The following is a 57,428-nucleotide window of genomic DNA, read 5'->3' on the forward strand; positions in this document are numbered from 1 at the left end:
TCGCCTACTGCCACGAGGAGCTGCTGCGCCTCGCCCGCGAGGGCCACGGCCGGACCATCCAGCAGGTGCTGCGGGAGAGCGCGCTCGTCGAGATCGGCGTCTACCGGGACGTGAGCCTGGCCGTCATGGGCCACATGGGGCGGCTCCTGAACTGGCCCGCGCCCAAAGCGGCCGCGCTGGCCGCCGGGATCCGGGGCATGTACGCGTACGAGAGGTTCGCCGGCTGGCACCGGATGGTCTCCCTGCGCCCGCCGGCCCGCTCCGACGCCCTGGGCGGCCCGGTGGCCCCTGCGGCCGAGTTCGCCTAGCGCGCCGGCCGCAGGGGGAGCCGGGGGCGGTCAGAGCCAGCCGCGGCGCTTGAACATCCGGTGCAGGCCCACGCACACGATCAGCATCACCAGCACCACCATCGGATAGCCCCAGCGGTGCTTGAGCTCCGGCATGTGCTCGAAGTTCATCCCGTAGATCCCCGCCACCATGGTCGGGACCGCGGCCATGGCCGCCCAGGCCGAGATCTTGCGCATGTCGTCGTTCTGCCGGACGCCCATCTGCGCCAGGTGCGCGGCCAGCGCGTCCGACAGCAGCCGGTCCAGGCCCTCGATGTACTCGTTCGCCTTCGTCAGGTGGTCGGCGACGTCGCGGAAGAACGGCTGGGCGTGCTCGTGCACGAAGGGCACGTCCCCGAAGGCGAGCCGGTCCATCGGCTGGAGCAGCGGACTCGTGGCCCGGCGGAACTCCAGGACCTGCCGCTTGAAACCGTAGATCCGGGCGGCGGTGTTCTTGCTGTCCGAGGGGTTCGGGGAGAAGACCTCCGCCTCCAGCTCCTCCAGATCCGCCTGGAGCTCGGCGGCCACCTCGATGTAGTGGTCCACCACTGCGTCCGAGACCGCGTACAGCACCGCCGTCGGGCCGTGCCTGAGCACCTCGGGCTCGTGCTCCAGCCGGTGGCGTACGGCGGCCAGCGCGGCCCCCTCGCCGTGCCGGACCGTCACGACGAAGGAATCGCCGATGAAGAGCATCAGCTCGCCCGTGGTCACCGTGTCGGAGGCGTCGTCGTACATCACCGGCTTGAGGACCACGAACAGCGAATCGTCGTAGACCTCCAGCTTCGGCCGCTGGTGCGCGGTCAGCGCGTCCTCCACCGCCAGCGGATGCAGCCCGAACTCCTGGCTGACGTGCTCGAACTCCTTCTCCGTCGGCTCGTGCATGCCCACCCACAGGAAGGCGTCGCCCGTGGCCCGCGCCTCGTCGAGGGCGTCGGAGAAGTCGTCGGGCGCCGCGGAGCGGCGGCCTTCGCGGTACATGGCGCAGTCCACAATCACCCGCGCATTGTTCCCTGCCCGGCCCCCGACCGCACGTCGGCGGCACCGCATACCCTTCTGCCATGGCCACGCTGATCCTCGTACGACACGGGCGGTCCACCGCCAACACCGCAGGGCTGCTCGCCGGATGGACCCCGGGGGTGACCCTCGACGAGCACGGAGCCGAACAGGCCGCCGCGCTGCCCGGGCGGCTCGCCGCCGTACCCCTCGCCGCCGCGGTCAGCAGCCCGCTGGAGCGGTGCGCGCAGACCCTCGCACCGCTGCTGGCGGCCCGGCCCGATCTCGCCCTGCACACCGACGAGCGGATCGGCGAGTGCCACTACGGCGACTGGTCGGGCCGCAAACTCTCCGAACTGTCCGAAGAACCGCTGATGCGGATCGTGCAGCAGCACCCCTCGGCCGCCGCCTTCCCCGGCGGCGAGTCCATGCGCGCCATGCAGGCCCGCGCCGTGGACGCCGTCCGCGACTGGAACGCGCGGATCGAGGAGGAGCACGGCGCCGACGCCGTGTACCTGATGTGCTCGCACGGCGACATCATCAAGTCCCTTGTGGCGGACGCCCTCGGCATGCACCTGGACCTCTTCCAGCGGATCCACGTCGACCCCTGCTCGGTCACCGCGATCCGCTACACCCCGACCCGGCCCTTCCTGCTCCGGCTCGGCGACACCGGCGACTTCGCCTCGTTCGCGCCCCGCGAAACCGCCGCCCCCGACAAAGCCCTCGAAGACGGCGGCGACGGGGTCGTAGGGGGCGGTGCGGGCGCGGTGTGATCGAACGGCGCAGTAGGGTGGACGGGCCAACCCATGGGCGCAGCCCTGCCCCTGCTGCCGACGCTTGGAGACTGGACGTGCCCCGTCAGGTGTTCCTCTACGACCCGCCGGACCGTTTCGTGGCCGGCACGGTCGGCCTGCCTGGACGCCGTACGTTCTTCCTGCAGGCCTCCACCGGCCCCCGCGTCACCTCCGTCTCCCTGGAGAAGACCCAGGTGGCGGCGCTCGCGGAGCGGATGGAGGAACTGCTCGACGAGGTCGTACGGCGCACCGGGGGCAATGCCCCCGTGCCGGCCGTGGCCCCCGCCGAGGCCACCGACACCGCGCCCCTGGACGTCCCCGTCGAGGAGGAGTTCCGCGTCGGCACCATGGCCCTGGCCTGGGACGGCGAGGACCAGCGCATGATCGTCGAGGCGCAGGCCCTGGTGGAGCTCGACGCCGACTCGGAGGAGGACCTCGCCGAGGCGGAGGAGCGGCTGCTCCAGGACGAGGAGAACGGGCCGCCGATGCTGCGCGTGCGCCTCACCGGCGCCCAGGCCCGGGCCTTCACCAAGCGGGCCCTGGACGTGGTCAACGCGGGGAGGCCGCCGTGCCCGCTGTGCAGCCTCCCGCTGGACCCCGAGGGGCACGTCTGCCCGCGCCAGAACGGCTACCGGCGCCAGGCGTGAACGCCACGGGGGGAACGACGGAAGTGGAAGCACTGCTGGCCCACGGGGAACTCACCGTCGTCGGCCGGATCCGGGAGGCGTCCAACGCCGTCCTGCTGTGCACCGTCACGCACGGGGGCGTGAGCACCGACTGCGTGTACAAGCCGGTCAAGGGCGAGCGCCCGCTGTGGGACTTCCCCGACGGCAACCTCGCCCAGCGCGAGGTCGCCGCGTACCTGGTCTCCGAGGCCACCGGCTGGGGGCTGGTGCCCCCGACCGTGCTGCGCGACGGACCGTACGGCGAGGGCATGGTCCAGCAGTGGATCGAGACGGGGGAGTCCCCGGACGCGGAGCTGCTCGCGCTCGTGGACGGCGAGGAGGCGGGGGAGGGCTGGAAGGCCGTCGCCTTCGCCGAGGTCGGCGAGGGCCGCACCGCGCTCCTCGTGCACGCCGACGACGAACGGCTGCGCCGGATGTCCGTCCTCGACGCCGTGATCAACAACGGCGACCGCAAGGGCGGCCACCTGCTGCCCGCCCCCGGCGGACGGCTCTACGGCATCGACCACGGAGTGACCTTCCACACCGAGGACAAACTGCGCACCCTGCTCTGGGGCTGGGCGGGGGAGCCGCTGACCGAGGAGGCCGGCTCCGTGCTGACCGCCCTGGAGGCCGAGCTGGCCGCCGGAGCGCCCCTCGCCACCCGACTGGCCGAACTGGTCACCGCCGCCGAGCTGGCCGCCGTACGGGCCCGCGTGGCCCTGCTGCTGCGCACGGGGAAGCATCCGCAGCCCTCCGGACAGTGGCCCGCGATCCCCTGGCCGCCCGTCTGACCGGGCCGGGGCCCGCAGCGGGACACACGCACAGAACCGGCCATGGCGCAAGAGTGCCGATCCGGACAACAGTGCAGGTCCGGTTCGTTTTCGGAACACCCGTCCGGTTAGGCTCGAGACATGCATGCCTGGCCCGCTTCTGAGGTCCCCGCCCTGCCCGGCAAGGGCCGCGACCTCCAGATCCACGACACCGCGACCCAAGGGACGATCACCCTCGCCCCCGGTCCCGTCGCCCGTATCTACGTCTGCGGGATCACCCCGTACGACGCGACGCACATCGGTCACGCGGCGACCTACAACGCGTTCGACCTCGTGCAGCGCGTGTGGCTCGACACCAAGCGGCAGGTCATCTACGTCCAGAACGTCACGGACGTCGACGATCCACTGCTGGAGCGGGCCCTGCGCGACAACCAGGACTGGACCGAGCTCGCCGAACGCGAGACCGCCCTGTTCCGCGAGGACATGACCGCCCTGCGGATGCTCCCCCCGCAGCACTACATCGGCGCCGTCGAGGCCATACCCGGCATCGTGCCGCTGGTCGAGCGGCTGCGGGACGCGGGCGCCGCCTACGAGCTGGACGGCGACGTCTACTTCTCGGTGGAGTCCGACCCCAACTTCGGCAAGGTGTCCCACCTGGACGCCGAGGCGATGCGGCTGCTGTCGGCCGAGCGGGGCGGCGACCCCGACCGCGCGGGCAAGAAGAACCCCCTCGACCCGATGCTGTGGATGGCCGCCCGCCCGGGCGAGCCGAGCTGGGACGGCGGCTCGCTGGGCCGCGGCCGGCCCGGCTGGCACATCGAGTGCGTGGCCATCGCCCTCGACCACCTGGGGATGACCTTCGACATCCAGGGCGGCGGCTCCGACCTGGCCTTCCCGCACCACGAGATGGGCGCCTCGCACGCCCAGGTGCTGACGGGCGAGTTCCCGATGGCCAAGGCGTACGTCCACGCCGGGATGGTCGCGCTGCACGGCGAGAAGATGTCGAAGTCCAAGGGCAACCTGGTCTTCGTATCGGCCCTGCGCCGGGCGGGAGTGGACCCGGCGGCGATCCGCCTGGCTCTGCTCTCGCACCACTACCGCGCGGACTGGGAGTGGACCGACGAGGTCCTCGCCGAGGCGGTGGCCCGCCTGGAGCGCTGGCGCGCGGCCGTCTCCCGTCCCGACGGGATCCCGGCCGACGACCTGGTCGAGGAGGTCCGAGAGGCCCTCTCCAACGACCTCGACGCGCCTGCTGCTCTCGCGGCGGTGGACCGCTGGGTCGACCTCCAGATCGCCACGGACGGCGACGACGAGTCGGCCCCTGGGCTGGTCTCGCGCACGGTCGACGCCCTGCTGGGCGTGGCCCTGTAACCTGCGGCGCCGTTCCCGGGGGCTCTGCCCCCGGACCCCCGCGCCTCAAACGCCGGCGAGGCTGGATTTCGCCGGACGTGCCCGGAGGGGCTGGATGTGCCCGTAGGGCCATTCCAGCCCCTCCGGCGTTTGAGGAGCGGGGTCCGGGGCGGAGCCCCGGGAAACGGCGAAAGGGCGGGGCGGGGAGAAAAGCCCCCTGCCCCGCCCCACCACCCGGCTACGCCTCCGGAGGCGTCTCGTCCTCGTCCGACGAGGCCGCCGGAGGGGCAGGGGGCTCCTCCTCGGCCCCCGAAGGCTTCCGCTTCGGCGGACGGGTCAGCCCGCCGGAGGTGTCCCGTAGATACGACCCGTCACCCGGCTCCCCGGCAGCAGCCGGATCCCGCCGCCGCAGGTACCGCTCGAACTCCCGGGCGATGGCGTCACCCGACGCCTCCGGCAGGTCCGCGGTGTCCCGCGCCTCCTCCAGCGTCTGGACGTACTCCGCCACCTCGGAGTCCTCCGCGGCCAGTTGGTCCACGCCCAGCTGCCACGCCCGCGCGTCCTCGGGGAGTTCGCCCAGCGGGATCCGGATGTCGATCAGGTCCTCGAGGCGGTTCAGCAGGGCCAGCGTGGCCTTGGGGTTCGGCGGCTGGGACACGTAGTGCGGCACCGCCGCCCACAGGGACACCGCCGGGACACCGGCATGGGTGCAGGCCTCCTGGAGGATGCCCACGATCCCGGTCGGGCCCTCGTACTTGGTCTCCTCCAGGTCCATCGTCCGCGCCAGATCCGCGTCCGAGGTCACCCCGCTGACCGGCACGGGCCGGGTGTGCGGGGTGTCGCCCAGCAGCGCCCCCAGGATGACGACCATCTCCACGCCCAGCTCGTGGGCGAAGCCCAGGATCTCGTTGCAGAACGAACGCCACCGCATGGACGGTTCGATGCCCCGCACCAGGACCAGATCGCGCGGTTTGGGCCCGCCGATCCGGACCACGGACAGCCGGGTCGTCGGCCACGTGATCTTCCGCACCCCGTTGTCCAGCCACACCGTCGGCCGGTTGACCTGGAAGTCGTAGTAGTCCTCGGCGTCCAGAGCCGCGAAGACCTCGCCCTTCCACTCCCGGTCCAGGTGTGCGACCGCACCGGAAGCCGCGTCACCCGCGTCGTTCCAGCCCTCGAACGCGGCCACCATGACCGGGTCGATCAGCTCGGGCACGCCCTCAAGCTCGATCACCCAGGTCTCCTTCCGAAGTTCCCTTGTGTACGTGGGTCAGCCTAAGCCTTGATGAGGCACCGGCCACAGCCCACGACAGAGGGGCGGTTCCCCCTGGAACCGCCCCTCTGCCCACTCACGCCACCGGCTATGCCTTGTGGGCCAGCATCTCCTCGACCCGGCCGCGCACTTCGGCGCTGTCCAGACCGCGGACCGTCACCGTCGTGCGGCGGCGCAGCACGTCGTCCGCCGTCTCGGCCCACTCGTTGTCCCGGGCGTAGGCGACCTGCGCCCAGATCTCCGGACCGTCGGGGTGGATCCGCTCGGCCAGCGCCGGGTCCTCGTTGGCCAGGCGCGCGATGTCGAAGGCGAGCGAGCCGTAGTGCGAGGCCAGGTGGCGCGCGGTCAGCGGGTCCATCCGGGAGCCCGGCTCACGGTCCACGAGCAGCCGGTGCGCCACCGCGTTCGGGTTGGCGACACCGGGCAGCGCGATCCGTCGTACGAGGGACTTCACCGGCTCCATGTCCTCGGTCAGCGGGCTGCCCGGGAGCTTGGCCAGCTTCTCCATGACCACGCGGCCGATGTGCCGGTACGTGGTCCACTTGCCGCCGGCCACCGACAGCATGCCGCCCGCGCCCTCGGAGACCACCGTCTCGCGCTTGGCCTTCTCCACCCCGCCCGGGCCGCCGGGCAGCACGCGCAGGCCCGCGAAGGCGTACGTCATCAGCGAGCGGTCCAGATCGGCGTCCTTCACCGAGAAGGCCGCCTCGTCCAGGATCTGCTGGATGTCGGCCTCGGTGGCGCGGACGTCCGCCGGGTCGCCCTCGTAGACCTCGTCGGTGGTGCCCAGCAGCAGCTGGTCCTCCCACGGCAGGGCGAAGGTGATGCGGTACTTGTCGATCGGGGTGGCCATGGCGGCCTTCCACGGCGACTTGCGCTTCATCACGATGTGCGCGCCCTTGGAGAGGCGGATCGAGGGCATCGAGTGCTTGTCCTCCATGCGCCGCAGGTGGTCCACCCACGGGCCGGTGGCGTTCAGCACGACGCGGGCGTCCACGCCGAACTCGGTGCCGTCGAGGCGGTCCTTGAGCTCGGCGCCGGAGACCCGGCCGCGCGTCATGCGCAGACCGGTGACCTCGGCGTGGTTCAGGACGACCGCGCCCGACTCGACGGCCGCGCGGACCGTCATGACGGCGACGCGCGAGTCGTTCATCTGGTGGTCGTAGTAGACCGCGACGGCCTTGAGGTCGTCCGTCTTCAGACCGGGGTTGTCGGCGGCGGCACGGGCCGGAGAGATGATCTTGCCCATGCCGTCGCCGAAGGCCGACAGCGCCGAGTACGCGAACACGCCCGCGCCCAGCTTCGCCGCGCCCACCGGACCGCCCTTGTACACGGGGAGGTAGAAGGTGAGCGGGTTGACCAGGTGCGGGGCCACGTCCTTGGCCAGCACCCGGCGCTCGTGGTGGTTCTCGGCGACCAGCTTGACCGAACCGGTCTGCAGGTAGCGCAGGCCGCCGTGGACGAGCTTGGAGGAGGCCGAGGAGGTGGCGCCGGCGAAGTCGCCGGCGTCCACCATGGCGACCCGCAGACCCGACTGCGCGGCGTGCCAGGCCACCGAGGTGCCCAGGATTCCACCGCCGATGACCAGCAGGTCGTACGTGGCCTTCGCCAGCTGCTCACGGGTCTCGGCGCGGCTCGCGTTCGAACCCGCGGTCGGGTGCGTGCCCAGGGTGGGAACGCTCTGCAGGGTGCTCATGTCCGTTGACTCCTACTTGCTCGTCGATTGCGCTGCTGTGCGGTCAGCTGGCGTCTTCGTCATCGACCCAGCCCATGGACCGCTCCACGGCCTTGAGCCAGCTCTTGTACTCGCGCTCCCGCTGCTCGGCGGGCATCCGCGGGGTCCACTCCGCCGCGCGGCGCCAGTTGGCGCGCAGGGCGTCGGTGTCGGGCCAGAAGCCGACGGCCAGGCCGGCGGCGTAGGCGGCGCCGAGGCAGGTGGTCTCGGCGACCATCGGGCGCACCACGGGGGCGTCCACGAAGTCGGAGAGGGTCTGCATCAGCAGGTTGTTGGAGGTCATGCCGCCGTCGACCTTGAGGGCGGCGAGCTCGACGCCCGAGTCCTTGGTCATGGCGTCGGTGATCTCGCGGGTCTGCCAGGCGGTGGCCTCCAGGACGGCACGGGCGATGTGCGCCTTGGTGACGTACCGGGTGAGGCCGGCGATCACACCGCGGGCGTCGGAGCGCCAGTACGGGGCGAACAGGCCGGAGAAGGCGGGCACGAAGTACGCGCCGCCGTTGTCCTCGACGGAGGAGGCCAGGGTCTCGATCTCGGCCGCGGTCTTGATCATGCCCATCTGGTCGCGCATCCACTGGACGAGCGAGCCGGTGACGGCGATGGAGCCCTCCAGCGCGTAGACCGGCTTCTGGTCGCCGATCTGGTAGCCGACCGTGGTCAGCAGGCCGCTGTAGGAGTTGATGATCTTGTCGCCGGTGTTCATCAGCATGAACGTTCCGGTGCCGTACGTGGACTTCGCCTCGCCCTCGGCGAAACAGGTCTGGCCGAACAGCGCGGCCTGCTGGTCACCGAGCGCCGAGGCGACCGGGACGCCCGCGAGGACGCCCTCCTTGACGTGGCCGTAGACCTCGGCGGAGGACTTGATCTCCGGGAGGACGTTCAGCGGCACCTCCATGGACTCGGCGATGCGCTCGTCCCAGGCCAGGGTGTGCAGGTTGAACAGCATGGTGCGCGAGGCGTTGGTGACGTCGGTGACGTGCACGCCGCCCTGGGCGCCGCCGGTCAGGTTCCAGATGACCCAGGAGTCCATGGTGCCGAAGAGGATGTCCCCGGCCTCGGCGCGCTCGCGCAGGCCCTCGACGTTGTCGAGCAGCCAGCGGATCTTCGGGCCGGCGAAGTAGCTCGCCAGCGGCAGGCCGGTCTCGCGGCGGAAGCGGTCCTGGCCGACGTTGCGGCCGAGCTCCTTGCACAGGGCGTCGGTGCGGGTGTCCTGCCAGACCAGCGCGTTGTGGACCGGCTCGCCGGTGTGGCGGTCCCACAGGACGGTGGTCTCGCGCTGGTTGGTGATGCCGACGGCCTTGACCTCGGCCGGGTCGATGTCGCCCTTGGAAAGGGCCCCCGCGACGACCTCCTGGACGTTGGTCCAGATCTCGGTGGCGTCGTGCTCGACCCAGCCCGGCTGCGGGAGGATCTGCGCGTGCTCCTTCTGGTCGACCGAGACGATGCGCCCGTCACGGTCGAAGACGATGCAGCGGGAGGAGGTGGTGCCCTGGTCGATCGCGGCGATGAAGGGGCCGGTGCTGCTGGTCATGGTGGCTGCTCCTGGCAGGTGTCGAAGTAGGCGGAATCAGAATGGCGGTGCGGGTGGTGCCGTGGTGCCGATTGCTGATCAGGCGAACGCGATGTTGTACAGACCGCCGGCGAGCGCGGCGCCCGCGAGGGGGCCGAGGACCGGGATCCAGGAGTAGCCCCAGTCCGAGCCGCCCTTGTTGGGCAGCGGCAGCAGGGCGTGGACGATGCGCGGGCCGAGGTCGCGCACCGGGTTGATGGCGTAACCGGTCGGGCCGCCGAGCGAGAGGCCGATGCCGACCACCACGAACGAGGTGATCAGGACGCCGATGACGCCGAGGCCCTTGCCGTTGTCCTGCAGGCCCTGGGTCAGGATGGCCAGGACCAGGACGGCGGTGCCGATGATCTCGGTCGTCAGGTTCTGGACGACATTGCGGATCTCGGGGCCCGTGGAGAAGATCCCGAGCACCGGGCCGGCCACGTCGTGCGGGTGCGGGTCCTCGGGACCGAGCTTCGCGTCACGGATGTGCTCCGGGTCGGACAGGTGCGCCCGGAACTGGCCGTAGTAGGCGAGCCACATCAGGACCGCGCCGATCATGGCGCCGAGCAGCTGGCCGGCGAAGTAGACCGGCACGTCGCCCCAGGCGCCGTCCTTGATCGCGATGCCGACCGTGACCGCCGGGTTGAGGTGCGCACCGGAGAGCGGCGCGGAGACGTAGGCGGCGATCAGGACGGCGAAACCCCATCCGAAGGTGATCGCGAGCCAGCCGGCGCCCCGGGCCTTGGAGCTCTTGAGCGTCAGGGCGGCGCACACGCCACCACCGAGCAGGGTGAGCAGGGCGGTACCGATGGTCTCGCCGATGAAGATGTCGGAGCTGGACACCCGCGACTCCTTTGTCGTTCAGGGGTGGTGACCGCCGGGTCCCTCCGGCGGTCACGCACTCGGTGAGTGCTGCACCGGTCCTTGGCCTTGCCACACCCTAACGCGTATTGCCGGTAGGTGTTCGACAATGCCGACCGATGAACGGCAGTTTTCCGCCTCCGTGAAGCGGGCGTCAAGAGCCCGCCGACCCAAAGGGCCGGATCGTTACCACACGGTAGGATCGAACAAATTAGGCCAATGGGTGATCATCAAACGCCAAAAACCACCCAACTGCCACATTTTGGCGGCTGCTGGGTGGTTCGTGTCCGTTCGCGACGGGGGTGATGCCGGAGGTTCGGCTCAGGGGGAGGGGGTCAGAACCGGCCCGCCCCGAGGTCCCGGGAGACCGACCGCGCGCAGTCCCGTACGGACGCCACGAGCGCGGCCCTGGGCTCACCGGACTCCCCGCACACCCGCTCCACGGCCCCCGCGACGGCGATCGCGCCCACGGGCATCCGGCGGCGGTCGTGGATGGGGGCCGCCACCGAGGCGATGCCCTCCCAGGTCTCCTCCACGTCACTGGCCCAGCCGCGGGCCCGCGTCAGGTCCAGAACCTCCTCGAAGCCCGCGCCGTCGGTGATGGTGCGGGGAGTCAGTGCCTCCCGCTCCGCATCCAGCGCCTCGGTGTGCGCCACCGGGTCGTACGCGGACAGCACCTTGCCCAGGGCCGTGGAGTGCAGCGGCTGCATCGCACCCACCTCCAGCACCTGACGGCTGTCGTCCGGCCGGAACACGTGGTGCATGATCAGCACCCCGCTCTTGTGCAGGACCCCCACGTACACGCTCTCCCCGCTCGCGCGGGCCAGGTCGTCCGTCCACACCAGGGCGCGCGCCCGCAGCTCGTGGACGTCCAGATAGCTGTTGCCCAGGCGCAGCAGCTCCGCGCCCAGCTGGTAGCGGCCCGAGGTCGGGTCCTGCTCCACGAACCCCTCGGCCTGCAGCGTGCGCAGGATCCCGTGCGCCGTTCCCTTGGCCAAGCCAAGGGAAGAGGCCACGTCCGAGAGCCCCAGCCGGCGCTCGCCGCCCGCCAGGAGCCGCAGCATCGCAGCGGCTCGTTCGAGCGACTGGATGTTCCGTGCCATCGCGCAGCCTCCTGCTGACGTAGTTCGACAATGCTGAACACTATCGGTCGATGCCGACTTCGTGCAGAACGAGGGCGACTCCCCGGAAGGGAGTCGTCCGCCGAGCCGTCCGGCGAGCCGTCCAGCACGTCGTCCACGAGGCTCGGCCGAAAGTCGCCGCCCCCCGGGCACAGAATGCAGTCCGCCACGTGGGACACCCTCACCGGGGCCGGGTCGGCACCGTTACCCTGGCCGCGTGCACCCTTGACACAGAGGGGGTGCAAAGCCGACAGCCGTCGCATCCCAGGGAGCTCAACCATGGCCTCGTTGCCGAACCCGCCCGCTGACACCCAGACCCGGGCCGATGCCCTCCGCCAGGCACTGGCGACCCGCGTGGTCGTCGCCGACGGAGCCATGGGAACCATGCTCCAGGCCCAGGACCCCACCCTGGACGACTTCCAGCAGCTCGAAGGCTGCAACGAGGTCCTCAACGTCACCCGCCCCGACATCGTGGCGAACGTGCACCGCGAGTACTTCGAGGCCGGCGTCGACTGCGTCGAGACCAACACCTTCGGCACCAACTACGCCGCCCTCGCCGAGTACGACATCGCCGACCGCAACCTCGAGCTGTCGGTGGCCGGCGCCCGGATCGCGCGTGAGGTCGCCGACGAGTTCACCGCCTCCACCGGACAGCAGCGCTGGGTCCTCGGCTCCATGGGCCCCGGCACCAAGCTCCCCACCCTGGGCCACATCGACTACGGCACCATCCGCGATGCCTACCAGATCAACGCCGAGGGCCTGATCACCGGCGGCGCCGACGCGCTCCTCGTCGAGACCACCCAGGACCTCCTGCAGACCAAGTCCTCCATCGTCGGCGCCCGCCGCGCCATGGAGGCCCTCGGCGTCTCCGTCCCGCTGATCTGCTCCGTGACCGTGGAAACCACCGGCACGATGCTCCTCGGCTCGGAGATCGGCGCCGCGCTCACCGCGCTGGAGCCCCTGGGCATCGACATGATCGGCCTGAACTGCGCCACCGGCCCCGCCGAGATGAGCGAGCACCTGCGCTACCTCGCGCGGAACTCCCGCATCCCCCTCTCCTGCATGCCCAACGCGGGCCTGCCCGTCCTCGGCAAGAACGGCGCGCACTACCCGCTGTCCGCCGCCGAGCTCGCCGACGCCCAGGAGACCTTCGTCCGCGAGTACGGCCTCTCCCTGGTCGGTGGCTGCTGCGGCACCACCCCCGAGCACCTGCGCCAGGTCGTCGAGCGCGTCCGCGGCCTGAACCCGGCTGTCCGTGAGCCGCGCCCCGAGCCGGGTGCGTCCTCGCTCTATCAGACCGTCCCCTTCCGCCAGGACATCTCGTACATGGCGATCGGTGAGCGGACGAACGCGAACGGGTCGAAGAAGTTCCGCGAGGCCATGCTGGAGGCGCGTTGGGACGACTGTGTGGAGATGGTCCGTGACCAGATCCGCGAGGGCGCGCACATGCTCGACCTGTGCGTGGACTACGTGGGCCGTGACGGTGTCGCCGACATGCAGGAGCTGGCCGGGCGTTTCGCGACGGCTTCCACGCTGCCGATTGTCCTGGACTCGACCGAGGTCCCCGTCCTGCAGGCGGGTCTGGAGAAGCTCGGTGGCCGGGCGGTCATCAACTCGGTGAACTACGAGGACGGCGACGGTCCCGAGTCGCGTTTCGCGAAGGTCACCCGCCTGGCCCAGGAGCACGGTGCCGCCCTCATCGCCCTCACGATCGATGAGGAGGGCCAGGCCCGTTCCGTCGAGCACAAGGTCGCCATCGCGGAGCGGCTGATCGAGGATCTGACGGGGAACTGGGGGATCCTCGAGTCGGACATCCTCATCGACACCCTGACGTTCACGATCTGCACCGGTCAGGAGGAGTCGCGGAAGGACGGGATCGCGACGATCGAGTCGATCCGCGAGCTCAAGCGCCGCCACCCCGACGTGCAGACGACGCTGGGTCTGTCGAACATTTCCTTCGGCCTGAACCCGGCCGCGCGTGTGCTGCTGAACTCGGTCTTCCTCGACGAGTGCGTCAAGGCCGGCCTGGACTCCGCGATCGTGCACGCCTCCAAGATCCTGCCGATCGCCCGCTTCGACGAGGAACAGGTCACCACCGCCCTCGACCTGATCTACGACCGCCGCGCCGAGGGTTATGACCCGCTGCAGAAGCTGATGGCGCTCTTCGAGGGCGTCAACACCAAGTCGATGAAGGCCGGCCGCGCCGAGGAACTCCTCGCGCTGCCGCTGGACGAGCGCCTCCAGCGCCGCATCATCGACGGTGAGAAGAACGGCCTGGACGCCGACCTCGACGAGGCGCTGGAGACCCGCCCCGCCCTCGACATCGTCAACGACACCCTCCTGGAGGGCATGAAGGTCGTCGGCGAGCTCTTCGGCTCCGGGCAGATGCAGCTGCCGTTCGTGCTGCAGTCCGCCGAGGTCATGAAGACCGCGGTGGCGCATCTGGAACCGCACATGGAGAAGAGCGACGACGAGGGCAAGGGCACCATCGTGCTGGCCACCGTCCGCGGGGACGTCCACGACATCGGCAAGAACCTCGTCGACATCATCCTGACCAACAACGGCTACAACGTCGTCAACATCGGTATCAAGCAGCCGGTCTCCGCGATCCTGGAAGCCGCGCAGGAGCACAAGGCCGATGTCATCGGGATGTCGGGCCTGCTGGTCAAGTCCACGGTGATCATGAAGGAGAACCTGGAGGAGCTCAACCAGCGCAAGCTGGCGGCCGACTACCCGGTCATCCTCGGCGGCGCCGCCCTGACCCGTGCCTACGTCGAGCAGGACCTCCACGAGATCTACGAGGGCGAGGTCCGCTACGCCCGCGACGCCTTCGAGGGCCTGCGCCTCATGGACGCCCTCATCGCCGTCAAGCGCGGGGTCCCCGGCGCCACCCTCCCCGAACTCAAGCAGCGCCGCGTCGCCAAGCGCGACACTCCGCTCCAGGTCGAGGAGGCCGAAGAGCCCGGCGGCCGCTCGGACACGTCCATCGACAACCCGGTGCCCACCCCGCCGTTCTGGGGCACCCGCGTCGTCAAGGGCATCCCGCTCAAGGACTACGCCTCCTGGCTCGACGAAGGCGCCCTCTTCAAGGGCCAGTGGGGCCTGAAGCAGGCCCGCGCGGGCGGAGCCACGTACGAGGAGCTCGTCGAGAGCGAGGGACGCCCGCGCCTGCGCGGCCTCCTCGACAAGCTGCACACCGAGAACCTCCTCGAAGCCGCCGTCGTCTACGGCTACTTCCCCTGCGTCTCCAAGGGCGAGGACCTGATCATCCTCGACGAAGCCGGCAACGAGCGGACCCGCTTCACCTTCCCGCGCCAGCGCCGCGGCCGCCGCCTGTGCCTCGCCGACTTCTTCCGCCCCGAGGAATCCGGCGAGATCGACGTCGTCGGCCTCCAGGTCGTCACCGTCGGCTCCAAGATCGGCGAAGCCACCGCCAAGCTCTTCGAATCCGACTCCTACCGCGACTACCTGGAGCTCCACGGCCTCTCCGTCCAGCTCGCCGAGGCCATGGCCGAGTACTGGCACGCCCGCGTCCGCGCCGAGCTCGGCTTCGGCGGCGAGGACCCCGCCAAGGTCGAGGACATGTTCGACCTGAAGTACCGCGGAGCCCGCTTCTCCCTCGGCTACGGCGCCTGCCCCGACCTGGAGGACCGCGCCAAGATCGCCGACCTCCTCCAGCCGGAGCGCATCGGCGTCCACCTCTCCGAGGAATTCCAGCTCCACCCCGAACAGTCCACCGACGCCATCGTCATCCACCACCCCGAAGCGAAGTATTTCAACGCACGCTGAGACAGACCGGCGTACACTGGTCGGTCCCATACAGGCCGGTCACCTGTTGTCCCCCGAGCACGCCCGAGGGACGAGGTGACCGGCCTTGTCGTCCCCCGAGGACCCTGCAGAAAGGTGCGCGCATGACGAGCACAGTCCCCGCCCCCGTGGCCCGTACGGCCGACGGACATGCCCTGCAGGCGGTACTGCTCGACATGGACGGCACCCTCGTGGACACCGAGGGCTTCTGGTGGGAGATCGAGGTCGACGTCTTCGGCGAGCTCGGCCACCGCCTCGACGAAGCCTGGCGCGACATCGTCGTCGGCGGCCCCATGACCCGCAGCGCGGGCTTCCTCATCGAATCCACCGGCGCAGAGATCGGCCTCGCCGAACTCACCGTCCTGCTCAACGAGCGCTTCGAAGCCCGCATCGCCGACCGCGTCCCGCTCATGCCCGGCGCCGAACGCCTCCTGACCGAACTGGCCCGGCACAACGTCCCCACCGCCCTGGTCTCCGCCTCCCACCGCCGCGTCATCGACCAGGTCCTGCTCACCCTCGGCCGCGACCGCTTCACCCTGACCGTCGCCGGCGACGAGGTCCCCCGCACCAAGCCGCACCCCGACCCCTACCTCCTCGCCGCCCACACCCTCGGCGCCCACCCCTCGCGCTGCGCCGTCATCGAGGACACCGCCACCGGGGTCGCCGCCGCCGAAGCCGCCGGATGCAGGGTCGTCGCCATCCCCTCCGTGGGCCGCATCGCACCCGCCCCCGGCCGCACCATCGTCAGCTCCCTCGAGGACGTGGACCTGCCCTTCCTGCGCTCCCTCATCACTCCGCTGAACTGACCGCGCACGCTCCGTACCGGACGATCCGCCCCAGGACCAAAGTCCCGCGGGCGGATCTCCCGCGCCCTACCCCGGAGGCCGAAATTCCATCCCCGCCGGGGGAGTTGTCCCAGGTGACCTTTGTCACCCGCAAAGCCCCCTTCGCACCACTGCGCGCCCTCCCGCACCACCCCTTGTGTCCCCATTGATCAGCACCTGACCGAATCTGCGCACAGCCCCGCGCACACCCCCGGTCAGCTCCCGCGACGGAGCGCCAACGCCCCCGCGCCACACGGTTCAAGCCACCCCTCCGCAGGCCACTAATGTCGATCCGGGCACTGCGCCGCACCTCAGCCGTCCCGGATACACACCCCTGTTCCGGAACCGCGTGGACCGATCGTCACACCACCGGCCCGATCGTTCCGCCCAGAACGGGCGACCGTCGCGATGCCCTCCACGCCAGCTTTGAACAAGTGCCGGGTCGAGGGAGTACTTCCAGCATGAACCGCAAGACCATGGCGCTGACGGCAGCCGCCGGACTGCTCACCCCCGCGCTGACCGCATGCGGCAGCACCAGCGGCGCAGGAGCAGGATCCGGAACGATCGTCGTCGGCACCACCGACCGGTTCGAGGCGGCCGAATACGCCCCCGCCCCGCTCGACCCCGCCTACGCCTACGACGCCGGCACCTGGAACATCCTCCGCCAGACCGTCCAGACCCTGATGCACACCCCGCGCGGCGGCGGCAGCCCCGTCCCCGAAGCAGCCTCCGCCTGCCGCTTCACCGACACCGGCAACGAGAGCTACCGCTGCGTCCTGCGCCCCGGCCTCACCTTCGCCGACGGCACCCCCCTCACCGCACAGGACGTCAAGTTCTCCATCGAACGCGTCCTCGCCATCAAGGACGAGAACGGCCCCTCCTCGCTGCTCTCCACCGTCGACACCGTCGAGACCAAGGGCACCGACACCGTCGTCTTCCACCTCAAGACCGCCGACGCCACCTTCCCGCAGAAGCTCTCCACCCCCGCCGCGGGCATCGTCAGCGCCAAGAAGTACGACGCCAAGAAGCTCCGCACCGGCTTCTCCGTCGACGGCTCCGGCCCCTACACGATGAAGGCCGAAGTCAAGGACAACCGCCTCGTCCGCGCCGTCTTCACCAAGAACCCCCGCTACAAGGGCGATCTGAAGCTCCAGAACGACAAGGCCGAACTGCGCACCTTCGACGAATCCGACGCCATGGGCAAGGCCCTGGAACGCGGCACCGTCCACATGGCAGCGCGCACCCTGTCGCCCGCCCAGATCACCGAACTCTCCGCCAAGCCCCCCAAGGGCATCAAGCTCGTCCCCCTGCCCGGCCTGGAGATCCGCTACCTCGGCTTCAACACCGACGCCCCCGGAGTCAAGGACAAGGCCGTACGCCAGGCCCTCGCCGCCGCCGTCGACCGCCGCGCCCTCATCAGCAAGGTCTACGGCGCCGCCGCGCAGCCCCTGTACTCCCTGGTCCCCACCACCGTCAGCGGCCACGTCAACTCCTTCTTCAACAAGTACGGCGAGGCCAACACCGCCAAGGCCGCCGACCTGCTGAAGGCCGCCGGGATCAAGACCCCGGTCAAGCTGACCCTCAACTACACCAACGACCACTACGGCGACGGCACCGCGGCCGAGTTCGAAGCCCTCAAGACCCAGCTGAACTCCACCCAGCTCTTCGACATCACCGTCCAGGGCACCGACTGGGCCGCCTTCCGCCCCGCGCAGAAGAAGGGCGACTACGCCGCCTACGGGCTCGGCTGGTTCCCCGACTACCCCGACGCCGACAACTTCCTCGCCCCCTTCCTGGAGCAGGACAACTTCCTGGGCACGCCGTACGCCAACACCACGGTGCGCACCAAGCTCATCCCCGAATCGCGCCGCGCCGTCGACCGGGGCGTCGCCGGACCCGCGATCGCGGAGATGCAGGACATCGTCGCCGAGGACGTACCCGTCCTGCCCCTGTGGCAGGGCAAGCAGTACGTCGCCGCACGCGACGGGATCACCGGAGTGGAGTGGTCGGTCAACGCCATCTCCGACCTCCAGCTGTGGGAACTCGGCCGCGGCGTCAGCGGCTGACCCTCCCGGCACCACCACCAGACCAGCCAGTAAGCAAGACTGAGAAGGATGTTCGCGTGAAGACACGGAACCAGTGGTTGGCCGCCCCGCTCGGAGCGGCCACCGCCGCCGCGCTGCTCAGCGGTTGCGGGGTGACGGACGGCACCGGCGCCGGCAGCGGCAAGGGCGTCGTCATGGGCATATCCGACAAGGTGAAGGCCACCGACCCCGCCTCGGGCTACGACCCCGGCTCCTGGCTGCTCTTCAACAACGTCTTCCAGTCCCTGCTCAGCTTCCCCAAGGGCGGCACCACCCCCGAACCCGACGCCGCCCAGTCCTGCGGCTTCCAGGGCGCCGAGAGCAAGACCTACCTCTGCAACCTGCGCGGCGGCCTGAAGTTCAGCAACGGCAACAGCCTCACCGCCAAGGACGTCAAGTACTCCTTCGAGCGCACCCTCAAGATCAACGACGAGAACGGCCCCGCCGTCATGCTCGCGTCGATCGACACCATCGACACCCCCGACGACAAGACCGTCGTCTTCCACCTCAAGACCCCCGACGCGACCTTCCCCAGCAAGATCGCATCCGGCGCCGGCTCCATCGTCGACCACACCCAGTACCCCGCGGACAAACTCCGCACCGACGGCAAGGCCTTCGGCTCCGGCGTCTACAAACTGGACTCCATCACCGACAAGAGCGCCTCCTTCTCCGTCAACGACAGCTACAACGGCAAGGCCAAGCCGAAGAACAGCGGCGTCACCATGAAGTTCTTCAACGAGGACCAGGCCGCCCTCAAGAAGGTCCTCGAAAGCGGAGACGTCGACTTCGCCTTCCGCGGCCTCGCCGCCAAGGACATCGCCGGCCTCGCCTCCCAGACCGGCGACCAGAAGGTCGAGGTCGTCCAGGGCGCCGGAGCCGAAGTCGAACACCTCGTCTTCAACACCGCCGACCCCGTCGCCGGAAAGCTCCCCGTCCGCAAGGCCATCGCCTACCTCGTCGACCGCGAGGCCCTCGTCCGCGAGGTCTACGACGGCACCGCCACCCCGCTCTACTCCATCGTCCCGGCCGGCATCGCCTCCCACACCACCGCCTTCTTCGACCGCTACGGCGGCACCCCCCAGCCCGAGAAGGCCAAGGCGGCCCTGCGCACCGCCGGCATCAAGGACAAGGTCAAGATCACCCTGTACTCGACGCCCACCCGCTACGGGCCCTCGACCGACCAGGAATTCCAGCTCATCGCCAAGCAGCTCAACGACAGCGGCCTCTTCGAAGCCGACGTCAAGTCCGTCGAGTTCGAGCAGTACGAGAAGGACATCCAGGCGGGCAAGTACGGCGTCTACGTCAAGGGCTGGGTCCCCGACTACCCCGACGCCGACAACTTCACGCAGCCCTTCTTCGGCCCCGACAACGTCCTGCACAACAACTACGACAACAAGGAGATCACCGGGACGATCATCCCGTCGACCTCCGCCAAGTCCGACCGCGGCTCCGCCAGCGCCGACTACGCCCGCCTCCAGGACATCGTCGCCGACGAGATCCCCCTGCTCCCGCTCTGGCAGAGCAAGCAGTACGCCGTCGCCCGCCAGAACGTCACCGGCCTGCAGTGGTCCCTGGACGCCTCCACCGTCTTCCGCTTCTGGGAGATCAGCAAGGGCTGAGCACCACCGCCACGACGACGGGCCCGCCTCCGCACCAGCGGAAGCGGGCCCGTACCCGTACCTGTATTCGTGAAGCTGGGGCGGCCCCGGCCGCCTACTGACCGGCCCCCGGACGCACCAGACCGCTCTCGTACGCATACACCGCCGCCTGCACCCGGTCCCGCAGACCCAGCTTCGTCAGCACATGACCCACATGCGTCTTCACCGTCGTCTCGCTCACGAACAGATCCGCCGCGATCTCCGCGTTCGACAACCCCCGGGCCACCAGCTTCAGCACCTCGACCTCGCGCTCCGTCAACGAAGCGATCATGTCCGGAACGCTGTCCTCACCCGACGGCAGATGCCCCGCGTACTTGTCCAGCAGCCGCCGCGTGATGCTCGGCGCCAGCATCGCCTCGCCACCCGCCACCACCCGGATCGCCTGCACCAGCTCCGCCGCCGGCGCATCCTTCAGCAAGAACCCGCTGGCCCCCGCCCGCAGCGCCTCCACCACGTACTCGTCCAGATCGAACGTCGTCAGCACCAGCACCTTCGCCGGACCGTCCCGCCCCGGACCCGTGATCTGCCGCGTCGCCTCCACCCCGTCCATCCGCGGCATCCGGATGTCCATCAGCACCACATCGGGCTGCAACGCCCGCACCTGGTCCAGCGCCTGCAGACCGTCCCCGGCCTCACCGACCACCGCCAAGTCCTGCTCCGCCTCCAGAATCATCCGGAAACCAGTACGCAGCAGCGGCTGATCGTCGACCAGCAGTACGCGGATGGCCACGGGGTCTACCTCGTCTTCTCGGGGGTTCTTCGGATTCATTCGGACCGCAACGCAGAACCCCGCCCATTCTGCCCTGGACCGAAGATCAGGATTCGCCCCGCCCGGCGGACGGCAGCGCCAGCGGATAGACCGGGGGAGTACCGCCGAACTCCGGACACACCGCCTGATGATCACACCAGCCGCACAGCTTCGACTGGCGCGGCCGCCAGTCACCCGTCTCCGTCGCCTCCCGGATCGCCTCCCACAGCGCCAGCAGCTTGCGCTCCATCCGCTCCAGATCCTCGATCACCGGGTCGTACGTCACCACGTCCCCGCTGCCCAGATACACCAGCTGCAGCCGCCGCGGCAGCACCCGCTTCAGCCGCCACACCACCAGCGCGTAGAACTTCATCTGGAACAGCGCACCCTCGGCGTACTCCGGCCGCGGCGCCTTCCCCGTCTTGTAGTCGACGATCCGCACCTCACCCGTCGGCGCCACGTCCACCCGGTCGATGATCCCGCGCAGCCGCAGCCCCGACTCCAGCTCCGTCTCCACGAAGAACTCCCGCTCCACCGGCTCCAGCCGCGTCGGGTCCTCCAGCGTGAACCACCGGTCCACCAACGCCTCGGCCTCCGTCAGCCAGCGCGCCAGCCCCGCCCCCTCATCACCCCCCGGGAACAGCTCCAGCAACTCCGGCTTCGCCTCCACCAGCCGGTCCCACTGCCCCGGAATCAACGCCTTCGCCCGCGGAGCCGTCCGCTCCGCCGCCGGATGATCGAAGAGCCGCTCCAGCACCGCGTGCACCAGCGTCCCCCGCGTCGCCGCCGCACTCGGCTTCTCCGGCAGCTTGTCGATCACCCGGAACCGGTACAGCAGCGGACACCGCATGAAATCGCTCGCCCGCGAAGGCGACAGCGAAGAAGGCGCCACGGCAGCCGGCACCGGCTCCACCGCCTGCGCCTGCGCGGGCACGGAACTGGTCACTGCGTCGTCCGGACCGCTGCCGGGGCTCGTCGTCATGGACAAAACCCTACGACCCGCCACCGACAGCACGCGCATACCATCGACGCCGACCCCCCTCGCACTGCATGATCGGAGCATCACACCGCGCGACGGCGCACCCGGACACCACGGGAAAAAACACCGGAACCACCGGCGCACCACCGCACCGGACAGCAGCGAACGAAGGACAACCGTGGCAGACACCGACGAAACCGGCGAGCGCGCGGGCCGGCGCTCAGGACCGGGCGGCGGACTCCTCATGGGCCGCCCCTTCGGCGTACCCGTCTACGTCTCGCCCAGCTGGTTCCTCGTCGCCGCCCTCATCACCTGGGTCTTCGGCGACCAGCTCGACCGGATCCTCCCCGAGCTCGGCACCCTGCGCTACCTCGTGGCCCTCTTCTTCGCCGTCGCCTTCTACGCCTCGGTCCTCGTCCACGAACTCGCCCACACCATCGCCGCCCTCCGCTTCAAACTCCCCGTACGCCGCATCCAGCTCCAGTTCTTCGGCGGCGTCTCCGAGATCGAGAAGGAATCCGAAACCCCCGGCCGCGAATTCGTCCTCGCCTTCGTCGGCCCCCTCCTCTCCCTCCTCCTCGCCGGCGCCTTCTACCTCGGCATGAAAACCGTCGAACCCGCCAGCGTCCCCGGCGTCCTCCTCGCCGGACTCATGATCTCCAACCTCCTCGTCGCCGCCTTCAACCTCCTCCCCGGCCTCCCCCTCGACGGCGGCCGCATGCTCCGCGCCGTCATCTGGGGCATCACCGGCAAACCCATGACCGGCACCATCGCCGCCGCCTGGGCCGGCCGCGCCCTCGCCGTCGCCGTCCTCCTCGGCCTGCCCCTCCTGAACTACACCGGGACCCTCGGCAACACCGCCGACGACATCGGCGGCATGGACACCGTCCTGGACGCCCTCCTCGCCGCCATCCTCGCCGGCATCATCTGGACCGGCGCCGGCAACAGCCTCCGCGTCGCCCGCCTGCGCGAACACCTCCCGGAACTCCACGCCCGCAAACTCACCCGCCGCGCCATCCCCGTCGAGAACGCCACCCCCCTCTCCGAAGCCCTCCGCCGCGCCAACGAAGCCGGCGCCCGCGCCCTCGTCATCGTCGACGGACTGGGAGACCCCACCGGCATCGTCCGCGAGAGCGCCATCGCCTCCGTCCCCGAACACCGCCGCCCCTGGGTCTCCACCGGCACCCTCGCCCAGGACCTCACCGACGGAATGAAGGTTTCAGCAGACCTCGGCGGCGAAGAACTCCTCGACCACCTCCGCGCCACCCCCGCCACCGAATACCTCGTCCTCCAGCCCGACGGCTCCATCTACGGCGTCCTGTCCACCCTCGACGTCGAAAAGGCCTTCGTGAAGGCCATGGCGCGGCCCCAGTCCTGAAGCCAATACACTGGTCACATGTCCGAACCGACCGGTGCCGCCCGCCGACGCGGGCCCTTCGAGGTCGGGGACCAGGTTCAGCTCACCGACCCCAAGGGCCGCCACTACACGTTCACGCTCGAAGCCGGGAAGAATTTCCACACCCACAAGGGTTCCTTCCCGCACGACGAGCTGATCGGCTCCCCCGAGGGAAGCGTTGTCCGTACCACGGGCAACGTCGCCTACCTCGCGCTGCGTCCCCTGCTCCCCGACTATGTCCTGTCCATGCCCCGCGGTGCCGCCGTGGTCTACCCCAAGGACGCCGGCCAGATCCTGGCCTTCGCCGACATCTTCCCCGGCGCCCGCGTCGTGGAAGCAGGCGTCGGCTCCGGCTCCCTGAGCAGCTTCCTGCTGCGCGCCATCGGCGACCAGGGCATGCTCCACAGCTACGAGCGACGCCCCGACTTCGCCGAGATCGCCACCGCCAACGTCGAGCGCTACTTCGGCGGCCCGCACCCCGCGTGGCAGCTGACCGTGGGCGACCTCCAGGACAACCTGTCCGACACGGACGTCGACCGCGTCATCCTCGACATGCTCGCCCCCTGGGAGTGCCTGGAGGCCGTCTCCAAGGCACTGGTCCCCGGCGGCATCCTCTGCTGCTACGTGGCCACCACCACCCAGCTCTCCCGGACCGTCGAATCCATCCGCGAGTTCGGCTGCTACGCCGAACCGCAGCCCTGGGAATCGATGATCCGCAACTGGCACGTCGAGGGCCTGGCCGTCCGCCCGGACCACCGCATGATCGGCCACACCGGCTTCCTCGTCACCGCCCGCCGCCTCGCCGACGGCGTCGAGCCCCCCATGCGCCGCCGCCGCCCCTCCAAGGGCGCCTACGGCGAGGACTACGAGGGCCCCGGCAGCCAGTCCGCCGCCAAGACCGCGGACACGGCCGAAGCCGCCGAGCGCTGAGCCGACCAGGACCGGCCCGCCACCCGGCAGGCCACCCCGCCCCACCAACAGACAGACGCTGTGGCGCAGTTCCCCCGAACAACCGGGAACTGCGCCACAGCGTCTTTTCGTTGTCCCGGGGGACGGCCCCGCGCGAGCGCCCCGGCCGGCCCGGACCCACCCGTTCCACCCCGATGTGAGGTGTGGCACGATGCTGGCTCCCCGTCACCCTTCGCACAGGAGACACCCCGCGTGCCGCACAGCCCCGCCGAGCCGGCGCCGAGCACACCCGCCCCGGCGCACCACCGGGCCCGGCCCGTCCACTGGCTGGCCACCGCCTCCGCCCTGGCCGCCGTCATAGCCGGCGCCGGACTCCTGCAGCCCGACCCGGCCACCGGAGCCTCCGCCGAACCGGCACGCCCCACGGCCGGCACGCCCGATACGAGCCCCGAGCCCGGCACGAGCCCCGCAAGCGGCCCCCGGGCGGCCGCGCCCGACGCGCACGCGGCCACGTACCCGCTGGACTGCCAGGGCGCCCCACAGGCCGTCACGGCCACCGCCGAAGGCGACCTCGACGGCGACGGACGCCCCGAAACCGTCGCGGCCGTCCGCTGCGACGCCGGCTCGGGCACCCCGCCGCACGCCCTCTACGTCCTCACCCGGGACCCGGCGAAGGGCGCCGCCCCCCGCGTCGTCGCGACACTCCTCGAAGCCGGCCGCAAGCAGACCGCGACCGACCTCACCGTCCGCGACGGAGTCGTCACCGCGACCCTCCTCGGGTACTCGTCGCCCGAAGTGCCCCGCTACAGCCCCGACACCAAGCAGCTCGCCAAGTGGCGGTGGACCGGCGGAAAATTCCGCCAGGAGCTGACGGATTCGTCCGCCACAGGTGTTTGAACCGTCACTCCGCGTCTGGACCGAAAACCTCGACCCTGTCCGAAACCCGCCTTACATGGATGCAATCCCCGGGACATTCCTTCGCGGAATCCACCACGTCCTGAAGCAGCACCAGCGGAACCGGAGTGGTCGCCCCCGCCTCCACGAGCAACTCGTCGGCAGGGCTCTTCACGTACGCCAGACCATCGATGTCCAGCTCGAACACCTCCGGTGCGTACTGCACGCAGATGCCGTCGCCAGTGCAGAGGTCCTGGTCGATCCAGACCTCCAGCGGCTCTCCGGCCACGCCGGAACCTCCCGCGGAAGCCTCCTGCTGCACGGTCATATCTCCTGCCGTTCCCTGCTCTGAGTGATCCATCCCGGTCACTACGCGCGGCAAGTCGCACGAGCTCTGACGGGTGTTGAACACTTCGACCTTACAACCGGCCGCTTCCCGAGTTTGATGGGTGGGTATTTCCTTGGCGTGAGGGAGTACGCAAGGGTGAAGATCGGACACACCCCTACCGTCTTTGTGATCTAGGGGTTTCAATCACCACCAGCCCAGGTAGGGTCAGAAAGCGTCCAGCTCCCCTTGGAGGAGGTGAGGACCGTGGCAGCCCACGACGACGACATCAACCGCGGCATCCGGCCCGGGCGAGGGTCTGAGGACCCCGCCGGCCAGGTTGCCTATCTCGAGCAGGAAATCGCCGTCCTGCGACGTAAGCTCGCCGACTCTCCGCGACACACGAGGATTCTCGAAGAGCGGATCGTCGAGCTCCAGACAAACCTGGCAGGCGTCTCCGCACAGAACGAGCGGCTGGCGAACACCCTGCGCGAGGCCCGCGACCAGATCGTGGCCCTCAAGGAAGAAGTCGACCGGCTCGCACAGCCGCCGGCCGGCTTCGGAGTCTTCCTGCAGGCGAACGAAGACGGAACCGTCGACATCTTCACCGGCGGCCGAAAGCTCCGCGTGAACGTGAGCCCCAGCGTCGAACCGGAAGACCTCCGGCGCGGCCAGGAGGTCATGCTCAACGAGGCCCTCAACGTGGTCGAGGCCATGGAGTTCGAACGGGCCGGGGACATCGTCACCCTCAAGGAAATCCTCGAGGACGGCGAGCGCGCCCTGGTGGTCGGGCACACCGACGAGGAAAGGGTGGTGAGGCTCGCCGAGCCGCTCCTGGACGTCACCATCCGCCCCGGCGACTCCCTGCTGCTCGAACCCCGCTCCGGCTACGTCTACGAGATCGTCCCCAAGAGCGAGGTCGAAGACCTCGTCCTCGAAGAGGTCCCGGACATCGACTACGACAAGATCGGCGGCCTGGGCGACCAGATCGAACTGATCCGCGACGCCGTCGAGCTCCCCTACCTCTACCCCGACCTCTTCAAGGAACACGAACTGCGGCCCCCCAAGGGCATCCTGCTCTACGGCCCCCCCGGCTGCGGCAAGACGCTCATCGCCAAGGCCGTGGCCAACTCCCTTGCCAAGAAGGTCGCCGAGGTCACCGGCAAGGCCGCCGGAAAGTCCTACTTCCTCAACATCAAGGGCCCCGAGCTCCTCAACAAGTACGTCGGCGAGACCGAGCGGCACATCCGCCTCGTCTTCCAGCGTGCAAGGGAGAAGGCGAGCGAGGGCACCCCCGTCATCGTCTTCTTCGACGAGATGGAATCCCTCTTCCGCACCCGCGGATCCGGAGTCAGCTCGGACGTGGAGAACACCATCGTCCCCCAGCTGCTCGCCGAGATCGACGGCGTGGAAGGCCTGGAGAACGTCATCGTCATCGGCGCCTCCAACCGCGAGGACATGATCGACCCGGCCATCCTGCGCCCCGGCCGGCTCGACGTGAAGATCAAGATCGAGCGCCCCGGCGCCGAGGCCGCGAAGGACATCTTCGCGAAGTACCTCAAGGCCTCGCTGCCCCTGCACACGGACGACCTGTCCGAGCACCAGGGCTCCACCGCCGAAACCGTCCACAGCATGATCCAGACCGTCGTCGAGCAGATGTACGCCGAAACCGAGGAAAACCGCTTCCTCGAGGTCACGTACGCCAACGGCGACAAGGAAGTCCTCTACTTCAAGGACTTCAACTCGGGCGCGATGATCCAGAACATCGTGGACCGTGCGAAGAAGATGGCCATCAAGGCCTTCCTCGAGCACAACCAGAAGGGCCTTCGCGTCGCCCATCTCCTCCAGGCTTGCGTGGACGAGTTCAAGGAGAACGAAGACCTGCCCAACACCACCAACCCCGACGACTGGGCCCGAATCTCCGGAAAGAAGGGCGAGCGGATCGTATTCATCCGCACCCTCGTCACCGGAAAGCAAGGCGCGGACACCGGACGCTCCATCGACACGGTGGCCAACACCGGTCAGTACCTCTGACAAAGCGGGCCGGCTGCGGGCGCCCGGCAAGGGCACCCGCAGCCGACTGCTTTACCAGCTGCTCTTTTCAGCCGGTGACAGGGCAAAGTCAATGACTGAAATGATCTCCCCACCAGCGCGGAGTGGTTCTAGGCTCTTCCGTACCGCAGGTCGCGCAGTGCGGGGACGGGCACCGCACACGACGCACCGGAGCACCAGCGGTACTTGAGCGCCGCTCCCGAACGGGAGCGCCGCCGGGCAAGGAGGGCCGCATGACCGTACGGCGAGTAATGGGGATCGAGACGGAGTACGGGATCTCCGTCCCGGGGCACCCGAACGCCAATGCCATGCTCACCTCGTCCCAGATCGTCAACGCCTACGCGGCGGCGATGCACAGGGCGCGACGCGCCCGCTGGGACTTCGAGGAGGAGAACCCGCTGCGGGACGCCCGCGGCTTCGACCTCGCCCGCGAGGCCGCCGACCACAGCCAGCTCACCGACGAGGACATCGGCCTCGCCAACGTCATCCTCACCAACGGCGCACGCCTCTACGTGGACCACGCACACCCCGAGTACAGCTCCCCGGAGATCACCAACCCGCTCGACGCCGTCCTCTGGGACAAGGCCGGCGAGCGGATCATGGCCGAGGCCGCCGTCAGGGCCGCCCAGCTCCCCGGAGCCCAGCCGATCCACCTCTACAAGAACAACACCGACAACAAGGGCGCCTCCTACGGCACGCACGAGAACTACCTGATGAAGCGGGAAACCCCCTTCTCGGACATCGTGCGCCACCTCACCCCCTTCTTCGTCTCCCGCCTCGTCTACACCGGCGCCGGCCGCGTCGGCATCGGCCAGGACGGCCGCGAACACGGCTTCCAGATCAGCCAGCGCGCCGACTACTTCGAAGTCGAGGTCGGCCTCGAGACCACCCTCAAGCGCCCCATCATCAACACCCGGGACGAGCCGCACTCGGACGCCGAGAAGTACCGCCGGCTCCACGTGATCATCGGCGACGCCAACCTCTCCGAGATCTCCACCTACCTCAAACTCGGCACCACCGCACTCGTCCTGTCCATGATCGAAGACGGCTACATCAACGTCGACCTCGCCGTGGACCAGCCCGTGCGCACCCTCCACCAGGTCTCCCACGACCCCGACCTGCAGCACCTGATCACGCTGCGCAGCGGGCGGACGCTGACCGCCGTACAGCTCCAGATGGAGTACTACGAGCTGGCCAGGAAGTACGTGGAGGAGCGTTTCGGCTCCGACGCGGACGAGCAGACCAAGGATGTGCTGGCCCGCTGGGAGGACGTACTGGGCCGGCTGGAAACCGACCCGATGAGCCTGTCGGGGGAGCTCGACTGGATCGCCAAGCGGGAGATCCTGGAGGGCTACCGGCGCCGGGACGGCCTCGAATGGGACGCGGCCCGGCTCCACCTGGTGGACCTCCAGTACGCGGACGTACGGCCCGAGAAGGGGCTGTACAACCGCCTGGTGGCCCGCGGCAAGATGAAGCGGCTGCTGGAGGAGCCGGCGGTGGAACGGGCGCAGAGCAAGCCGCCGGAGGACACCCGGGCGTACTTCCGGGGGCGGTGCCTGGACCAGTACGCGGACGACGTGGCGGCGGCCTCGTGGGACTCGGTGATCTTCGATCTGCCGGGCCACGACTCCCTCCAGCGGGTCCCGACCCTGGAACCCCTGCGGGGCACGCGGGCCCACGTGAAGGAGCTCCTGGACCGCTGTCGTACGGCGGAGGACCTGGTCCGGGTGCTCTCGGGGCGGTAGGCCTTTCCGGTCCCCGGGGCGGGGGCTGAAAGGCCCCCGGCCCGGGAATCATGAAGACATCCGGACGTTATGAAAGTACCGGGACGGATGTCGGACCCTCCTTGTAGGGTCCGACGTAGAGTCTGATCTTGAGGGATCCCGAATTCGCGGGGTCTTTCACGTGAGCGTGCGAACCGAGCGGGGTGAGCTAGACATGGCGACCAAGGACACCGGCGGCGGACAGCAGAAGGCGCAGCGCTCGACCGAGGAGGTCGAGGAGGCCGCGGTCGAAGAATCGACCGACCTCAAGGAGCGACAGGAAAAGCTCTCCGACGACGTCGACTCCGTACTCGACGAAATCGATGATGTGCTCGAAGAGAACGCTGAGGATTTTGTTCGAAGCTTCGTTCAAAAGGGTGGCCAGTAGGGCCCTTTTGCCTTCGAAGTGAAGGTGAATCTGGTGGGCTGGCGTCATGTCTACGGAATCGAAGCTCTGTCGTGGATGTGGCCGCCAGCAGCCACTCAGTTCATTCGCAGCGAACCGTGCCACCAAGGACGGCTTGCAGGCCCGATGTCGGGAGTGCGTGGCGGCGTACGGAGCGGATTACTACCGGCGCCGCCGAGTCGAACAAGGCAAGCAGGTCTGGGAGAGGGCGGAGGTTCCGCCGGGGTGGAAGCAATGCCGTTCATGCGGCGAGGTCAAGCCGCACAGCGAATGGCATAAAAACGCGACCGCACCTGACGGGCTGGCCACTTGCTGCAAGCCCTGCAAAGCGGCGCGTGGGCGAGCGGGGCACCTCAAGCGGGCCTACGGAATCAGCGAGGCCGAGCGCGACGAGATGATCGCCGCCCAGGGCGGGGTCTGCGTGATCTGCCAAGAAGCTCCGGCGGAGCATGTGGATCACGATCACCAGACGGGTAAGGTCCGAGGCGTACTTTGCTTCGGCTGCAACGCGGGAATCGGGCAACTCAAGGATCGGCCGGACGTCTTGAGGCGTGCAGCCGCCTACGTGGAAGGAAACCTGTGGAACCCAACATTCGAAGCACAGGGCGTCTGCCGGCAGCCTTCCTGACGCCGGGGTCGTCGTCCTTCATGGACTTCTTGGGCGCGCACCAGCCCGAGATGCTACCGGGCAACCGCAAGCTGCCCGAGGGCGTCATCGAGGCGCCGCACGGGACGACCATCGTGGCCGCCACCTTCCCCGGCGGGGTGGTCCTCGCCGGTGACCGGCGGGCGACCATGGGGAATATGATCGCCCAGCGGGACATCGAGAAGGTGTTCCCGGCGGACGAGTACTCCGCCGTCGGCATCGCCGGCACCGCCGGTCTCGCGGTGGAGATGGTGAAGCTGTTCCAGCTGGAGCTGGAGCACTTCGAGAAGGTGGAGGGGGCGACCCTCAGCCTCGAGGGCAAGGCGAACCGGCTGTCGACCATGATCCGGAGCAATCTGGGCATGGCCATGCAGGGGCTGGCCGTCGTCCCGCTCTTCGCGGGGTACGACGAGGCCAAGGAGAAGGGCCGGATCTTCTCCTACGACGTGACCGGCGGCCGCTCCGAGGAGCACGGCTACGCCGCGACCGGGTCCGGCTCGATCTTCGCCCGCGGGTCGATGAAGAAGCTGTACCACTCCAAGTTGACGGAGGAGGAGGCCACGACGCTCGTCGTCCAGGCGCTGTACGACGCCGCCGACGACGACTCGGCCACCGGCGGTCCGGACCTCTACCGCCACATCTACCCCATCGTCACTGTCATGACGGACGAGGGATTCCGCAGGCTGTCGGACGAGGAGTCCTCGGAGCTGGCCCGCAAGATCACGAACCGGCGGCTGGAGCAGCCCGACGGTCCGCGTGCCGCACTGCTCTGACCTCTGACCTCCTCGTCGTCCAGAAGAAAGGGACGGAAAGCCGGTGTCGACTCCGTTCTATGTGTCACCCCAGCAGGCCATGGCCGACCGGGCGGAATACGCCCGCAAGGGCATCGCCCGCGGTCGCAGCCTTGTTGTGATCCAGTACGCCGACGGCATCGTGTTCGTCGGTGAGAACCCGTCCCGTGCGCTGCACAAGTTCAGCGAGATCTACGACCGGATCGGCTTCGCGGCCGCCGGCAAGTACAACGAGTACGAGAACCTGCGGATCGGCGGTGTGCGGTACGCGGATCTGCGCGGATACACCTACGACCGTGACGATGTGACGGCCCGTGGGCTGGCGAACGTGTACGCGCAGACGCTCGGCACGATCTTCTCGAGTGCGGGGGAGAAGCCGTACGAGGTGGAGCTGGTCGTGGCGGAGGTCGGGGCGACCGCTGCCGGGGACCAGATCTACCGGCTGCCGCACGACGGGTCGATCGTCGACGAGCACGGGTCCGTGGCCGTGGGTGGTAATGCCGAGCAGATCAGCACCTACCTCGACCAGCGGCACCAGGACGGGATGACCCTGTCCGAGGCGCTGAAGCTGGCGGTGCAGGCGCTGTCGAGCCAGGCGAACGGTACGGACAAGTCGATTCCGGCGGAGCGGCTGGAGGTGGCGGTGCTGGACCGTACGCGGGCTCAGCAGCGCAAGTTCAAGCGGATCCGCGGCCGGCAGCTGTCGCGGCTGCTGGAGGCGGACGTTCCGGCGGCGGCCCAGGCGGATGCCGTGTCGAACGACGAGGCTCCCGAAGAGGAAGCCGAGTAGGGCACGTCCGCAGTGCAGTGTGAGCGCCCCTGGCCTTCGGGCCGGGGGCGCTTTCGCGTGTCCGGGGTCAGGGCGTGGGTGCGGGGCCCGAGGAGTCGCGGACGACGAGTCGGACGGGGATGTCGACCGGGGTCCAGGGGGTGCCTTCGAGGACGGCGAGGAGGGCGGTCATGCCCTGTTCGCCGACGCGTTCGGCGGGGAGGTGGACGGTGGTGAGTTCCGGTTCGACGGCGGTGGCGAGGGCGAGGTCGTCGAAGCCGGTGACGGAGAGGTCCTCGGGGACGCGCAGGCCGAGGCGGCGGGCGGCTTTGCAGGCGCCGGCGGCCAGGATGTCGTCGTCGCAGACGACGGCGGTGGGGCGGCGGTCCGCGGGGGTGTCCAGGGCGGTCTCCATGGCCGTACGGGCGGCTTCCACGCTGAGGTGGGCCCGTACGGTGCGCAGCTGTGCGGTGGGCGGCAGGTGGGCGGCCAGGGCGTTCGCGCGGACGTCGAAGGTCCAGGAGTCGATGGCGGAGGCGAGGTGGAGGAAGCGGTGGTGGCCGTGGGTCAGGAGGTGTTCGGCGGTCTGGCGCATGCCGTCGGCGATGGCGAGGTTGACGTGGGCGTGGGCGGTGTCGGCGGTGGGGTCGCTGTCGAGCATGACGAGGGGGAGTCCGTCGCCGCCGAGGGCGTGGAGGGCGTCGGCTGCCATGGAGGAGGCGATGACTCCGTCGAGTGCGGCTCGGGCGGAGGCGAAGGGGTCGCGGGCGGGGCCGGTGCCGTCGGGGGAGGGGTAGAGGACGACGCCGAAGCCGTGTTCGGCGGCGATGCGGGCGGCGCCGGTATAGACGCGGGCGAAGAATTCGTTGGTGAGGGCGGGGACGACGAGGAGGGCGGTGCGGGTGGAGCCGAGGCGGAGGTTGCGGGCGGCGAGGTTGGGGCGGTAGCCGAGTTCGGTGGCGGTGTGGCGGACGTGGTCGGCGGTGCGTTCGGAGACGCGGCCGCGCCATTTGTCGCCGAGGACGAGGGAGACGGTGGCCTGGGAGACCCCGGCGGCGGTGGCCACGTCGCGGCTGGTGGGTCTCGTCACACGGTGCTCCTGTAGTGCGAGGTCGCGGGGGGTCGGCGGGGTTCGGTGGGTGGACCGCCGGTCTGTGGTCATGGTACGTATGACCCTTAACGTTATACGTATTACTAAGCCACTCCCGGCTGGTTCCGGGCAGAAGGGGGCGGACATGGCCGCGGGTTACGCGGGGCTGCTCAGGACCCGGCACGCCGCGAGGCTGCTGGTGGGCACGCTCATAGGCCGGCTGCCGAACGGGACGGGGCCGATCGCGATCGTGCTGTTCACCCGGGCGGAGGGCGGCAGCTACAGCCTGGCGGGGGCGCTCGCGGCCGCGTACGGGGTGTCGAACGCGGTCGGGCAGCCGCTGCTGGGGCGGGCGGTGGACCTGTTCGGGCAGCCGCGGGTGCAGCTGCCGGCGGCGGTGGTGTCGGCGCTGGGCATGGTGTGGCTGGCGCTGGCCGGTACCGGTTCGGTGGTGGTGGCGTACGCGGCGGTGGTGGTCGCGGGGCTGTTCACGCCGCCGCTGGAGGGCGGGCTGCGGGCGCTGTGGCCGAGCGTGCTGGGCGGCAAGGAGGAGCGGGTCCATGCGGCGTACGCGATGGACGCGGTGGCCCAGGAGGTCATGTTCACGGTGGGGCCGCTGCTGGTGACCCTGTGCGTGGCGCTGTGGGATCCGGCGGCGGCGCTGCTGGTGATCAACGGGATCGGGGTGCTGGGGGCGCTGTCGGTGGTGGTGTCGGAGCCTTCGCGGACGTGGCGTTCGGAGCCGCGGGAGGCGCACTGGCTGGGGGCGCTGCGCTCGCCGGGTCTGCTGGCGCTGCTGGGGGCGTTCTTCTTCGTGGGGACGGCGCTGGGGTCGATCACGGTGGCGGGTGTGGCTTATGCGGACGAGCACGGTGGTCAGGCGGTGTACGGCTGGCTGATGGCGGCGCTGGGGCTGGGTGCGCTGTTCGGCGGTGTGCTGTACGGGGCGCGGCAGTGGGCGGGTGCGCCGGAGCGGCGGCTGCGGCTTCTGGTGGCGTTGCTGGCGGTGTGTTACCTGCCGTTGATGCTGGTGCCGGGTGTGGTGGCGATGACGGGGTTCGCGGCGCTGGCGGGGGTGTTCCTGGCTCCGGCGTTGGCGTGTGCGTTCATCGTGGTGGACCGGCATGCTCCGGCGGGGACGGTGACGGAGGCGTTCTCGTGGCTGGTGACGTTCTTCGGGGTGGGTGCGGCGATCGGTACGGCGGCTGCGGGTCCTTCGGTGGAGGCGGGGGGTACGGCGGCGGGGTTCGCGGTGGCGAGCGTGGCGGGGTTCGCGGCGCTGCTGGTGCTGACGGTGACTCAGCGGGTGCTGGCGCGTCCGGGTGCGAGCCGTGCGGTGGCGGGTTCCGGGGCGTCGCCGGTGGCGGGCTCGGAGGCAGGGGATGCGGGGTCTGGGGTGGGTGCGGCGGGGCCGTTGGAGGGCTCTGCGGAGGCGTCGGTGACGGGGTCCTGAGAGGGTCGATGGGCGGGTGACGCGCGGGCTCCCGGCGGCTCGGCGGGCGGGTGGCGGGGTGGCCGCTCGGGAAAATGATCGAAACGGCGCCTGCGAACTCGGTTTCAGAACAGAGCAGAAGGCGTAATGTTCAGTCATGGACCGCCGCATTTTCGGGCTGGAGAACGAGTACGGCGTCACGTGCACGTTCAGGGGACAGCGCCGACTGTCTCCTGACGAAGTGGCGCGCTACCTCTTCCGCCGTGTTGTGTCATGGGGCCGCAGCAGCAATGTCTTCCTGCGGAACGGCGCCCGCCTCTACCTCGACGTGGGTTCGCATCCGGAGTACGCAACTCCTGAATGCGACAACCTGATCGAACTGGTCACCCACGACAAGGCCGGCGAGCGCATTCTCGAAGGCCTGCTCGTCGATGCCGAACGCCGCCTGCACGAGGAGGGAATCGCGGGCGACGTCTATCTGTTCAAGAACAACACCGACTCGGCGGGAAACTCGTACGGCTGCCATGAGAACTACCTGGTGGCCCGGCACGGGGAATTCTCCCGGCTGGCGGACATTCTGATCCCGTTCCTCGTCACGCGGCAGTTGATCTGCGGTGCGGGCAAGGTGCTGCAGACGCCGCGGGGCGCGGTCTACTGCGTGAGCCAGCGGGCCGAGCACATCTGGGAGGGCGTCAGCTCGGCCACGACCCGTTCGCGGCCGATCATCAACACGCGCGACGAGCCGCACGCGGACGCGGAGCGGTACCGGCGTCTGCACGTGATCGTGGGCGACTCGAACATGTCCGAGACGACCATGCTGCTGAAGGTCGGGGCGACCGATCTGGTGCTGCGCATGATCGAGGCGGGCACGGTGATGCGGGACCTGACGCTGGAGAACCCGATCCGGGCGATCCGGGAGGTCAGTCACGACATCACGGGTCAGCGCAAGGTGCGTCTGGCGAGCGGCCGGGAGGCTTCGGCGCTGGAGATCCAGCGGGAGTACTACGACAAGGCGGTGGACTTCGCGGAGCGCCGGGGCATCCGTACGGGTGTCGTGGACCAGGTGCTGGAGCTGTGGGGCCGGACGCTGGACGCGATCGAGGCGGAGGACCTGGACCGGATCGGGACCGAGATCGACTGGGTGATGAAGTACCAGCTGATCGAGCGGTACCGGGCGAAGCACAACATGACGATGTCGAATCCGCGGGTGGCTCAGATAGACCTCGCGTACCACGACATCCACCGCAGGCGCGGGCTGTACTACCTGCTGGAGCGCAAGGGGCAGGCGGCGCGGATCTGCAACGATCTCAAGATCTTCGAGGGCAAGTCGGTGCCCCCGCAGACGACGAGGGCGAGGCTGCGGGGTGACTTCATCCGTCGTGCGCAGGAGCAGCGGCGGGACTTCACGGTGGACTGGGTGCACCTGAAGCTGAACGACCAGGCGCAGCGCACGGTGCTGTGCAAGGACCCGTTCCGGTCGGTGGACGACCGGGTGGAGAAGCTGATCGCGGGCATGTGACATCGCACTGATCTCGGCCAGGGCCTCGTACGGATCTCGTACGGGGCCCTGTCCACGCCTTAGAGTGGCGACGACCTATGTGCCGTCTGAGATCTGAGGAACACGTGCGCCGACTTGCCGGCCTGCTTGTCGTACCCCTTCTGCTGCTGTCGACAGCGGCCTGTGGCGACAGCGGCTCCAACTCCGCCGAGATGAAGAACGGGGCGCCCGCGATCACCCAGGGTGCCAAGTTCGGGGAGACCCCCACCCTGTCGAAGGGGAAGGGCGCCCCGCCGAAGGAACTGAAGGTGGTGACCATCAGCGAGGGCGACGGCCCGGCGCTGAAGAAGGGCGACATCGCCCAGGTCAACTACCTCGGCCAGGTCTGGGACGGCACCGAGCCGTTCGACCAGAGCTTCGGCAAGGGCAAGCCGTTCGACGTGACCATCGGCGCGGGCCAGGTCATCAAGGGCTGGGACCAGGGTCTTGAGGGCCAGAAGGTCGGCAGCCGTGTGGAGCTCGTGATTCCGCCGGACCTCGGCTACGGCGCGCAGGGCTCGGGCGAGAAGATCAAGGCGAACGCCACGCTGGTCTTCGTCGTGGACATCGTCAAGGGCACCTCCGTACCGGTTTCGGCCACGGGCAAGGAGGTCCCTCAGACGGACGCCGCCCTTCCGAAGGTCGGTACGAACACGGACGGCAAGGAAGTCTCCCTGACCGTTCCGAAGGACGGCACGCCGCCGGCGAAGCTGGTGTCGAACTACGTCCTGGAGAGCGACGGCGCGGTCGTCAAGGACACCGACAGCGTGGTCGTCAAGTTCCACGGCAAGACGTGGAAGGACGACAAGACCTTCGAGAGCACGTACGGCACCGACACGACCGTGACGTGGCCGCTCTCGGAGCTCCAGGTCAAGGGTTTGAAGGACGGGATCGTCGGCAAGAAGGCCGGCAGCCGGATCCTGCTGGTCATCCCGCCGGACCAGGGCTTCGGCGACAAGGAGCAGGGAACCATCGCGGCCAACTCGACGCTGGTCTTCAGCCTCGACATCCTCGCCGTGGTGTAAGACTGTCCAGGTTGTACCCCTGTTCGTAAGTTTTTGAGGAGCAGTTCCGTGAGCGACAAGCTCGAGAAGCCCGAGATCGACTTCCCTGAGGGCGACGTCCCCACCGACCTCGTCATCGAGGACATCTGGGTCGGCGAGGGCGCCGAGGCCAAGGCGGGTTCCCGCGTTTCCGTCCACTACGTGGGCGTGGCCTTCTCCACTGGTGAGGAGTTCGACGCTTCCTGGGGCCGCGGCGCGCCGCTGCAGTTCCAGCTGGGTGTCGGTCAGGTCATCTCCGGATGGGACCAGGGCGTCCAGGGCATGAAGGTCGGCGGCCGTCGCAAGCTGACGATCCCGGCCCACCTGGCGTACGGCGACCGCGGCGCCGGCGGTGCCATCGCGCCGGGCGAGACGCTGATCTTCGTGTGCGACCTGATGGCCGCCTGATCGGTCCGCTGTGACATGACGCCGTGAGGCGTGCGGGGCCCCTGCCTTCGAGGCGGGGGCCCTCGCTTTTGCCCAGGACCATCGGGGCGGTACGGTCAGCGGTCACGAGGGTGTACCGGGGACACGACTCGAAGGTCTGGAAGGGCGGATGGGCGTCGATGGCGATTGCCAAGGCCGAGCGGCTGATGAATCTGGCGCTGTGTCTGCTGGGGACGCGCCGGCCGCTCAGCAAGCGGGAACTGCGCGGTTCCATCGAGGCCTACATGGAAGCCGGGAACGACGAGTCCTTCAACCGCATGTTCGAGCGGGACAAGGATGATCTGCGGGAGCTCGGGCTGGTCATCGAGACCGTCGAGAACCTGGAGGGCGACACCGGCTATCTGGCCCGCCGCGATTCCAACCGGCTGCCGCCGGTGGCGCTGGACGCCGAGGAGGCCGCGGCCCTGGGGCTCGCCGCCAAGGTCTGGCAGCAGGCCCGGCTGGCCGGTGCGGCCAGTGGGGCCCTGCAGAAGCTGCGGGCCGGCGGCATGCCGGAGGCCTCGGACCCGTACGAGGGCCAGCACAGTGCCATCGAGCCGCGGATTCCGGTGCACGAGGCGGCCTTCGAGCCGCTGATGCTGGCCTGCCGTGACCGCCGTCCGGTGGTCTTCGACTACCGCAAGTCCACCGCCGCCCGCCCCGAGAGCCGCCAGGTGGAGCCCTGGGCCCTGGAGTGCTGGCGCGGCCACTGGTACCTGGCGGGGTTCGACCGCGACCGCGGGGCGGAGCGCGTGTTCCGGCTCTCGCGGATCACGGGCAAGGTCCGCTCGCGCGCGGCCAAGTACACCGCCGAGGTCCCGGACGTGGTGACCGTACGGGAGACCGTGGCGAGCTGGGCCGGGGAGAGCGCGGAGCGTTCGGCGCTGATCCGGCTGCGCGCGGGGGCGGGCTATCCGCTGCGGGCCAAGGCCACCTCGGTGCGCGAGGGGGCCGGCGGGGACGGCTGGGACGAGCTGGAGATCCCGTACGGGCACGGGCTGGACGCCTGGCTGGTGGAGTTCGGCCCCGATGTCGTCGTGCTGGAGCCGGCGGACCTGCGGGCCGATGTCGTGGACCGGCTGCGGGCCGTCGCGAAGGGCTGACCCGGCCGCGCGGAGCCGCGCGGGAGCGGGTGGACCGGGCAAGATCAGTGAGCAACGCCCTGAGGGGGAGACGTACCAGCATGGCTGCCAACGCCATCGACCAGACGCGCCGGATGCTGTCCCTGGTGACGTACCTGCGCGAGCGCCCGGGTGCGCACGTCGCGGACGTGGCCCGGGCCTTCGGGATCACCGAGGACGAGCTGATCTCGGACCTCGACGTGCTGCCCATGTGCGGGACCAGCTTCCGGGGCGGTGACCTGCTCGACATCGACACCGACGGGGAGCGCATCTGGTGGCGCAACCCCGATGCCTCGGGGGAGTCCACCGCCGAGCCGCTGCGGCTGGCCGCGGACGAGGCGACGGCGCTGCTGGTGGCGGCGCGGGCCGTGGCCACGCTGCCCGGGCTGCGCGAGGGGGACCGCCAGGCACTGCTGCGGGCCACCGCCAAGCTGGAGGCGGCCGCGGGCGAGGCCGCCGGGGCCAGCTCCCGGCTGTCGGTGACCTTCGAGTCCGAGGGCGGGGTCTTCGCCGACGTGGACCGGGCGATCGCCGAGCAGCGCCGGCTGTGGCTGCGCTACTACTCGCCCGCGCGCGACGAGCTCACCGAGCGCACGGTGGACCCGATCCGGCTGTTCGCCGTCGGGCACACCTACATGGAGGGGTGGTGCCACCTCTCCGAGGCGCGGCGGACCTTCCGCCTGGACCGGGTGGCGGAGATCCGGCTGCTCGACGAGCGGGCCGATCCGCCCGCGATCGAGCCCCGCGATCTGTCCGAGGGGCTGGTCCAGCCGGCCGCGGAGGACCCGGAGGTGGTGGTCGAGGTCGGTCCCGGCGGGCGCTGGGTGGCCGAGTACTACCCGCACGACAGTGCCGAGGAGCTGCCCGAGGGGGGCCTGCGCATCACGCTGCGCAGCCCCGATCCGGCCTCGCTGCGCCGGCTCGCGCTGCGGCTGGGCCGCGAGGGGCGGATCGTGGCTCCCGCGGAGCTGGCGGACAGTGCCCGCCGGGCGGCCCGGGAGGCGCTCGCCGCCTATGAGGAACAGGGCTGAGGTGGCGGGGGGGATCCGCGCGACGCCGGTCGCGTTCAAGGCGTCCTGTCCCGACTGCCGGGCCCGCTTCGAGCTGGACGCGGGTGCGCTGCGCCTCGCCATCGGCGGGAGCCGGCGTACGACCTTCTACTCCTTCACCTGTCCCGCGTGCGCGGCCGTGGTCCGCAAACCGGCCGGTGAGCGCATCGTGGAACTCCTGACCGGTGGCGGCGTGAGCACCCTGCGCAGCGTGTGAGGCGGGCGGTGGCCTAGGCTCGTCGCATGCTGTGGCCGATGTTCGCAATCGCTCTGGGCTTCCTCGGGCTCGCCGTCCTCGCCGTCCTCGCCGTGCGGGTGTTCGTGGAGGTGCGCAGGCTGTCCGTCCAGGTCGCGGACGCCGGGCGGCGCATCGCGGAGGCCTCCTCGGAGCTGGAGCGGGCCGCCACGGGCCTGGCCAGGGCCGGGCGCTCCGTGCGGCCATAGCCATCGCCGGGCAACCGTCGTACTGTCTGACCACGCACGCGGTAGTGCCCCAGGGGATTGCCTGGCGTTAACCCCCGGGGGTTACGATCCATGTCAGAACGGCTTACCGATCTCGGTCAGAGCCGTCTTGACTACCACAACCAGCCGTTTCGGTGAGAAGGAAGACACACATGATCGGCAACCTGAAGCCCCTCGAAATCCTCCTGATCGTCGCCGTGATCTTCCTGCTGTTCGGTGCCAAGAAGCTTCCCGACATGGCCCGCTCGCTCGGCAAGTCCGCCCGGATCCTCAAGAGCGAGGCGAAGGCGATGAAGAAGGAGGGGGAGGCGGAGGACGCCGCCACCGCCGCTTCCGTCGCGGACCAGGCGCCCCAGCAGCAGGCCGCGGCCCCGCGCACCATTCAGGCTTCGCCGGGCGACGTGACCAGCGCCCGCCCCGTGAACGAGCCCAACCACACCAAGCAGGGCTGACGGCGGCCGCCCCGGCGGCCGCGCGCGCACCAGTCAACTGCAACGAGACAAGGGACGTGGGTTGCTCAAGTCTGCCCGCAAGCAGGAGAAGCAGGACCAGAAGGCAAAGGACGCCGAAGGGCGGATGCCTCTTGTCGAGCACCTGCGTGAGCTGAGAAACCGGCTGATGAAGGCGGTCCTCGGGGTCCTCGTGGTCACCATCGTGGCCGCGTTCTTCTACAAGGACCTGATCGACTTCATGATGAAGCCGATCCTGGACTCCGTCGGCTGTTCCAACGGCGTGGTCGCGCAGCGCAACGGGAATCCCTGCGCCGCCATGACGGTCAACGGCCTCATCGCGCCCTTCTCCATCGCCCTGAAGGTCTCGCTGACCGCCGGTCTCGTGCTCTCCGCCCCGGTGTGGCTGTACCAGCTGTGGGCCTTCGTGGCCCCGGGGCTGCACAACAACGAGAAGAAGTACGCCGTGGCCTTCGTGGCGGTCGGCGCGCCCCTGTTCGGTGCCGGTGCGGTCCTGGCGTACAACGTCCTGCCGCAGACCGCGGTGATCCTGCTGGAGTTCACCCCGGAGAACGCGAGCAACCTGCTGCCGGTCGACGACTACCTCGACCTGGTCACGCGCATGGTCGTCGTCTTCGGTCTGGCCTTCGAGCTGCCGCTGCTGCTGATCCTGCTCAACGTCACCGGGGTGCTGACCGCGAAGCGGCTCGCGAGCTGGTGGCGGGCCATGGTGCTCGGCATCACCCTCTTCGCCGCGTTCGCGACGCCCACCGGTGACCCGCTGACGATGCTGGCGCTGGCCATGCCGATCGTCGCCCTCTACTTCATCGCGCTCGGTTTCTGCTACCTCAACGACCGCAGGCGGGCGCGGAACAACCCCGATGCGGGTCTGGACGACGACGAGGCCTCCGCGCTGGACCTGACGCCGGCGGAGCTCGGTGCGATCGAGCCCGTGGCGGCTCCGGGCGCCCTGCCCGAGCAGGCCGACGGCGGACGCCAGCGGATCAACGGTTACGACGACGCCACCTGATCGACGCGGGCCCGCCTTGGCAGGTACATTCCCGCGGGTGAGCGCCGAGATCACCCTCTTCGTCAATCCCACCGCCGGAAGCGGCCGGGCCGCGCATGCCGCGCAGCCGGCCGCTTCCGCGTTGCGCGAGGCCGGTTTCTCGGTGCGCAGCGTCGTCGGCGGGGACGCCCCCGACGCCCTGGCGCGGCTGCGCACCGCGGTGCGGGAGGGCACGGGGGCGGTGATCGCGGTCGGCGGCGACGGGATGGTCTCCCTCGCGCTGCAGGCGCTCGCCGGCACCGGGGTGCCGCTCGGGGTGGTCGCGGTGGGGACCGGGAACGATTTCGCGCGCGCCATGGGGCTGCCCGTACGGGAACCCGCGCGGGCGGGCCGACTGGCCGCCGAGGCGCTCAAGGAGGGCCGGGTCCGCGAGATCGACCTCGGCCGGGTCACCGGAGCCGGGGACGGCGCCGGCGGCACCTGGTACGGGACCGTGCTGTGCTCCGGCTTCGACTCGCGGGTCAACGACCGGGGCAACCGGATGCGGCTGCCGGCCGGCCGGTTCAAGTACGACCTGGCGATGGCCCTGGAGCTGGCCGCCTTCCGGCCCTTCCCGTACCGGATCACCCTGGACGACGGTCCGGTCCTGGAGACCGAGGCCACGCTGGTGGCCGTCGGCAACGGCTCCTCCTACGGCGGCGGCATGCGGATCTGCGCGGACGCGGTCCCCGACGACGGGCTCTTCGACATCACCGTCGTCGGCGACTGCAGCCGCACCACCCTGCTGAAGGTGTTCCCGCGGGTCTACAAGGGCACCCACCTCGACCATCCGAAGGTCACCGTCCACCGGGCCGCGAAGGTGACGCTGGAGGCGGCCGGCATCACGGCCTACGCGGACGGCGAGCCGCTGGGCCCGCTCCCGGTGAGCGCCGAGTGCGTTCCGGGGGCCCTGCGGCTCCTGGCGTAGGAGCTCCGGGCCCGCGCAAAAGATCGCGACTGTTGTCGGAGGCGGCGGGTAGGCTCGAAGACAAGATGACCGAAGAACTTTCTCCCGCCGAGCGGTACGCCGCTGCCCGGATCCGCGCCGCCGAAGAGGCCACGGCCCTGGCGCCTTTCCGTGAGATGTACGAATTCGACCTGGATCCCTACCAGATCGAGGCCTGCAAAGCACTGGAGGCGGGCAAGGGCGTCCTCGTCGCCGCACCAACCGGCTCGGGCAAGACGATCGTCGGCGAGTTCGCCGTGCACCTGGCCCTGCAGCAGGGCCGCAAGTGCTTCTACACCACGCCCATCAAGGCCCTGTCGAACCAGAAGTACGCCGACCTCGCCAAGCGCTACGGCGCCGAGAAGGTCGGCCTGCTCACCGGCGACAACAGCGTCAACGCCGATGCTCCGGTGGTCGTCATGACCACCGAGGTGCTCCGCAACATGCTGTACGCGGGCTCGCAGGCGCTGAACGGTCTGGGCTACGTGGTGATGGACGAGGTGCACTACCTCTCCGACCGGTTCCGCGGAGCCGTCTGGGAGGAAGTGATCATCCACCTCCCCGAGTCGGTGACCCTGGTCTCCCTCTCCGCCACCGTCTCCAACGCCGAGGAGTTCGGCGACTGGCTCGACACCGTGCGCGGCGACACCCAGGTGATCGTCTCCGAGGAGCGTCCCGTACCGCTGTGGCAGCACGTCATGGCCGGCCGGCGGATCTACGACCTCTTCGAGGAGGAGTCCGACCACGGCGGCCGCGGCTCCGCGCGCCGCGAGGTCAACCCCGACCTGCTGCGGATGGCGCGCGAGGAGAACAGCAGCCGGTACAACCCGAAGGACCGGCGGCGCGGAAAGATGGTCCGCGAGGCCGACCGCGAGCGCGAGCGGCGCTCCCGCGGCCGGATCTGGACCCCTTCGCGCCCCGAGGTCATCGCCCGGCTCGACGGGGACGGGCTGCTGCCCGCCATCAACTTCATCTTCAGCCGGGCCGGCTGCGAGGCCGCCGTCCAGCAGTGCCTGTACGCGGGGCTGCGGCTCAACGACGACACCGCGCGGCTGAAGGTGCGCGAGATCGTGGAGGAGCGGACCGCCTCCATCCCCACCGAGGACCTGCACGTCCTGGGGTACTACGAATGGCTCGAAGGCCTGGAGCGGGGCATCGCCGCGCACCACGCGGGCATGCTGCCCACCTTCAAGGAGGTCGTCGAGGAGCTGTTCGTACGGGGTCTGGTCAAGGCCGTCTTCGCCACCGAGACCCTGGCGCTGGGCATCAACATGCCCGCGCGCACGGTCATCCTGGAGAAGCTCGTCAAGTGGAACGGCGAACAGCACGCCGACATCACCCCCGGCGAGTACACGCAGCTCACGGGCCGGGCCGGGCGGCGCGGCATCGACGTCGAGGGCCACGCGGTGGTGCTGTGGCAGCGGGGCATGGACCCGGCGGGCCTGGCCGGGCTCGCGGGTACCCGTACGTATCCGCTGCGCTCCAGCTTCAAGCCCTCGTACAACATGGCCGTCAACCTGGTCCAGCAGTTCGGGCGGCACCGCTCGCGCGAGCTGCTGGAGACCTCCTTCGCGCAGTTCCAGGCCGACCGCTCGGTCGTCGGGATCTCCCGGCAGGTGCAGCGCAACGAGGAGGGCCTGGACGGCTACCGGGAGGGCATGACCTGCCACCTCGGTGATTTCGAGGAGTACGCGCGGCTGCGCCGCGACCTGAAGGACCGTGAGAACGACCTGGCCAAGCAGGGGGCGGCCCAGCGGCGGGCGCAGGCTGCCGCGTCGCTGGAGAAGCTGAAGCCGGGCGACATCATCCACGTGCCGACGGGCAAGTTCGCGGGGCTCGCCCTGGTGCTGGACCCGGGGGTGCCGGCCGGGCGGTCCAACGGGCACCGCGGGCACGAGTACACCGAGGGCCCGCGCCCGCTGGTGCTCACCGCGGAGCGGCAGGTCAAGCGGCTCGCCGGGATCGACTTCCCGGTGCCGGTGGAGCCCCTCGACCGGATGCGGATCCCCAAGACCTTCAATGCCCGCTCGCCGCAGTCCCGTCGGGATCTGGCCTCGCAACTGCGGACCAAGGCCGGCGACTTCAGGCCCGGTCGGGCACCCCGGGGCCGGGCGGCCGCGGCCGACGACCGGGAGATCACCCGGCTGCGCACCGCCCTGCGGGCGCACCCGTGCCACGGCTGTGACGAGCGCGAGGACCACGCCCGCTGGGCGGAGCGCTTCTACCGGCTGCAGCGGGACACGCGGCAGCTGGAGCAGCGCATCGAGGGCCGGACGAACACCATCGCCCGCACCTTCGACCGGATCCACGCACTGCTGACGGAGCTGGACTACCTGCGCGAGGACGCGGTGACCCCGCACGGCCGGCGCCTCGCGCGGCTCTACGGAGAGCTCGACCTGCTGGCGTCGGAGTGCCTGCGGGCAGGCGTCTGGGAGGGGCTGAGCCCGGCCGAACTGGCCGCCTGCGTCTCGGCGCTGGTCTTCGAGGCGCGGCAGTCCGACGACGCGGTGGCGCCGAAGGTGCCGGGCGGTGCGGCGAAGGCCGCGCTCGGCGAGATGGTCCACATCTGGGGCCGGCTCGACGCGCTGGAGGAGGAGCACGGCATCAACCAGGCGGAGGGCGTGGGCCAGCGCGAGCCGGACCTCGGCTTCGCGTGGGCGGTGTACCAGTGGGCCTCCGACAAGAGCCTGGACGAGGTGCTGCGCGAGGCGGAGATGCCGGCCGGTGACTTCGTGCGCTGGTGCAAGCAGGTCATCGACGTGCTGGGGCAGGTGGCCGCCGCGGCGCCCTCCTCCTCGTCCTCGTCCTCCTCCGATTCCTCGGGGGGTGGCAGCACCGTGGCCCGCAACGCCCGCAAGGCGGTGGACGCGCTGCTGCGCGGTGTCGTGGCCTACAGTTCGGTGGGATAGCCGGAGTTGTAGGTTTCTACAGAAGCGGTCATGGCCGGATCTCATCTCTTGCCATGATCGCTTCGGTGTGTCCTGTGGGAAAATCAGGCCCATGACTGCGGGAACCGGCGAGGGGCCGAGACGGGTCGGTCGGCCGCGCGCCGATCAGCTGAGACCGGCGAGCGGGCGGCCGCCGCGCGAGGAACTCCTCTGTGCGGCGGCCGAGTTGTTCACGGTGAAGGGGTACGCGGCCACCACCACGCGGGCGGTGGCCGAACGGGCCGGAATGCGCCAGGCCACGATGTACCACTACTTCGGCGGCAAGGAGGAACTCCTCGCCGAACTCCTGGAGTCCACGGTCGCGCCCTCCCTGGAGCTGGCCCGCGGCCTGGCCCGGGAAGCGGACCGGCCCGCCGGCCGCAGGCTCTGGGAGCTGTGCCGCTCGGACGTGATGCTGCTGTGCGGAGGACCGTACAACCTGGGCGCGCTCTACCTGTTGCCGGAGGTCTCCGGTGCGCGCTTCGCCCGCTTCCGCCGGATGCGCCAGGAACTCAAGGACATCTACCGGGAGTTGCTCGACGGGACGGAGGTCGGCGCGCAACTCGCCGGTGATCGAGCCGGGTTGGTGCTCCGCAACGACCTGGTCTTCGGCCTCATCGAAGGCGTGATGCTGATCCACCGCTCCGATCCGGCGCGCCCGGTGGCCGCCTTCGCGGAGGCCACCGCCGACGCGGCGCTGCGGATCGCGGACGTGGTCCGCTAGGAACGGTCTAGCCCCGGTCCGCCCGGTCCCGGTCCGCCTGGCCCCGCTCGTCGGAGCCCGCCTCCCAGCCGGGCCGGTCCTCCCAGGCCCGCAGGGTCCGGCGGCTCTCGATCCGGTGCGCGGTCCCGGTGACCGGATCGGTGAACTCCAGGGTGCGGGCCAGGAGCTGGAGCGGACGCCGGTAGTCGTCGGGCGCCGGGTCGCGGACCACCGGATAGACCGGATCGCCCAGGATCGGCAGGCCCAGGCTGTTCATGTGCACCCGCAGCTGGTGGGTGCGCCCGGTGTGCGGGGTCAGCCGGTAGCGCCCGGTGTCCCCCTTGACCTCGAGGAGTTCGGCCAGGGTCTCGGCGTTGGGCTCGGCGCCCGCGACCTCCGTCGCCGCCATCACCCCGCGCACCTTCTCGATGTGGCTGCGCAGGGTCCGGGGGAACTCCACCGCCGGGTCGTGGGGCGCGAGCGCCTCGTACTCCTTGCGGATCCGCCGCTCCTGGAACATCAGCTGGTAGGCCCCCCGGTCCTCGGGGCGGATGCTGAACAGCACCAGCCCGGCGGTCATCCGGTCCAGCCGGTGTGCGGGGCTCAGCGCGGGCAGCCCGAGCTCCACCCGGAGCCGGGCCAGGGCCGTCTGGAAGACGTGGCTGCCGCGCGGGGTGGTGGCCAGGAAGTGCGGCTTGTCCGCCACCAGCAGGTGCTCGTCGCGGTACACGACCCCGATGGGGAAGGGCACCACGGGCTCGGGCGGCATGTCCCGGTGGAACCACAGGAAGCCGCCGGGCTCGTACGGGTCCTGCGGCCGCAGCACCCGGCCGCCCTCGCCCAGTACCCGGCCGTCCCGAAGGAGGCGGGCCATGGACTCGGCGCCGCGCGTGCCCTCGTAGCGTGCGGTGAGGTAGGAGCCGAGGTCCGGCCAGGTCCCGTCCGGGTCGGGGGGCAGCCGCATGCGGACCGGGTCGATGCCGGAGACCTGGGGCAGGGGCGCGTCGGGGATGTGGGATCTGCGCTTCACCGGGTACAGGCTAAGCCGCTAGCCGGCGGTGAAGGTCCCCAGGTGGTCGGCGTCCAGGTACTCGACGCGGACCGTGCGGTCGGCGGGGGAGAAGAACACCCCGGTGCGGCCGACCGCGTTCTCCCCGGAGGTCTCGAAGCTGAAGGTGTCCCCGTCGTAGTGGGTGAGGGGGAAGACCATCGGGCCCGGGCCGAGGGACAGGGTCAGCCCGCCCCCGCTCGTGGCCGCCACGGTCGCCCTGCCGTAGTAGGGGTTCTCGTAGGTGCCGGTGTACGCCGAGTCCTGCGCGGCCGGCTTCGCACCGGCGGGCGGCCGGGCGTAGTCGGTGGGGGAGCGGCCCTCCGCGTTGATCCGGGCGTAGAGGGAGCCCGTCAGGGCCAGCCAGTCGGTGGTGGCCTTCCCGTGCTCGGCGGTGTCGAAGAAATCGGCGGCGACGGCGTCGGGCAGGCCGACGGGGGCGCCGTTGGTGAGGACGACGATGCCGAGCTTCTCCAGCGGGAGCATGCTGACGGCGGTGTTGGCGCCGAGCTCGAAGGCGCCGGAGTGGCTCAGGCGCAGGCGGCCCGCGTCGTCGTAGCCGACGTTCCAGCCGAGCCCGTAGAAGCCGGTGCGGCCGGTGGGGGAGGCGGGCGGCTGCGACACGATCTCGGGGAGGTGGGTGCGGGCGAGGGTGTCGGCGGGGATGATCCGCTTGCCGTCGAGGGTGCCGCCGGCGAGCTGGAGCCGCAGCCAGCGGGACATGTCGCGGGCGGTGCTGCTCACCCCGCCGGCCGGGGCCTGGGCGTCGGGGTCGCGGACGTAGCGGGGGCTCCAGGTGCCGTTGGCGGTCTTGACGTGGGTGGCGGCGTGGTCGGGGGCGTCGACGAAGGCCCGGAACTCGGTGCTGGTGCGCGTCATCCCGGCGGGCCTGAAGAGGGTGTCGGCGCTGAGCTTCTGCCAGCTGACCCCGCGGGAGCGGGCGAGCGCCTCGGCGCCGGCGGTGAACCCGAAGTTGGTGTAGGCGTAGCTCGCGCGGAAGGGGCTCAGGGGCGCCTGGCGCAGGTGGTCCAGGATGTACGCCCGGTCGTAGCCGAGGTCCTCGAGGAGGTCGCCGGCGTGGTCGGGCAGGCCGCTGCGGTGGGAGAGCAGGTCGGCGGTGGTGACGTGGGAGGTCACCCAGGGGTCCTTGAGGGCGAAGCCGGGGAGTTCCGTGTGCCGGTCGAAGTCGGCGGGGTCCTTGAGGGCTCCGGCGGCGATGGTGGAGGAGAGCGGCTTGGAGAGCGAGGCGACCTGGAAGACGGTGTCGGGGCCGACTGCGGCCGGGTCGCCGACGCGGCGGACGCCGAAGCCCTTGAGGTAGACGACCTCGTCGTCGTGGACGACGGCGACGGAGACGCCGGGCACCCCGGTGCGGCGCATCATCTCCGCGACGGTCGCGTCGAGCCGCCCCACCGCGGTGTCGACCTGGGCGTCGGTGAGCTGGGCGGTGGGCGCGGGCGGCGGGCTCGGCGCGGCGGTCGCGGTCCCGGCAGTGGCCGTAGCTGTGGCCGTGGCCAGGAGGGCGGCTGCTCCGGCTGCCGTGAATGCGCGGAGCGTACGCATGGGGCCATTGTGCCGCCGAATGGGTGCGGGCGCCTCGCGTGGACCGCCTGGCGGCGGCCGGAGTCAGGGGGCTCGTCCCCTACCCGCCCTCGCCCGTTCCCCGGGGCGCCCCGGACCCCGCGCCTCACACGCCGGCGGGGCTGGTGGTCAGGACGCGGCTGCGGCCAGGGGGCGTTCCTGTTCGGCTTCGACTTCCGCGTTCCAGTCGCGCTTGATCGCGCGCCAGCCCTCGTCGGTCTGGCCCAGGCGCCAGTAGCCGGAGATGGACAGGCGCTCGCGCGGGATGCCGCGGTCGATGCGCAGGTGGTGGCGGAGGGTTCTGACGAAGCCGGCCTCGCCGTGCACGAACGCGTGTACGTCGGAGGAGGGGAAGGACAGGGCCTGGACGGCCTCGGTCAGCGCTTCCCCGACGGGGCGGGCGCCGCGGTGGACCCAGACCGGGACGATGCCGTCGGGGGTGACGATCCTCAGCTCGTCCTGCGGGCCCTGGACCTCCACGAGCGCGTGGACCCGCGCTCCGGCGGGCATCCGCTCCATCGCCGCCGCGATCGCCGGCAGCGCGCTCTCGTCGCCGACCAGCAGGTGCCAGCCGGCGACCGGGTCCGGGGCGTAGGCCCCGCCCGGACCGAGGAAGCGTACGAGTTCACCCGGCTGGACGCGGGCGGCCCAGGGGCCGGCCAGCCCCTCGTCGCCGTGGACCACGAAGTCGAGGGTCAGTTCCAGGCGGGCCGGGTCCCAGGCGCGCACCGTGTAGGCCCGCTGGCGCGGCCACTCCTCGCGGGGGTGGGCCGCCCGGATCCGGTCCAGGTCCCAGGGGGTGCCGTAGGTGACGCCGGCCGGTGCGAAGAGGAGTTTCACGTAGTGGTCGGTGTACCTGCCGGCACCGAATCCGGCCAGCCCTGCACCGCCCAGCACGATCCGCACCATGTGCGGACCCAACCGCTCGGTCCGCACGACGACTGCGGTGCCGACCTTGCGGGCGCGTCCTTCTGCCACGACGTCTCCCTGACTTTCCGACCCTGACTCCGTGAAGCTTAGGATTACCTAAGTTAGCACCTCAGGGGCGGAGTGCGCTGCCCAGGCGTTCAACGGCTCCACTCAGGCCCCATCGGTGGGCCAGCGCCACCACAACATCGGGCTGGGCGGGCACGGCCGGAAGTGCGGGGTCGAAGGGCGGAAGCGGAACGTCCGAGGCGACCTGGACCACCTTCGGGGCGACCGCCAGATATGGCCGGGATTCGTCCAGCCGCTTGCGCTGAGTGGGGGTCAGCTTCGACTTCGGGTCGTCGATCGCCGCGATGATCCCGGCCAGGTCCCCGTAGGCGTCCAGCAGCTTCGCCGCCGTCTTCTCGCCGATGCCGGGGACGCCCGGAAGGCCGTCGCTCGGGTCCCCGCGCAGCAGTGCCAGGTCGGCGTAGCCGGGACCGTCCACCCCGTACTTCTCGCGGAGCCAGGCCTCGTCGGTCACCTGGAGGGTGCCCACGCCCTTCAGCGGGTACAGGACCCGGCGCTGCTTCGCGTCGTCGACCAGCTGGTACAGGTCCCGGTCGCCCGTGACGATGTCCACCGGGCCGGTGGCGCGGCCGGTCAGGGTGCCGATCACGTCGTCGGCCTCGTACCCGGCGACCCCCACCCGGGCGATGCCGAAGGCGTCCAGGGCGGCCTCGATGATGGGGACCTGCGGTGCCAGGGTGTCCGGGGTCTCCTCGACGTCCGGGCCGCTCTCGGTCTCCTGGGCGACCCGGTGGGCCTTGTAGGACGGGATCAGTTCCACCCGCCAGTGGGGCCGCCAGTCGGCGTCCATGCACGCCACCAGGTCATCGGGCCGGTGGTCCTGCACGAGGCGGCCGATGAAGTCGAGCAGGCCGCGGACGGCGTTGACCGGAGTGCCGTCGGGGGCCTTCACGGAGTCCGGCACGCCGAAGTACGCGCGGTAGTAGAGGGAAGCGGTGTCCAGGAGCATCAGGCGTCGTGTCGTCGTCACGGTCACGATGATGCACTGAGGGCAAACGGAAAGTGGCGCGGGTGCGGCCTCCTCCGCTCTTGAGCGCGAAACCGGGGCCGGTTGCTGCGTAAGGTGCTTACAGCACCCCGATGTGCGACGTGCGACGCGCGAGGGACCGGACCAACCGAAACAAGGGGAGGGCAGCCCCGCCATGGACGACAGGGACGGCACCGACGGCACCGACGGCAAGAACGGACGCGAAGCGACGACCGGCGCGGACGACAAGGAACGGGATCGGGACAAGGACTCCAGGGAACCGCTCCGGGTGGGCGTGGCCGTGCGCAAGCGGCGCCGGGCCCTGCACCTGACCCTCGCCGCCGTGTCCGCGCGCAGCGGGCTGTCGGTCCCCTTCCTGAGCCAGATAGAGAACGAGCGGGCCCGGCCCAGCATGCGGTCCCTGGAGCGGGTCGCCGACGCGCTGGAGACCACGGCCGTCGATCTGCTGGCCGCCTCCGACACCGCGCGCACCGTGGACCTCGTACGGGCCGGCGACGAGTCCGGGCTGACTCCCGTTCCCGGCGTACGGGCCCTCGTGCGCGGGCACCACCAGCTGCACGCACTGGAGTTCACCGGGGACCAGGACGCGGGCCGCGAGTACCAGCACCGCAACGACGAGCTGATGTACGTGGTCTCGGGCGCCTGCCAGGTGGAGGCCGAGGGGCGGGCGTACCGGCTGGAGAACGGCGACGCGCTGTTCCTGTCCGGCGGGGTGCGCCACCGCTGGCGGGCCGTCACCGAGGACACCCGGATCCTGATCGTCGCGGTCGGCGAACACATCCACGCGACCTCCGAGCCGCCCTCGCCGGGACACTGACCGGATGCGGGTCGTTTCGCTGGTGCCGTCCCTGACCGAGGCGGTGGCCGTGAGTGCGCCCGGTGCGCTGTCCGGGGTCACCGACTGGTGCACGCACCCGGCCGTCCTCGGGGACGTGGTGCGCGTCGGGGGGACCAAGAACCCCGACGTGCGGGCGATCGCCGCGCTGCGCCCTGACCTGGTCCTCGCGAACGAGGAGGAGAACCGGGCTCCGGACCTGGCGGCGCTGCGGGAGGCCGGGCTGGAGGTCCTGGTCACCGAGGTACGGGACCTCCCGCAGGCCTTCGCCGAACTGGACCGGGTGCTGGTGGGGGCCATGGGGCTGGAGCGGCCCCGGTGGCTGGCGGAAGCGGAGGCCGCGTGGGCCCGCGTGGAGCCGACTGCGGAGCCGCGGACGGCCTTCGTGCCGGTCTGGCGCCGGCCCTGGATGGTGCTGGGCCGCGACACCTTCGCGGGGGACCTGCTGGCCCGCCTCGGCGTGCGCAACGCCTACGCCGGGCACGCGGAGCGCTACCCGAGGATCCCGGCGGCCGAGCTGGCCGCCGCCGGCTGCGAGCTCGTGGTCTTCCCGGACGAGCCGTACCGCTTCACGCCCGGGGACGGGCCCGAGGCCTTCCCCGGCATCCCCGCCGCGTTCGTCGACGGCCGCCACCTGACCTGGTACGGGCCCTCGCTGGCCGAAGCTCCGGAGGTCCTGGCGGCGGCCCTGGCGGCGGCGCGCTGAGCGCTGCCCTGCGGACACCCCCTAGCGGGGCGCGGCCAGCAGGCGGCCGGTGGCCAGGCCGCGCAGGGTGTTCGCGGCGGCCAGCAGCCAGGCGGTCACCAGGGCCAGGAAGAGGGCCGCGGCCAGCCAGGAGAAGGCGGTGAGGCCGGTGTGCCGGGCCAGTCCGGCGGCTCCGGTGACGCAGGTGCCGACGGGGAAGGTCAGCGCCCACCAGGTCATGGCGAACCCCATGCCCTCGCGGGCGGCCCGCAGCAGCATGGCCGCGGCCAGCGCCAGCCACAGCAGGGCGAATCCCATCACGGGGACCCCGTAGACGACCGCGAAGGCGGCGAAGGCGCCGGAGTAGGCGCCGGCGATCGACTCGGGAGCCATGTCGGCCAGCGAGTTCACGGCGGTGGTGGACTGGCCGAGGGGGCCCAGGACCAGGAACAGGGTGGGGGTGAGGGCCAGGGGGAGGGGGCCGCTGACGATCAGCCGGCCGAAGATCAGGGGGAGCAGCAGCAGGGTGGCGAGCAGGCTGAGGCCGAACATCGCGTAGCAGCCGAGCAGCATGGCCTCGCGGGCCTGGCCGGCGGGCAGATGGGGGATGAGCAGGGGGCCCAGCGCGGCGGAGACCATGGGGGCGACCACGGGGAGCAGCCAGACGGGGGTGGCCTGGTGGGCCTCGACCTTGTGGCGGACCACCATCAGGTAGGGGACGGCCGCGGCCGCCAGGAGGCCGATCGCGGTGCCGGCGGTGAACAGGACCGTGTCGACGGCGATGGCGGCGGGGACCCCGATGAGGTCCTTGCCGACGATGAGGGTGCCGCCGCCGACGGCCAGCAGGGCCATCGAGAGGCAGCCGTAGAAGGGGGCCACGGCCGGGTCGAGGAGGTGGGCGCGGGCCTGGTCGCGGTGGTGGAGCCAGTGGCCGGCGCGGGCGGTCAGGAGGACCGCGAGGGCGGTGGCGGCCAGCGCCCAGAAGACCTGGCAGACCACGCGCTGGCCGGGGAGCTGGTACGGGAGGGTCGCGCCGGCATTGGCGATGATCGCCGTGCCCATGACGGAGGCGTACCAGTTGGGGCCGAGGTGCCGCAGGGACGGGGCCCTGCGGGCCGCGCCGTCGGGGGTCGCGGGGGCGGCGGGGGTCCCGGGGGTGGTGGGACGGGGGCGTACGAGGGTGGTGGCCATGGGTCCAGCGTCCCGCCGGGCGGAGCCGGACGGCAGAGGGTCATGTCCTATGAGGGCATAAAGTGAAGTTATGGGTAATGGCTATGGCGGCTACGGTGGCTTCGGTGGGCAGGGCGACGAGGAGTGGGTCGAGGGGCAGCTGCCCCTGGCGCACCGGGTCCCCGACCTGGGGGCCATGGAGCTGCTGCTCGCGGTCGCGCGCGTCGGCAGCCTGAGCGGCGCCGCGCGGCGGCTCGGGATCACCCAGCCCGCCGCCAGCAGCCGGATCAGGGCGATGGAGACCCGGCTCGGGGTCGCGCTCGTCGACCGCTCCCCGCGCGGGTCCACGCTGACCGCGGAGGGTGCGCTGGTCACGGACTGGGCCCGGCGGGTGGTGGAGGCCGCCGAGGCCTTCGACGCGGGTGCTCAGGCGCTGCGGGGTCGTCGCGACTCCCGGCTGCGGGTCGCGGCCAGCATGACCATCGCGGAGTACCTGCTGCCCGGCTGGCTGATCGCGCTGCGCGGGCAGCGGCCGGACACTGCGGTGTCGCTGCACGCGGGGAACTCGGCGGTGGTCGCGGAGCGGGTGCTCGCCCACGAGGCGGACCTCGGGTTCGTGGAGGGGCTGAGCGTGCCGGAGGGGCTGGACTCGGTGGTCATCGCGCAGGACCGCCTCGTGGTGGCGGTGGCCCCCGGGCACCCCTGGGCGCGGCGTTCGAGGGGGGTGGAGCCGGCGGAGCTGGCGGGGACCCCGCTGATCCTGCGGGAACGGGGGTCGGGGACCCGGCAGGTCCTGGACGCGGCGCTGGCCGGGTGCGGGGGGCTGGCGGAGCCGCTGCTCGAACTGGCCTCCACCACCGCGGTGAAGGCGGCGGCGGTGAGTGGGGCGGGGCCGTGCGTGCTGTCGGAACTGGCGGTGGTCGACGAGCTGGCGGGGCGTCGGCTGGTCTCCGTACCGGTGCTCGGGGCAGGCCTGGAACGGGAACTCCGGGCGGTCTGGCCCGCAGGCTCCCGCCCGGCAGGCCCGGCCCGGGACCTCCTGAGCCTGACCCGCCGCTGACGGGGTCCCCGCCGCAGGCCGGAGGCCTTGCCCCCCGGGCCCCGGGCCCCGGGCCCTGGCCCCCGGGGGCTTGAGGGGGCCGTCCCGCGCAGGGGGGTCCGGGGCGGAGCCCCGGGGAACGGTGGAAGGGTGGGTAGGGGACAGCTCCGCAGGACCTCCCCCCGTAGCCGGACCCGGGGGGGGGGGGGCGGGCGGCCCTGCGGGGCGGAGCCCCCTACCCGCCCTTCCACCGTTCCCCGGGCTCCGCCCGGACCCGGTCCTCAAACGCCGGACGGGCTGGAAAGAGGGGCTCAGGCGTTGGACGGCTGGAGTGATGCGGCCTGGATCAGGGCCGACATGACGCGGGTGTCCTTGTCGCGTTCCGGGTGCCATTGGACGCCCAGGGTCCAGGGGGCGGGGGCGGGGAGTTCGATGGACTCCACCGTGCCGTCGGCCGCGTGGGAGGAGGCGATCAGGCCGCGGCCCAGGCGGTCCACGGCCTGGTGGTGGTAGGTCGGGACCTCCGACTCCTCCGGGACCAGGGCCGCGTACAGGGTGCCGGGCACCGGGCGGACCGGGTGCCAGGAGACCACGCCGGGGCCCTGCGCGTGGCCGTCGATGTGCTGGATCAGGGTGCCGCCCAAGGCCACGTTCAGCGCCTGCATGCCCCGGCAGATGCCGAGGAGGGGCGTGCGGGAGGCCAGCGCCGCCGTGATGAGGGCCAGTTCCCACTCGTCGCGCACCGTCGCCGCCGCCCCGGTGCGGGGATCGCGCGCGGCGCCGTAGTGGACGGGGTCCACATCGGGGCCGCCCGCCACGACCAGGCCGTCCAGCCGGTTCAGCACCTCCCGCGCCGCCTCCGGTCCGTCCGGCGGGAGCAGCACGGCTACGCCGCCCGCCGCCTGGACGAGCTCGTAGTACCCGGTGGGTACGAGGGCGGTCGGGACGTCCCACACGCCGTAGCGGGTGGATTCCTCGACGTAGGTGGTGATGCCGATGAGCGGCCTGGGCACGGTGGATACCTCCAGGGGGAAAGGGCGGGTGATCAGTCGCGGGAGAGCTCGGCCTCGGCTTCCGCCAGCGCCGCGAACTCCTCCTCCGGCGCGGAGGCCACCAGGTGGTGCCGACTGTAGAACGCGAAGTAGGCGAGGGCGACGGCGTACACGGCCAGGGCGATGAATGCCGCGTCCTTGTCCACCAGGAAGGTGGCGACCAGGGCCGAGAGGGCGAGGACGAAGGCCACCGTGGAGGTCACGACGCCGCCCGGAGTGCGGTACGGGCGCTCCAGGCCGGGCTCGCGGCGCCTCAGCACGATGTGGGAGAGGGCCATCAGGGCGTAGGAGATGGTCGCTCCGAAGACCGCCATGTTCAGCATGCGCGGGCCGTTGCCGGTGGCGGCGGCGAGGGCGAAGCCGATGGCGCCGGGGATGAGCAGGCCCAGGTACGGGGCCTTGCGCTTCGAGGTCAGGGACAGGAAGCGGGGCAGGTAGCCGGCCCGGGAGAGGGCGAACAGCTGGCGGGAGCCGGCGTAGATGAGGGAGAAGAAGGAGGCCACCAGGCCGGCGAGACCGGCGTAGTTGACGAAGGTCTTCAGCCAGGAGAGGCCGGGGTCGCCCTCCAGGGCCACGACGAGCGGGTTGCCCGCGTCCTTGATGGCGTCGGCTCCGCGGGCGCCGGTCGAGGCGAGGAAGGTGACCAGGGCCAGGAGGACGAGGATGCCCATGGAGATCGACAGGGCGCGGGGTACCGAGCGGACCGGGTCCTTGGCCTCCTCGGCGGCCAGCGGCACGCCCTCGACGCCCAGGAAGAACCACATGCCGAAGGGGAAGGCGGCCCAGATGCCGAGGATGCCCAGCGGCAGCCAGGAGCTCGCGCCCGCGGCGGTGGTGTCGACGGCGATGTTGTCGAGGTTGGCCGGGTCGAACTGGGTGAACGCGCCGACGGCGAAGACGATCAGAGCGATCACGGCGATGGCGGTGACGATCAGGGAGAAGCTGAGGGCCTCGCCCACGCCCCAGAGGTGGATGCCGATGAAGACGACGAAGCAGGCGAGGTAGACGGGCCAGCCCGAGGTGAGGCCGAAGAGGTTGAGGGACTCCACGTAGTCGCCGATGAAGATGGCGATGGCGGCCGGGGCGAGGATGTACTCGATGAGGATCGCGGTGCCGGTGAGGAAACCGCCCCAGGTGCCGAGCGCCCGGCGGGCGAAGCCGTAGCCGCCGCCCGCGGTGGGCAGGATCGCCGACAGCTCGGCGAGGGAGTAGACCAGGCACGCGTACATCGCGCCCATCAGGACGGTGGCGATGGCGAGGCCGCCGAAACCACCCTGGGCGAGGCCGATGTTCCAGCCGGAGAAGTCACCGGAGACCACGTAGGCGACGCCGAGACCGGTCAGCAGCAGCCAGCCGGCGCTGCCGCGGCGCAGGGTGCGGCGCTCCAGGTAGCCGTCGGTGCCGGTCCCGGGGGCGCCGTTCCTGCCGGTGCCGTTCTCGGGGGACGGGGTGGGTTCGGGCACGGCTGTCAGCCGTGCGCCGGTGTCGTCGGCCATGTGCGCTCCTGCCTAGGGCAATGGTTGTGGGGCGTACCTTTGCTGCTCGGGCGTGGCGGGCGCAAGACCCCTGCGTTAAACGGGGGTTACGAATGCCTCTCGGCCGGGGCGGGTCCGGATCAGGCCAGGAACCCCCGCAGCAGCGCCGCCGTGCCGCAGCAGTGCTCGCGCATCACCTCGCGGGCCGCCTCCGCGTCCCGGTCCAGCACGGCCTCCACCAGAGTGCTGTGCTGCTGCTGCGAGTGCTCCAGGTTGCGCACCAGCAGCGGGATGCAGTCCAGCAGGTCGTTCACGGTGGCCCGGACGGCCGCGTACTGGGCCGTCAGGGTGGCGGATCCGGCGAGTTCGCACAGGGTGAGGTGGAAGAGCGTGTCCTGTCGGCGGTAGTCGGGCAGCGGGGCGTCGTGGGTGGCGGTCAGCGCGGCGAGCAGCCGGTCGGTGTCCGGCTCCGACAGCCCGTGGGAGGCGCACAGGCCGGCCGCTCCCACCTCCAGGACCTCGCGGAAGCGCAGGACGTCCTCGATGTCCACGCCTGCGACCCGGCGCCGCAGCTCCTCCTCGGTGCCTCCGGCCGGCGTGTCGGGGCGGGGCAGGACAAACGTTCCGCCGTACCGTCCGCGCCGGGCCTCCACCAGGCCCTGGTCCTGGAGTACCTTCAGCACCTCGCGGAGCGTCACCCTGCTGATCCCCATCCGCTCGGCCAATTCGCGTTCGGGCGGCAGCCGTTCCCCGCCCGGCACCAGTCCGAGCCGGACCACCTGGAGGATCTGCTCCAGCGCCTCCTCGAAGCCGTTGCCCGCCCGCACCTGCCGCAGTA

52 protein-coding genes (2 of these 52 only partly in view) are annotated in these 57,428 nt (G+C 70.7%); 34 read left to right on the forward strand and 18 right to left on the reverse strand.

The window, feature by feature from the left end:
- On the forward strand, positions 1–308 hold the end of the coding sequence (locus tag NLX94_RS22210) for a ferritin-like domain-containing protein (protein WP_254384753.1). It extends 481 nt beyond the left edge of the window; only the last 308 of its 789 coding nucleotides appear in the window; the start codon falls outside the window, past its left edge; it ends in the stop codon at positions 306–308.
- A 30-nt stretch (positions 309–338) separates the two neighbouring features.
- On the opposite strand, the gene corA is transcribed toward NLX94_RS22210, so the two are convergent.
- A complete protein-coding gene (gene corA, locus NLX94_RS22215) occupies positions 339–1,322 on the reverse strand; it encodes a magnesium/cobalt transporter CorA (protein WP_308402489.1) in 984 nt (327 codons plus the stop codon).
- Between the two features lie 62 nt (positions 1,323–1,384).
- Here corA and NLX94_RS22220 point away from each other — a divergent pair, with 62 nt between their 5' ends.
- The 4 genes from NLX94_RS22220 to mshC all read left to right on the forward strand — a co-directional run bounded on the left by NLX94_RS22220 (position 1,385) and on the right by mshC (position 4,919).
- Positions 1,385–2,092, forward strand: coding sequence for a histidine phosphatase family protein (locus NLX94_RS22220; protein WP_254384754.1), 708 nt, complete (start codon positions 1,385–1,387; stop codon positions 2,090–2,092).
- Between the two features lie 77 nt (positions 2,093–2,169).
- Positions 2,170–2,760 carry a DUF3090 domain-containing protein gene (locus tag NLX94_RS22225; RefSeq protein WP_243333987.1) on the forward strand — a complete coding sequence of 197 codons (591 nt, stop codon included), beginning with the start codon at positions 2,170–2,172 and terminating at the stop codon, positions 2,758–2,760.
- Positions 2,724–3,569, forward strand: coding sequence for an SCO1664 family protein (locus tag NLX94_RS22230; RefSeq protein WP_254384941.1), 846 nt, complete (start codon positions 2,724–2,726; stop codon positions 3,567–3,569). Before NLX94_RS22225 ends, NLX94_RS22230 begins: the two co-directional genes overlap by 37 nt.
- A gap of 120 nt (positions 3,570–3,689) precedes the next feature.
- Positions 3,690–4,919, forward strand: a complete 1,230-nt coding sequence (gene mshC, locus NLX94_RS22235) for a cysteine--1-D-myo-inosityl 2-amino-2-deoxy-alpha-D-glucopyranoside ligase (RefSeq protein ID WP_254384755.1) — start codon at positions 3,690–3,692, stop codon at positions 4,917–4,919.
- Positions 4,920–5,136: 217 nt separating this feature from the next.
- Here mshC and NLX94_RS22240 read toward each other — a convergent pair whose 3' ends face one another.
- From NLX94_RS22240 to NLX94_RS22260, 5 genes are all read right to left on the reverse strand, one after another.
- On the reverse strand, positions 5,137–6,132 hold the full coding sequence (locus NLX94_RS22240) for a PAC2 family protein (RefSeq protein ID WP_254384756.1): 996 nt from the start codon (positions 6,130–6,132) through the stop codon (positions 5,137–5,139).
- 127 nt (positions 6,133–6,259) lie between these two features.
- On the reverse strand, positions 6,260–7,867 hold the full coding sequence (locus NLX94_RS22245) for a glycerol-3-phosphate dehydrogenase/oxidase (RefSeq protein WP_254384757.1): 1,608 nt from the start codon (positions 7,865–7,867) through the stop codon (positions 6,260–6,262).
- A gap of 43 nt (positions 7,868–7,910) precedes the next feature.
- Entirely contained in the window at positions 7,911–9,437 is a 1,527-nt protein-coding gene (gene glpK, locus NLX94_RS22250; RefSeq protein WP_254384758.1) for a glycerol kinase GlpK, read from the reverse strand.
- A gap of 78 nt (positions 9,438–9,515) precedes the next feature.
- Complete coding sequence (locus NLX94_RS22255; RefSeq protein ID WP_254384759.1) at positions 9,516–10,298, reverse strand: MIP/aquaporin family protein; 783 nt, start codon at positions 10,296–10,298, stop codon at positions 9,516–9,518.
- A gap of 353 nt (positions 10,299–10,651) precedes the next feature.
- On the reverse strand, positions 10,652–11,419 hold the full coding sequence (locus NLX94_RS22260) for an IclR family transcriptional regulator (RefSeq protein ID WP_254384760.1): 768 nt from the start codon (positions 11,417–11,419) through the stop codon (positions 10,652–10,654).
- 297 nt (positions 11,420–11,716) lie between these two features.
- On the opposite strand from NLX94_RS22260, the gene metH reads away from it, so the two are divergent.
- The 4 genes from metH to NLX94_RS22280 all read left to right on the forward strand — a co-directional run bounded on the left by metH (position 11,717) and on the right by NLX94_RS22280 (position 19,771).
- Positions 11,717–15,226, forward strand: coding sequence for a methionine synthase (metH, locus tag NLX94_RS22265; RefSeq protein WP_254384761.1), 3,510 nt, complete (start codon positions 11,717–11,719; stop codon positions 15,224–15,226).
- A gap of 122 nt (positions 15,227–15,348) precedes the next feature.
- Entirely contained in the window at positions 15,349–16,050 is a 702-nt protein-coding gene (locus NLX94_RS22270; RefSeq protein ID WP_254384762.1) for an HAD family phosphatase, read from the forward strand.
- A gap of 479 nt (positions 16,051–16,529) precedes the next feature.
- Positions 16,530–18,134, forward strand: a complete 1,605-nt coding sequence (locus NLX94_RS22275; RefSeq protein WP_254384763.1) for an ABC transporter substrate-binding protein — start codon at positions 16,530–16,532, stop codon at positions 18,132–18,134.
- A gap of 56 nt (positions 18,135–18,190) precedes the next feature.
- Entirely contained in the window at positions 18,191–19,771 is a 1,581-nt protein-coding gene (locus NLX94_RS22280) for an ABC transporter substrate-binding protein (protein ID WP_254384764.1), read from the forward strand.
- Positions 19,772–19,865: 94 nt separating this feature from the next.
- Here the strand turns inward: NLX94_RS22280 and NLX94_RS22285 are convergent, their stop codons facing one another.
- Positions 19,866–20,540 (reverse strand): response regulator transcription factor, encoded by a 675-nt coding sequence (locus NLX94_RS22285; protein WP_254384765.1) that lies wholly within the window; start codon positions 20,538–20,540, stop codon positions 19,866–19,868.
- An 85-nt stretch (positions 20,541–20,625) separates the two neighbouring features.
- Entirely contained in the window at positions 20,626–21,540 is a 915-nt protein-coding gene (locus NLX94_RS22290) for a RecB family exonuclease (RefSeq protein WP_374684007.1), read from the reverse strand.
- 241 nt (positions 21,541–21,781) lie between these two features.
- Here NLX94_RS22290 and NLX94_RS22295 point away from each other — a divergent pair, with 241 nt between their 5' ends.
- The 3 genes from NLX94_RS22295 (at position 21,782) to NLX94_RS22305 (ending at position 24,739) form a co-directional block, all read left to right on the forward strand.
- The gene (locus tag NLX94_RS22295; protein ID WP_374684011.1) at positions 21,782–22,915 is read left to right on the forward strand and encodes a site-2 protease family protein; all 1,134 of its coding nucleotides are present in this window, start codon (positions 21,782–21,784) and stop codon (positions 22,913–22,915) included.
- An 18-nt stretch (positions 22,916–22,933) separates the two neighbouring features.
- Positions 22,934–23,863 (forward strand): tRNA (adenine-N1)-methyltransferase, encoded by a 930-nt coding sequence (locus NLX94_RS22300; RefSeq protein WP_254384768.1) that lies wholly within the window; start codon positions 22,934–22,936, stop codon positions 23,861–23,863.
- A 231-nt stretch (positions 23,864–24,094) separates the two neighbouring features.
- A complete protein-coding gene (locus tag NLX94_RS22305) occupies positions 24,095–24,739 on the forward strand; it encodes a hypothetical protein (RefSeq protein ID WP_254384769.1) in 645 nt (214 codons plus the stop codon).
- A 4-nt stretch (positions 24,740–24,743) separates the two neighbouring features.
- Here NLX94_RS22305 and NLX94_RS22310 read toward each other — a convergent pair whose 3' ends face one another.
- Complete coding sequence (locus NLX94_RS22310; RefSeq protein ID WP_254384770.1) at positions 24,744–25,064, reverse strand: ferredoxin; 321 nt, start codon at positions 25,062–25,064, stop codon at positions 24,744–24,746.
- 264 nt (positions 25,065–25,328) lie between these two features.
- Here NLX94_RS22310 and arc point away from each other — a divergent pair, with 264 nt between their 5' ends.
- The 6 genes from arc (at position 25,329) to prcA (ending at position 31,509) form a co-directional block, all read left to right on the forward strand.
- Entirely contained in the window at positions 25,329–27,095 is a 1,767-nt protein-coding gene (gene arc, locus NLX94_RS22315; protein WP_254384771.1) for a proteasome ATPase, read from the forward strand.
- Positions 27,096–27,346: 251 nt separating this feature from the next.
- Positions 27,347–28,858 (forward strand): depupylase/deamidase Dop, encoded by a 1,512-nt coding sequence (gene dop / locus NLX94_RS22320; RefSeq protein WP_254384772.1) that lies wholly within the window; start codon positions 27,347–27,349, stop codon positions 28,856–28,858.
- Positions 28,859–29,051: 193 nt separating this feature from the next.
- On the forward strand, positions 29,052–29,264 hold the full coding sequence (locus tag NLX94_RS22325) for a ubiquitin-like protein Pup (protein ID WP_133898495.1): 213 nt from the start codon (positions 29,052–29,054) through the stop codon (positions 29,262–29,264).
- 157 nt (positions 29,265–29,421) lie between these two features.
- A complete protein-coding gene (locus tag NLX94_RS22330; RefSeq protein ID WP_308402490.1) occupies positions 29,422–29,910 on the forward strand; it encodes an endonuclease VII domain-containing protein in 489 nt (162 codons plus the stop codon).
- Entirely contained in the window at positions 29,862–30,701 is an 840-nt protein-coding gene (gene prcB, locus NLX94_RS22335; RefSeq protein WP_254384774.1) for a proteasome subunit beta, read from the forward strand. Before NLX94_RS22330 ends, prcB begins: the two co-directional genes overlap by 49 nt.
- Before the next feature lie 43 nt (positions 30,702–30,744).
- Positions 30,745–31,509 carry a proteasome subunit alpha gene (prcA, locus tag NLX94_RS22340; RefSeq protein WP_254384775.1) on the forward strand — a complete coding sequence of 255 codons (765 nt, stop codon included), beginning with the start codon at positions 30,745–30,747 and terminating at the stop codon, positions 31,507–31,509.
- Between the two features lie 67 nt (positions 31,510–31,576).
- Here prcA and NLX94_RS22345 read toward each other — a convergent pair whose 3' ends face one another.
- Complete coding sequence (locus tag NLX94_RS22345) at positions 31,577–32,578, reverse strand: LacI family DNA-binding transcriptional regulator (RefSeq protein WP_254384776.1); 1,002 nt, start codon at positions 32,576–32,578, stop codon at positions 31,577–31,579.
- A 145-nt stretch (positions 32,579–32,723) separates the two neighbouring features.
- On the opposite strand from NLX94_RS22345, the gene NLX94_RS22350 reads away from it, so the two are divergent.
- From NLX94_RS22350 to NLX94_RS22410, 13 genes are all read left to right on the forward strand, one after another.
- On the forward strand, positions 32,724–34,031 hold the full coding sequence (locus NLX94_RS22350) for an MFS transporter (protein WP_254384777.1): 1,308 nt from the start codon (positions 32,724–32,726) through the stop codon (positions 34,029–34,031).
- Between the two features lie 136 nt (positions 34,032–34,167).
- Positions 34,168–35,529, forward strand: coding sequence for a Pup--protein ligase (pafA, locus tag NLX94_RS22355; RefSeq protein ID WP_214948088.1), 1,362 nt, complete (start codon positions 34,168–34,170; stop codon positions 35,527–35,529).
- Positions 35,530–35,633: 104 nt separating this feature from the next.
- Positions 35,634–36,572, forward strand: coding sequence for an FKBP-type peptidyl-prolyl cis-trans isomerase (locus NLX94_RS22360; RefSeq protein ID WP_254384778.1), 939 nt, complete (start codon positions 35,634–35,636; stop codon positions 36,570–36,572).
- A 48-nt stretch (positions 36,573–36,620) separates the two neighbouring features.
- A complete protein-coding gene (locus NLX94_RS22365; protein ID WP_254384779.1) occupies positions 36,621–36,998 on the forward strand; it encodes an FKBP-type peptidyl-prolyl cis-trans isomerase in 378 nt (125 codons plus the stop codon).
- Positions 36,999–37,156: 158 nt separating this feature from the next.
- Positions 37,157–38,119 carry a YafY family protein gene (locus tag NLX94_RS22370; RefSeq protein ID WP_254384780.1) on the forward strand — a complete coding sequence of 321 codons (963 nt, stop codon included), beginning with the start codon at positions 37,157–37,159 and terminating at the stop codon, positions 38,117–38,119.
- Between the two features lie 80 nt (positions 38,120–38,199).
- Entirely contained in the window at positions 38,200–39,168 is a 969-nt protein-coding gene (locus tag NLX94_RS22375; protein WP_254384781.1) for a YafY family protein, read from the forward strand.
- Positions 39,152–39,403, forward strand: coding sequence for a CpXC domain-containing protein (locus NLX94_RS22380; protein ID WP_254384782.1), 252 nt, complete (start codon positions 39,152–39,154; stop codon positions 39,401–39,403). The genes NLX94_RS22375 and NLX94_RS22380 overlap by 17 nt, the downstream gene beginning before the upstream one ends.
- A gap of 26 nt (positions 39,404–39,429) precedes the next feature.
- On the forward strand, positions 39,430–39,630 hold the full coding sequence (locus NLX94_RS22385) for a hypothetical protein (protein ID WP_254384783.1): 201 nt from the start codon (positions 39,430–39,432) through the stop codon (positions 39,628–39,630).
- Between the two features lie 170 nt (positions 39,631–39,800).
- Entirely contained in the window at positions 39,801–40,100 is a 300-nt protein-coding gene (gene tatA / locus NLX94_RS22390) for a Sec-independent protein translocase subunit TatA (protein WP_254384784.1), read from the forward strand.
- A 61-nt stretch (positions 40,101–40,161) separates the two neighbouring features.
- Positions 40,162–41,127 carry a twin-arginine translocase subunit TatC gene (tatC, locus tag NLX94_RS22395; RefSeq protein ID WP_254384785.1) on the forward strand — a complete coding sequence of 322 codons (966 nt, stop codon included), beginning with the start codon at positions 40,162–40,164 and terminating at the stop codon, positions 41,125–41,127.
- Positions 41,128–41,164: 37 nt separating this feature from the next.
- On the forward strand, positions 41,165–42,073 hold the full coding sequence (locus tag NLX94_RS22400; RefSeq protein ID WP_254384786.1) for a diacylglycerol kinase: 909 nt from the start codon (positions 41,165–41,167) through the stop codon (positions 42,071–42,073).
- Positions 42,074–42,138: 65 nt separating this feature from the next.
- Positions 42,139–45,000, forward strand: a complete 2,862-nt coding sequence (locus tag NLX94_RS22405) for an RNA helicase (protein WP_254384787.1) — start codon at positions 42,139–42,141, stop codon at positions 44,998–45,000.
- A gap of 91 nt (positions 45,001–45,091) precedes the next feature.
- Positions 45,092–45,742, forward strand: coding sequence for a TetR/AcrR family transcriptional regulator (locus NLX94_RS22410; protein ID WP_254384788.1), 651 nt, complete (start codon positions 45,092–45,094; stop codon positions 45,740–45,742).
- 7 nt (positions 45,743–45,749) lie between these two features.
- Here the strand turns inward: NLX94_RS22410 and NLX94_RS22415 are convergent, their stop codons facing one another.
- The 4 genes from NLX94_RS22415 to NLX94_RS22430 form a co-directional block, all read right to left on the reverse strand.
- Positions 45,750–46,751, reverse strand: a complete 1,002-nt coding sequence (locus NLX94_RS22415; RefSeq protein ID WP_254384789.1) for an RluA family pseudouridine synthase — start codon at positions 46,749–46,751, stop codon at positions 45,750–45,752.
- Between the two features lie 18 nt (positions 46,752–46,769).
- Complete coding sequence (locus NLX94_RS22420) at positions 46,770–48,332, reverse strand: serine hydrolase (protein WP_254384790.1); 1,563 nt, start codon at positions 48,330–48,332, stop codon at positions 46,770–46,772.
- A 147-nt stretch (positions 48,333–48,479) separates the two neighbouring features.
- Positions 48,480–49,328 carry a siderophore-interacting protein gene (locus NLX94_RS22425; RefSeq protein ID WP_254384791.1) on the reverse strand — a complete coding sequence of 283 codons (849 nt, stop codon included), beginning with the start codon at positions 49,326–49,328 and terminating at the stop codon, positions 48,480–48,482.
- Positions 49,329–49,389: 61 nt separating this feature from the next.
- Positions 49,390–50,295: a 5'-3' exonuclease gene (locus NLX94_RS22430; protein WP_254384942.1), complete on the reverse strand. Its 906-nt coding sequence runs from the start codon at positions 50,293–50,295 to the stop codon at positions 49,390–49,392.
- A 193-nt stretch (positions 50,296–50,488) separates the two neighbouring features.
- Here NLX94_RS22430 and NLX94_RS22435 point away from each other — a divergent pair, with 193 nt between their 5' ends.
- Together NLX94_RS22435 and NLX94_RS22440 are read left to right on the forward strand one after the other, a co-directional pair.
- Positions 50,489–51,151: an XRE family transcriptional regulator gene (locus NLX94_RS22435; protein WP_302170284.1), complete on the forward strand. Its 663-nt coding sequence runs from the start codon at positions 50,489–50,491 to the stop codon at positions 51,149–51,151.
- Between the two features lie 4 nt (positions 51,152–51,155).
- On the forward strand, positions 51,156–51,875 hold the full coding sequence (locus NLX94_RS22440; protein WP_254384792.1) for a helical backbone metal receptor: 720 nt from the start codon (positions 51,156–51,158) through the stop codon (positions 51,873–51,875).
- A 21-nt stretch (positions 51,876–51,896) separates the two neighbouring features.
- On the opposite strand, the gene NLX94_RS22445 is transcribed toward NLX94_RS22440, so the two are convergent.
- Positions 51,897–53,045: a TDT family transporter gene (locus tag NLX94_RS22445; protein ID WP_374684008.1), complete on the reverse strand. Its 1,149-nt coding sequence runs from the start codon at positions 53,043–53,045 to the stop codon at positions 51,897–51,899.
- A 70-nt stretch (positions 53,046–53,115) separates the two neighbouring features.
- Between NLX94_RS22445 and NLX94_RS22450 the strand changes: the two genes are divergently transcribed.
- Positions 53,116–54,084 (forward strand): LysR family transcriptional regulator, encoded by a 969-nt coding sequence (locus NLX94_RS22450; RefSeq protein ID WP_254384793.1) that lies wholly within the window; start codon positions 53,116–53,118, stop codon positions 54,082–54,084.
- A 290-nt stretch (positions 54,085–54,374) separates the two neighbouring features.
- Here NLX94_RS22450 and NLX94_RS22455 read toward each other — a convergent pair whose 3' ends face one another.
- The 3 genes from NLX94_RS22455 to NLX94_RS22465 all read right to left on the reverse strand — a co-directional run.
- The gene (locus NLX94_RS22455; protein WP_254384794.1) at positions 54,375–55,076 is read right to left on the reverse strand and encodes a gamma-glutamyl-gamma-aminobutyrate hydrolase family protein; all 702 of its coding nucleotides are present in this window, start codon (positions 55,074–55,076) and stop codon (positions 54,375–54,377) included.
- 32 nt (positions 55,077–55,108) lie between these two features.
- A complete protein-coding gene (gene eat, locus NLX94_RS22460) occupies positions 55,109–56,611 on the reverse strand; it encodes an ethanolamine permease (protein WP_254384795.1) in 1,503 nt (500 codons plus the stop codon).
- A 119-nt stretch (positions 56,612–56,730) separates the two neighbouring features.
- Positions 56,731–57,428, reverse strand: partial view of a FadR/GntR family transcriptional regulator gene (locus tag NLX94_RS22465; protein ID WP_254384796.1) — the 3' portion only. The gene runs 49 nt beyond the window's last position; only the last 698 of its 747 coding nucleotides appear in the window; its start codon lies off the right edge, out of view; its stop codon occupies positions 56,731–56,733.

It is taken from the genome of Streptomyces sp. TBY4 (assembly GCF_024213195.1).
Lineage (GTDB): Bacteria > Actinomycetota > Actinomycetes > Streptomycetales > Streptomycetaceae > Streptomyces.

Bases quoted from the DNA above. Each gene is read 5' to 3' on its own strand.
- NLX94_RS22220 (WP_254384754.1), top strand. From the start codon at position 1,385: ATGGCCACGCTGATCCTCGTACGACACGGGCGGTCCACCGCCAACACC.
- NLX94_RS22370 (WP_254384780.1), top strand. From the start codon at position 37,157: ATGGCGATTGCCAAGGCCGAGCGGCTGATGAATCTGGCGCTGTGTCTG.
- mshC (WP_254384755.1), top strand. From the start codon at position 3,690: ATGCATGCCTGGCCCGCTTCTGAGGTCCCCGCCCTGCCCGGCAAGGGC.
- dop (WP_254384772.1), top strand. From the start codon at position 27,347: ATGACCGTACGGCGAGTAATGGGGATCGAGACGGAGTACGGGATCTCC.
- NLX94_RS22420 (WP_254384790.1), bottom strand. From the start codon at position 48,332: ATGCGTACGCTCCGCGCATTCACGGCAGCCGGAGCAGCCGCCCTCCTG.
- NLX94_RS22260 (WP_254384760.1), bottom strand. From the start codon at position 11,419: ATGGCACGGAACATCCAGTCGCTCGAACGAGCCGCTGCGATGCTGCGG.
- NLX94_RS22450 (WP_254384793.1), top strand. From the start codon at position 53,116: ATGGGTAATGGCTATGGCGGCTACGGTGGCTTCGGTGGGCAGGGCGAC.
- NLX94_RS22385 (WP_254384783.1), top strand. From the start codon at position 39,430: ATGCTGTGGCCGATGTTCGCAATCGCTCTGGGCTTCCTCGGGCTCGCC.
- NLX94_RS22245 (WP_254384757.1), bottom strand. From the start codon at position 7,867: ATGAGCACCCTGCAGAGCGTTCCCACCCTGGGCACGCACCCGACCGCG.
- NLX94_RS22445 (WP_374684008.1), bottom strand. From the start codon at position 53,045: ATGGCCACCACCCTCGTACGCCCCCGTCCCACCACCCCCGGGACCCCC.
- NLX94_RS22375 (WP_254384781.1), top strand. From the start codon at position 38,200: ATGGCTGCCAACGCCATCGACCAGACGCGCCGGATGCTGTCCCTGGTG.
- NLX94_RS22270 (WP_254384762.1), top strand. From the start codon at position 15,349: ATGACGAGCACAGTCCCCGCCCCCGTGGCCCGTACGGCCGACGGACAT.
- NLX94_RS22350 (WP_254384777.1), top strand. From the start codon at position 32,724: ATGGCCGCGGGTTACGCGGGGCTGCTCAGGACCCGGCACGCCGCGAGG.
- NLX94_RS22295 (WP_374684011.1), top strand. From the start codon at position 21,782: ATGGGCCGCCCCTTCGGCGTACCCGTCTACGTCTCGCCCAGCTGGTTC.
- NLX94_RS22440 (WP_254384792.1), top strand. From the start codon at position 51,156: ATGCGGGTCGTTTCGCTGGTGCCGTCCCTGACCGAGGCGGTGGCCGTG.
- NLX94_RS22275 (WP_254384763.1), top strand. From the start codon at position 16,530: ATGAACCGCAAGACCATGGCGCTGACGGCAGCCGCCGGACTGCTCACC.
- tatA (WP_254384784.1), top strand. From the start codon at position 39,801: ATGATCGGCAACCTGAAGCCCCTCGAAATCCTCCTGATCGTCGCCGTG.
- NLX94_RS22405 (WP_254384787.1), top strand. From the start codon at position 42,139: ATGACCGAAGAACTTTCTCCCGCCGAGCGGTACGCCGCTGCCCGGATC.
- NLX94_RS22435 (WP_302170284.1), top strand. From the start codon at position 50,489: ATGGACGACAGGGACGGCACCGACGGCACCGACGGCAAGAACGGACGC.
- NLX94_RS22300 (WP_254384768.1), top strand. From the start codon at position 22,934: ATGTCCGAACCGACCGGTGCCGCCCGCCGACGCGGGCCCTTCGAGGTC.
- NLX94_RS22325 (WP_133898495.1), top strand. From the start codon at position 29,052: ATGGCGACCAAGGACACCGGCGGCGGACAGCAGAAGGCGCAGCGCTCG.
- glpK (WP_254384758.1), bottom strand. From the start codon at position 9,437: ATGACCAGCAGCACCGGCCCCTTCATCGCCGCGATCGACCAGGGCACC.
- NLX94_RS22380 (WP_254384782.1), top strand. From the start codon at position 39,152: ATGAGGAACAGGGCTGAGGTGGCGGGGGGGATCCGCGCGACGCCGGTC.
- NLX94_RS22310 (WP_254384770.1), bottom strand. From the start codon at position 25,064: ATGACCGTGCAGCAGGAGGCTTCCGCGGGAGGTTCCGGCGTGGCCGGA.
- pafA (WP_214948088.1), top strand. From the start codon at position 34,168: ATGGACCGCCGCATTTTCGGGCTGGAGAACGAGTACGGCGTCACGTGC.
- metH (WP_254384761.1), top strand. From the start codon at position 11,717: ATGGCCTCGTTGCCGAACCCGCCCGCTGACACCCAGACCCGGGCCGAT.
- NLX94_RS22430 (WP_254384942.1), bottom strand. From the start codon at position 50,295: ATGCTCCTGGACACCGCTTCCCTCTACTACCGCGCGTACTTCGGCGTG.
- NLX94_RS22290 (WP_374684007.1), bottom strand. From the start codon at position 21,540: ATGACGACGAGCCCCGGCAGCGGTCCGGACGACGCAGTGACCAGTTCC.
- NLX94_RS22410 (WP_254384788.1), top strand. From the start codon at position 45,092: ATGACTGCGGGAACCGGCGAGGGGCCGAGACGGGTCGGTCGGCCGCGC.
- eat (WP_254384795.1), bottom strand. From the start codon at position 56,611: ATGGCCGACGACACCGGCGCACGGCTGACAGCCGTGCCCGAACCCACC.